At 54.4% G+C, this 57,671-nt stretch carries 52 protein-coding genes, 1 tRNA gene, 3 rRNA genes and 1 pseudogene (2 of these 57 cut by a window edge); 8 read left to right on the top strand and 49 right to left on the bottom strand.

The genetic code is table 11. From position 1 onward, the window contains the following. The 19 genes from WC891_07225 to WC891_07315 form a co-directional block, all read right to left on the bottom strand. Positions 1-943, bottom strand: the 5' portion of a protein-coding gene (locus WC891_07225; protein MFA5867734.1) for an LL-diaminopimelate aminotransferase. It extends 215 nt beyond the left edge of the window; the window shows 943 of its 1,158 coding nt (coding positions 1-943); the start codon lies at positions 941-943; its stop codon lies off the left edge, out of view. Next, positions 922-1,416 (bottom strand): HIT domain-containing protein, encoded by a 495-nt coding sequence (locus WC891_07230; protein ID MFA5867735.1) that lies wholly within the window; start codon positions 1,414-1,416, stop codon positions 922-924. Before WC891_07230 ends, WC891_07225 begins: the two co-directional genes overlap by 22 nt. A 6-nt stretch (positions 1,417-1,422) precedes the next feature. Continuing rightward, positions 1,423-2,238, bottom strand: a complete 816-nt coding sequence (gene dapF / locus WC891_07235; protein MFA5867736.1) for a diaminopimelate epimerase — start codon at positions 2,236-2,238, stop codon at positions 1,423-1,425. Then, positions 2,235-3,191 carry a tRNA (adenosine(37)-N6)-dimethylallyltransferase MiaA gene (gene miaA, locus WC891_07240; protein ID MFA5867737.1) on the bottom strand — a complete coding sequence of 319 codons (957 nt, stop codon included), beginning with the start codon at positions 3,189-3,191 and terminating at the stop codon, positions 2,235-2,237. The genes dapF and miaA overlap by 4 nt, the downstream gene beginning before the upstream one ends. 2 nt (positions 3,192-3,193) lie before the next feature. Further along, positions 3,194-3,709, bottom strand: a complete 516-nt coding sequence (gene amrA / locus WC891_07245; GenBank protein MFA5867738.1) for an AmmeMemoRadiSam system protein A — start codon at positions 3,707-3,709, stop codon at positions 3,194-3,196. Between the two features lie 6 nt (positions 3,710-3,715). Beyond that, positions 3,716-4,429 carry a MerR family transcriptional regulator gene (locus tag WC891_07250; protein ID MFA5867739.1) on the bottom strand — a complete coding sequence of 238 codons (714 nt, stop codon included), beginning with the start codon at positions 4,427-4,429 and terminating at the stop codon, positions 3,716-3,718. Between the two features lie 14 nt (positions 4,430-4,443). Then, complete coding sequence (locus WC891_07255) at positions 4,444-4,923, bottom strand: FHA domain-containing protein (GenBank protein MFA5867740.1); 480 nt, start codon at positions 4,921-4,923, stop codon at positions 4,444-4,446. A 15-nt stretch (positions 4,924-4,938) separates the two neighbouring features. After that, complete coding sequence (locus tag WC891_07260; protein MFA5867741.1) at positions 4,939-5,208, bottom strand: hypothetical protein; 270 nt, start codon at positions 5,206-5,208, stop codon at positions 4,939-4,941. Positions 5,209-5,303: 95 nt separating this feature from the next. Next, the gene (locus WC891_07265) at positions 5,304-6,035 is read right to left on the bottom strand and encodes a polysaccharide deacetylase family protein (GenBank protein MFA5867742.1); all 732 of its coding nucleotides are present in this window, start codon (positions 6,033-6,035) and stop codon (positions 5,304-5,306) included. 21 nt (positions 6,036-6,056) lie between these two features. Next, a complete protein-coding gene (locus tag WC891_07270; protein ID MFA5867743.1) occupies positions 6,057-6,356 on the bottom strand; it encodes a hypothetical protein in 300 nt (99 codons plus the stop codon). A gap of 64 nt (positions 6,357-6,420) precedes the next feature. After that, positions 6,421-6,879 carry a 6,7-dimethyl-8-ribityllumazine synthase gene (gene ribH / locus WC891_07275; GenBank protein MFA5867744.1) on the bottom strand — a complete coding sequence of 153 codons (459 nt, stop codon included), beginning with the start codon at positions 6,877-6,879 and terminating at the stop codon, positions 6,421-6,423. Between the two features lie 33 nt (positions 6,880-6,912). Then, entirely contained in the window at positions 6,913-8,130 is a 1,218-nt protein-coding gene (locus tag WC891_07280) for a bifunctional 3,4-dihydroxy-2-butanone-4-phosphate synthase/GTP cyclohydrolase II (GenBank protein ID MFA5867745.1), read from the bottom strand. Beyond that, positions 8,127-8,708: a riboflavin synthase gene (locus WC891_07285; GenBank protein MFA5867746.1), complete on the bottom strand. Its 582-nt coding sequence runs from the start codon at positions 8,706-8,708 to the stop codon at positions 8,127-8,129. The genes WC891_07280 and WC891_07285 overlap by 4 nt, the downstream gene beginning before the upstream one ends. A 26-nt stretch (positions 8,709-8,734) precedes the next feature. Then, entirely contained in the window at positions 8,735-9,832 is a 1,098-nt protein-coding gene (gene ribD / locus WC891_07290) for a bifunctional diaminohydroxyphosphoribosylaminopyrimidine deaminase/5-amino-6-(5-phosphoribosylamino)uracil reductase RibD (protein ID MFA5867747.1), read from the bottom strand. A gap of 25 nt (positions 9,833-9,857) precedes the next feature. Further along, the gene (locus WC891_07295) at positions 9,858-10,556 is read right to left on the bottom strand and encodes a zinc metallopeptidase (protein MFA5867748.1); all 699 of its coding nucleotides are present in this window, start codon (positions 10,554-10,556) and stop codon (positions 9,858-9,860) included. Positions 10,557-10,563: 7 nt separating this feature from the next. Continuing rightward, positions 10,564-11,493 carry a methionyl-tRNA formyltransferase gene (gene fmt / locus WC891_07300; protein MFA5867749.1) on the bottom strand — a complete coding sequence of 310 codons (930 nt, stop codon included), beginning with the start codon at positions 11,491-11,493 and terminating at the stop codon, positions 10,564-10,566. After that, positions 11,490-11,978 carry a peptide deformylase gene (gene def, locus WC891_07305; protein MFA5867750.1) on the bottom strand — a complete coding sequence of 163 codons (489 nt, stop codon included), beginning with the start codon at positions 11,976-11,978 and terminating at the stop codon, positions 11,490-11,492. Before def ends, fmt begins: the two co-directional genes overlap by 4 nt. A gap of 51 nt (positions 11,979-12,029) precedes the next feature. Next, positions 12,030-14,333 (bottom strand): primosomal protein N', encoded by a 2,304-nt coding sequence (gene priA / locus WC891_07310; protein ID MFA5867751.1) that lies wholly within the window; start codon positions 14,331-14,333, stop codon positions 12,030-12,032. After that, positions 14,330-15,196, bottom strand: coding sequence for a 4Fe-4S binding protein (locus tag WC891_07315; protein ID MFA5867752.1), 867 nt, complete (start codon positions 15,194-15,196; stop codon positions 14,330-14,332). Before WC891_07315 ends, priA begins: the two co-directional genes overlap by 4 nt. Positions 15,197-15,342: 146 nt before the next feature. On the opposite strand from WC891_07315, the gene WC891_07320 reads away from it, so the two are divergent. Then, entirely contained in the window at positions 15,343-15,801 is a 459-nt protein-coding gene (locus tag WC891_07320; GenBank protein MFA5867753.1) for a Trp family transcriptional regulator, read from the top strand. A gap of 261 nt (positions 15,802-16,062) precedes the next feature. Here WC891_07320 and WC891_07325 read toward each other — a convergent pair. Further along, positions 16,063-16,140, bottom strand: a tRNA-Pro gene (locus WC891_07325). Positions 16,141-16,175: 35 nt separating this feature from the next. Further along, the gene (locus WC891_07330; GenBank protein ID MFA5867754.1) at positions 16,176-17,717 is read right to left on the bottom strand and encodes an HD domain-containing phosphohydrolase; all 1,542 of its coding nucleotides are present in this window, start codon (positions 17,715-17,717) and stop codon (positions 16,176-16,178) included. A 52-nt stretch (positions 17,718-17,769) separates the two neighbouring features. Here WC891_07330 and WC891_07335 point away from each other — a divergent pair, with 52 nt between their 5' ends. The 3 genes from WC891_07335 (at position 17,770) to dinB (ending at position 20,258) form a co-directional block, all read left to right on the top strand. After that, entirely contained in the window at positions 17,770-18,669 is a 900-nt protein-coding gene (locus WC891_07335; protein MFA5867755.1) for a DUF72 domain-containing protein, read from the top strand. A gap of 79 nt (positions 18,670-18,748) precedes the next feature. Beyond that, a complete protein-coding gene (locus WC891_07340; GenBank protein ID MFA5867756.1) occupies positions 18,749-19,000 on the top strand; it encodes a hypothetical protein in 252 nt (83 codons plus the stop codon). Continuing rightward, positions 18,987-20,258, top strand: coding sequence for a DNA polymerase IV (dinB, locus tag WC891_07345; GenBank protein ID MFA5867757.1), 1,272 nt, complete (start codon positions 18,987-18,989; stop codon positions 20,256-20,258). The genes WC891_07340 and dinB overlap by 14 nt, the downstream gene beginning before the upstream one ends. 26 nt (positions 20,259-20,284) lie before the next feature. Here dinB and WC891_07350 read toward each other — a convergent pair whose 3' ends face one another. From WC891_07350 to WC891_07430, 17 genes and pseudogenes are all read right to left on the bottom strand, one after another. Beyond that, entirely contained in the window at positions 20,285-20,800 is a 516-nt protein-coding gene (locus WC891_07350; GenBank protein MFA5867758.1) for a flavodoxin domain-containing protein, read from the bottom strand. Positions 20,801-20,845: 45 nt separating this feature from the next. Beyond that, positions 20,846-21,802: a hypothetical protein gene (locus tag WC891_07355; protein MFA5867759.1), complete on the bottom strand. Its 957-nt coding sequence runs from the start codon at positions 21,800-21,802 to the stop codon at positions 20,846-20,848. A 65-nt stretch (positions 21,803-21,867) separates the two neighbouring features. Next, positions 21,868-22,413 carry a GGDEF domain-containing protein gene (locus WC891_07360; GenBank protein ID MFA5867760.1) on the bottom strand — a complete coding sequence of 182 codons (546 nt, stop codon included), beginning with the start codon at positions 22,411-22,413 and terminating at the stop codon, positions 21,868-21,870. Positions 22,414-22,429: 16 nt separating this feature from the next. Next, complete coding sequence (locus tag WC891_07365) at positions 22,430-23,329, bottom strand: DNA recombination protein RmuC (GenBank protein MFA5867761.1); 900 nt, start codon at positions 23,327-23,329, stop codon at positions 22,430-22,432. 1 nt (position 23,330) lies between these two features. After that, positions 23,331-25,574, bottom strand: coding sequence for a diguanylate cyclase (locus WC891_07370; GenBank protein MFA5867762.1), 2,244 nt, complete (start codon positions 25,572-25,574; stop codon positions 23,331-23,333). A gap of 71 nt (positions 25,575-25,645) precedes the next feature. After that, on the bottom strand, positions 25,646-26,269 hold the full coding sequence (locus WC891_07375; GenBank protein ID MFA5867763.1) for a ribonuclease HII: 624 nt from the start codon (positions 26,267-26,269) through the stop codon (positions 25,646-25,648). Next, positions 26,259-26,804, bottom strand: a complete 546-nt coding sequence (gene lepB, locus WC891_07380) for a signal peptidase I (GenBank protein ID MFA5867764.1) — start codon at positions 26,802-26,804, stop codon at positions 26,259-26,261. Before lepB ends, WC891_07375 begins: the two co-directional genes overlap by 11 nt. Before the next feature lie 371 nt (positions 26,805-27,175). Next, positions 27,176-27,508, bottom strand: a pseudogene (gene rplS, locus WC891_07385) (50S ribosomal protein L19). Continuing rightward, positions 27,505-28,266 carry a tRNA (guanosine(37)-N1)-methyltransferase TrmD gene (gene trmD, locus WC891_07390; protein ID MFA5867765.1) on the bottom strand — a complete coding sequence of 254 codons (762 nt, stop codon included), beginning with the start codon at positions 28,264-28,266 and terminating at the stop codon, positions 27,505-27,507. Before trmD ends, rplS begins: the two are co-directional and overlap by 4 nt. Beyond that, positions 28,267-28,509 (bottom strand): ribosome maturation factor RimM, encoded by a 243-nt coding sequence (gene rimM, locus WC891_07395; protein MFA5867766.1) that lies wholly within the window; start codon positions 28,507-28,509, stop codon positions 28,267-28,269. Then, positions 28,509-28,763, bottom strand: a complete 255-nt coding sequence (locus WC891_07400; protein ID MFA5867767.1) for a KH domain-containing protein — start codon at positions 28,761-28,763, stop codon at positions 28,509-28,511. Before WC891_07400 ends, rimM begins: the two co-directional genes overlap by 1 nt. Before the next feature lie 28 nt (positions 28,764-28,791). After that, positions 28,792-29,145, bottom strand: coding sequence for a 30S ribosomal protein S16 (gene rpsP, locus WC891_07405; protein ID MFA5867768.1), 354 nt, complete (start codon positions 29,143-29,145; stop codon positions 28,792-28,794). Between the two features lie 24 nt (positions 29,146-29,169). Next, positions 29,170-30,510, bottom strand: coding sequence for a signal recognition particle protein (ffh, locus tag WC891_07410; protein ID MFA5867769.1), 1,341 nt, complete (start codon positions 30,508-30,510; stop codon positions 29,170-29,172). A gap of 95 nt (positions 30,511-30,605) precedes the next feature. After that, positions 30,606-31,541, bottom strand: a complete 936-nt coding sequence (gene ftsY, locus WC891_07415; protein MFA5867770.1) for a signal recognition particle-docking protein FtsY — start codon at positions 31,539-31,541, stop codon at positions 30,606-30,608. A 7-nt stretch (positions 31,542-31,548) separates the two neighbouring features. Next, the gene (locus WC891_07420) at positions 31,549-34,440 is read right to left on the bottom strand and encodes an AAA family ATPase (GenBank protein ID MFA5867771.1); all 2,892 of its coding nucleotides are present in this window, start codon (positions 34,438-34,440) and stop codon (positions 31,549-31,551) included. 15 nt (positions 34,441-34,455) lie between these two features. Further along, on the bottom strand, positions 34,456-35,292 hold the full coding sequence (locus WC891_07425; protein MFA5867772.1) for a hypothetical protein: 837 nt from the start codon (positions 35,290-35,292) through the stop codon (positions 34,456-34,458). Further along, a complete protein-coding gene (locus WC891_07430; GenBank protein ID MFA5867773.1) occupies positions 35,237-35,719 on the bottom strand; it encodes a hydrolase in 483 nt (160 codons plus the stop codon). The genes WC891_07425 and WC891_07430 overlap by 56 nt, the downstream gene beginning before the upstream one ends. Positions 35,720-35,918: 199 nt before the next feature. Between WC891_07430 and WC891_07435 the strand changes: the two genes are divergently transcribed. The 3 genes from WC891_07435 to WC891_07445 are packed head-to-tail and all read left to right on the top strand — an operon-like array spanning position 35,919 to position 39,287. Then, positions 35,919-36,134 carry a helix-turn-helix domain-containing protein gene (locus WC891_07435; GenBank protein MFA5867774.1) on the top strand — a complete coding sequence of 72 codons (216 nt, stop codon included), beginning with the start codon at positions 35,919-35,921 and terminating at the stop codon, positions 36,132-36,134. Positions 36,135-36,136: 2 nt separating this feature from the next. Next, complete coding sequence (locus tag WC891_07440) at positions 36,137-37,000, top strand: phosphate ABC transporter substrate-binding protein (protein ID MFA5867775.1); 864 nt, start codon at positions 36,137-36,139, stop codon at positions 36,998-37,000. Next, a complete protein-coding gene (locus WC891_07445) occupies positions 36,984-39,287 on the top strand; it encodes an HD domain-containing phosphohydrolase (GenBank protein MFA5867776.1) in 2,304 nt (767 codons plus the stop codon). Before WC891_07440 ends, WC891_07445 begins: the two co-directional genes overlap by 17 nt. 326 nt (positions 39,288-39,613) lie before the next feature. On the opposite strand, the gene WC891_07450 is transcribed toward WC891_07445, so the two are convergent. The 6 genes from WC891_07450 to tyrS all read right to left on the bottom strand — a co-directional run bounded on the left by WC891_07450 (position 39,614) and on the right by tyrS (position 49,245). Then, a complete protein-coding gene (locus WC891_07450; protein MFA5867777.1) occupies positions 39,614-39,898 on the bottom strand; it encodes a DUF3303 family protein in 285 nt (94 codons plus the stop codon). A gap of 191 nt (positions 39,899-40,089) precedes the next feature. Next, complete coding sequence (locus WC891_07455; GenBank protein ID MFA5867778.1) at positions 40,090-40,347, bottom strand: DUF4491 family protein; 258 nt, start codon at positions 40,345-40,347, stop codon at positions 40,090-40,092. Between the two features lie 488 nt (positions 40,348-40,835). After that, positions 40,836-40,952 (bottom strand): 5S ribosomal RNA (gene rrf, locus WC891_07460). Between the two features lie 148 nt (positions 40,953-41,100). Next, positions 41,101-45,814, bottom strand: a 23S ribosomal RNA gene (locus WC891_07465). 288 nt (positions 45,815-46,102) lie between these two features. Beyond that, positions 46,103-47,662: ribosomal RNA gene (locus WC891_07470) — 16S ribosomal RNA — on the bottom strand. Together the 16S, 23S and 5S rRNA genes form the textbook arrangement of a ribosomal RNA operon. 347 nt (positions 47,663-48,009) lie before the next feature. Further along, entirely contained in the window at positions 48,010-49,245 is a 1,236-nt protein-coding gene (tyrS, locus tag WC891_07475; GenBank protein MFA5867779.1) for a tyrosine--tRNA ligase, read from the bottom strand. 25 nt (positions 49,246-49,270) lie between these two features. On the opposite strand from tyrS, the gene WC891_07480 reads away from it, so the two are divergent. Then, positions 49,271-51,355: a PBP1A family penicillin-binding protein gene (locus tag WC891_07480; protein MFA5867780.1), complete on the top strand. Its 2,085-nt coding sequence runs from the start codon at positions 49,271-49,273 to the stop codon at positions 51,353-51,355. An 18-nt stretch (positions 51,356-51,373) separates the two neighbouring features. Here the strand turns inward: WC891_07480 and WC891_07485 are convergent, their stop codons facing one another. From WC891_07485 to argH, 5 genes are all read right to left on the bottom strand, one after another. Next, complete coding sequence (locus WC891_07485) at positions 51,374-52,321, bottom strand: NGG1p interacting factor NIF3 (GenBank protein MFA5867781.1); 948 nt, start codon at positions 52,319-52,321, stop codon at positions 51,374-51,376. Then, entirely contained in the window at positions 52,318-53,517 is a 1,200-nt protein-coding gene (gene alr, locus WC891_07490) for an alanine racemase (GenBank protein ID MFA5867782.1), read from the bottom strand. The genes WC891_07485 and alr overlap by 4 nt, the downstream gene beginning before the upstream one ends. Before the next feature lie 14 nt (positions 53,518-53,531). After that, positions 53,532-54,590, bottom strand: coding sequence for a peptidoglycan bridge formation glycyltransferase FemA/FemB family protein (locus tag WC891_07495; protein MFA5867783.1), 1,059 nt, complete (start codon positions 54,588-54,590; stop codon positions 53,532-53,534). A gap of 105 nt (positions 54,591-54,695) precedes the next feature. Next, on the bottom strand, positions 54,696-56,417 hold the full coding sequence (gene polX, locus WC891_07500; protein ID MFA5867784.1) for a DNA polymerase/3'-5' exonuclease PolX: 1,722 nt from the start codon (positions 56,415-56,417) through the stop codon (positions 54,696-54,698). After that, positions 56,417-57,671, bottom strand: partial view of an argininosuccinate lyase gene (gene argH / locus WC891_07505; GenBank protein MFA5867785.1) — the 3' portion only. It continues 116 nt past the right edge of the window; 1,255 of the gene's 1,371 nt are visible here — the last part of the coding sequence; its start codon lies beyond the right edge, outside the window; its stop codon occupies positions 56,417-56,419. Before argH ends, polX begins: the two co-directional genes overlap by 1 nt.

A 57,671-nucleotide genomic window follows, 5' to 3' on the forward strand; every position in this document is an offset into this window, starting at 1 on the left:
CCTTAACCCCGACCGCCTGTAGTACGTCAACCGTCTTGTCCCGGCGCCGCTGGTAAATCTGCCGCATCTCTTCGACGCATTCCTGCGGTCCGTCCAGGGCGGCCACGCCGGCCAGCTGTATCGCGTTGAAAATACCCGAGTCGATGTTGGTTTTTACCCGGCCCAGCGCTTCGATGATTTCCGGACAACCGGCCAGCCAGCCTATCCGCCACCCGGTCATGTTGTAGGTCTTTGATAAGCTGTGAAATTCCGCGGCCGTTTTCATCGCGCCCGGTTCGGCCAGGATGCTGACCGGCTGGTATCCGTCAAAGGTGATCTCCGAATAAGCGAAATCGTGGCAAACGGCGATTTTGTGCTCGCTCCCGAAGGTTAGGGCGCGACGATAAAGGGCTTCTCCCGCGATCGCCGCGGTTGGATTATTTGGATAGTTCAAAAGCATGATCGTCGCCTCTTCGGCCGCCCCCTGTTCGATTAGGTCGAAGTCCGGGTTGAATCCGCTATGGGCGAGCAATGGCATATGGACAGCCTGCCCTCCGGACAACATTGAGCCGATCTCGTATACCGGATAGCCGGGGTCCGGCACCAGGGCGACGTCTCCCGGATCGACCAAAGCCGTGAATATGTGTGCCAAGCCTTCTTTGCTGCCGATGAGAGGCAAAATCTCGGTTTCCGGGTCCAACCTGACGCCGAACCTTTTGTCGTACCAGCGCGCTATCGCCTCTCGAAACGCTGGCAGGCCGAAATACGAAGGATAACCATGATTGGCCGGGTCTTTTACCGCCCGGCACATAGCCTCGACGATGTGCGGCGGCGTCGGTTCGACCGGATCGCCGATGCCTAAACTGATGACGTCGATCCCTTGCGCCTTTTTCTCGGCGATCTTCCTGTCGATTTCAGCGAACAGATAAGGTGGCAAATGTTTTATTCTGTCGGCGATTTCCACGCTTTTTCCAACCTTTCGTATGTCTCTTCCATAGATTCCGATATAACCCGGGTGTCTGTCAGGACAGGCATGAAATTGGTGTCCTGCGCCCAACGAGGAACCACGTGAACATGGATATGGTCCCCGAATCCCGCGCCGGCCGCTTCGCCGATGTTCATGCCCACATTAAAGCCGTCCGGATTAAAAACCTTCTTGAGCGTTGCCATCACCCTCCTGACGAGGGAAAACAGCTCCAGCATCTCCGCGTCCGACAAATCCTCCAGGTTGCCCGTATGCTTATATGGCGCGATCATTGTATGCCCGCCTATATACGGATAGAGGTTTAAGAGGACAAACGCGTGTTCTCCTCGATGGATGATAAAATTCGCGGCGTCGTTTTCCTCGCCCTGGCCGGGCTTTACGCAAAATATACAGCCGTCCACATTGCCTGTTTCGATGTATTTAATCCTCCACGGCGCCCAAAGCCTATCCATGTTGCGCTAAATCCCTCCCATTTTTCCGCGGTAAACAAGGTTCGCTCCGCCTTCTATATATAATTTACCGTCCTCAGCCCACTCGACCAACAAATTGCCGCCCTCCAGGGCGACCGTCGCCTGTTTTTCGGTTCTCCCCGTTTTCGCGGCGGCCGCCAGGCTGGCGGCCGCGCCGGTGCCGCAGGCCGAGGTTTCGCCCGCGCCCCGCTCCCAAACGCGCATATTGAGCGAGCCGGGGCCCGTTACCTCCACAAACTCAACGTTGGTCCGGTCGGGAAAGGCTTTGTGGCATTCAATCAGCCGGCCGATTGTAACCACCGGCGTCTCCTTAACGTCATCGACAAATACGACGGCATGCGGATTGCCTATATCCAGCGCGGTCACTATCAGCTCGTCATAACCGACAGGAAGGCTTTCCTCGATCATCTTGAATTCGGGCGACCCGAGATCGACGCGCATCAGGACGGCCTTGTCTCCGTCCGCCTCCCTTATTTCCACGGTCATCAAACCGGCTCCGGTCATGACGCGCATCTTTTGCCGGCGGGCGAAACCGGTGTCATAGACGTACTTGGCCGCGCAGCGTATCCCGTTACCGCACATTTCCGCTTCGCTGCCGTCGGCGTTTAGGACGATCATCGCGAAATCCGCCCCGTCCGCCTTCTCCAACAGCAGGACACCGTCTGCGCCTATGCCCGCCCGCCGGTCGCATAAACGGACCGCGTCGTCTCCTTTTATCTCTATCTTCCCGTATAAACCATCAATAATAACAAAATCGTTTCTCAAGGCCTCGGCCTTGACAAACTCCAACCCCGGTGAGATCAAGATACTCCTTTGCCGATTGATTTTAAGTACAATACTACCTCATCCGCGAGTTCCGCCGCGCCGTCTTTAACATCCGGCTCCAACCAGACGACTCGCGGATCCGCCTTGAACCAAGTCATCTGACGCTTGGCGTAGGCGGACGTCGTCTTAATTACTTGCTCGACGGCCTCGTCCATTGTCAGATGTCCGTCTATATACTGTTTGAGCGTCGCATAACCTATCGCCTGGGCCGCGTTACGGCTGATAAGGCGGTCTCCGGCAAACAGCTGCCTGGTTTCCTCAACCCAGCCTTTTTCTATCATCCGGTTCGTCCTAACGGCAATCCGCCGTTTCAGTTCTTCTTTTTCGTAGTCCAAGCCCATAAAAACCGTGTCGTATAACGACCGCCTTTTCTTGAAAGACCCGGCTACGTCGCTGTATTTTTTACCGGTCAATTCATAAACCTCAAGCGCCCGAATGACACGCCTGGTGTTGTTGACGTGGATGTTCGACGCCCCGACCGGATCTATTTCCCTTAGCCGGCTGTGCAGCTTGAAAGCACCCAGTTCTTCCGCTTCCTCTTGCAGCCTCATTCTTACCTCGCTTGTTTCTTGTGTTTGCGGGAAATGCAGATTGTCTACAGCGGCGCTAACATACAAGCCGGTCCCGCCCACAATTATCGGTATCTTGCCGCGCTCAATAATATCCTCGATCGCCGCCCGGGCCAAGCTTTGAAACAAGGCCGCCGTGCAGTTCTCGGATGGATCCATGATGTCGATCAGGTGATGCCGAACTCTTTCCCGGACCTCTGTCGGCGGTTTGGCCGTGCCTATATCCATGCCTCTATAGACTTGCATACTGTCGGCCGAAACAACCTCGCCGCCGAGCCGTTCGGCGAGGATCATAGCGACTGCGCTTTTGCCCGAAGCCGTCGGCCCAACGATAGCTAATACCAACGATTCAACCATAGCCATGTTTATCTATACCTTGTCACGGTAAAACGATACATCTTAACCTCTTCTCCAGGGGTCAAACCAGCTTTCCGTCGGCATATGCTTAGCTGCTCTTCAACGCTGTCAACGCCTTCGATATCGGGCAGAAGCAACCCTTTCCGGCCTCGCGCTTCCACGATAAGGCCGTATATCGCCGTATCGAGTTCCGCCGTCGACTTGATCGGCTCCGGTAGACCAAGAATATCGACCGAATACTCCAATGAGTCAAGCTCGTCTTCCGTTACGGGTATAAATCTGGGGTCGCCAACCGCGGCTGAAATAGCGTTTTGAATGATTTCGGCTGCCGCCGATTCCTGTTGGGGTTCAATCGTCCCGATGCAGCCTCGCAGACAACCTTCTTCTTTAATGGAGACAAACACGCCGCGAGGAGCAGCGGAGCTGCTTGGGATGTCAGCCGGAAGATCCATTATGCGACAATCGCGGACATACGCTTCGACCGTCTCTTTGGCCAGTCTGACCTCGAAGCTCGTCGCGCCCATCGCTTTTTAGTCGATCGCGTCGCGCAGTTTGTTGGTAAGGAGTGTTTCCCTTAGTTCTTTGGCCAAAGCCGCCAGGTCTTCCAGTGTCTCTACAGCCCGGTCCCTGGCATCCTCGCTTCTTTGCTGCAGGGTAGGCGCAATAATCTGCGTTAAGAACGACGCTTCGCGCTCGGCGAAGTTCTCGTACATCTTGAGATGTCTGGGTTCAACTCCGTGACGGCTCATACTCCTAACGAGGTGCATGACGCGAACGTTGCCGGCGTCGAAAGCCTTTCCCTTCTCACCCTCTTGGGTTTCCACCAGCCCGTACTGCATCAGTTCGTTGATCTCCCTGGCGCTCAAACCGGCCGCTTCGGAGGCCTCTTCCATCGTCATGGTCTTGCCTTTATCCGTCAGGTCGTGAGTTACCTCGGTCTTCTCGTCCTTACCCGTCAGCAAGTCAGCCGGACTTAAGCGGCCTTTGGCGAGTTCCCTGACCTTATCCCTGATCACTTTGAGTGGAAGGTACTGCTCTTTTTGCAAGCGGAGGATCAAGCCCAGCGTTTCAATGTCCGCTTCCGTGAAGCGGCGATAGCCGCCTTTGCTCCTCTTGGGATTCAGTAACCCTTCGTCTTCCAGGTATCTGACCTTGCTTATGCTTAGGTCCGGATACTCCTTTATTAGCGAATCTACAACCGCGCCGATGCTCAAGTAACCCTTCTTAAGAGTTCTGCTGCCCACTGTCTTGTCCCCTCCTATGCGCCGCTACGCGGGATTAGGTACATCATTTTGAACTTCCCCACCTGGATCTCGTCCTGGTCGTTCAGAACCGCCCTCTCGATCTCTTGTCGGTTCAGATAGGTGCCGTTCAAGCTGCCGTTGTCATAAAGAACGTAGTCGTCTTCCTCGCGCACGATCCTGGCGTGCTCACGAGACACGGTTATGTCCGATAGGAAAATGTCCGCTTCCGGATGCCGGCCGAGCAGCACGTCTGTGCCTTCCAGGCGATACGCCTCGCCTTTGTTCGGTCCGTTTAGGATCATCAAAACCGGGACGTCCGCTCTGAGCTCGTCGATGGACAGAACGACCTTGTCTTCTTTCCGTTCGATCTCAACCTCGTGGGGAGAGTAGATGATGGTCGTGTCTTCAGGCGATTCACTCATCAAGGCGGCGCCGCAATCTGCGCAAAACCTGGTGTCTGCCTCGTTGTCCTTACCGCACGCGTGACATTTCATGACTTATCCCCTCGCTTATTCGGCGAACTTAAAATCCCAATCCTTGAAAGCTTTGCTCAGTTCCTCCTCAATGGCTTTCAAGACTTCCGGATCGTCAAGTACTTTGTCTATCTGGGCCTCGTTGACCCGATTTCTGACATAGGGGTCGTTCAGTATAGCGTTAACATTTCGGCCCTGGTGAAGCTCCCTTATGATGTAGTGAAGAACCCTTTCTTCGGCTACGTTGATCGAAGCTTCGTCGAGGATCTTTTTAATGGCCGCTCGCAGCCCGTGTTCTTGCTCCATATTCGCCTCCGTTCGCTGATAAGACAAAAGATATACTATAGGTTTAGATAAGGCGCTTCCATTGTACTAAACAGACCTTGTCGGCGCAATTATATTCATTCTTCAGCGTTCAGCACTTCTGTTATTGTGACCAGCTCATATCCTTGGCTTCTGATCATATCGACAACTAACGGCAAAGCCAAAACCGTACCTTCTCGGCTGCCTCCGTCTTTCTTGACGACCCCGCCACCGTCGTGAAAAAGAAGCGCCGCGCCCGGTTTTATGGTCTTTCTTAGCCGGCGTAAGATATGTTGCGGGCCAAGGTTCATCCAATCAGCCGCGCTCGCGGTCCACATGATAATGGAATAGTCTTTTGACAAAAGTACCTTTCTGGCTTCGTTGGGCAATATGCTTCGCGGCGGACGGAATAAAACCGGCTTGCGCCCCAAAGCCGCCGTCAGCGCTTGCTCGCCCATCTCTATCTCACGGACCAAAGCATCCCCTTTCAGGAAAACCAGATTTACGTGGTGATAAGTATGGTTGCCGACATCGTGTCCTTCCGCCACGGCCCGAGCCGCGATCTCAGGGTACGCCTCGACCATCGAGCCGGTCATAAAAAAGGTTGCTTTAGCTTGTTTTTCTCTTAAAATGTCAAGAATACGCGGTGTGTATTCGGGGCTGGGCCCGTCGTCGAAGGTGAGAGCAATGATCTTTTTGTCACTGGGGCCACCTCTCCAAACACCTTCCTGCGGCCCCAGACCGTGGTATTCGTAGTAGTGGATATATGATCTGACGGTTATACCGGCGATAATGATTATAGCCGCTATGATTATAATCGCCGTTTGCATCCGTCTCTATTTCGGCGGCGTCTAAAAGAGGTCTTCGTCGGTGTCGTCAGGACTGGTGCCGGCGGCCTCACCGGCCAGAATCTCGCTCAAACGATCGATGTCAGAACGGGTGAACAGCTTCTCGCCTTTGTTCTGCTTGGTTTTCAAGCGGCGGACCAGTTCCGCCCGAAGGACGTCGATCTTGCCGTGTATCACGCGGCGACGGTAAGAGATTTTCTCCTCTTCCCGATAGAGCTTGTCCAGCATATTCTTAAGTTCCTTGTCGTCCATGCCGGACAGTTCATCAGCCAGCCTGTTTTTGTCGATGTTTTCCGGGCTCAATATGTCCTCCCTCAAGCTCTATTCTATAGCCTGGCTACGCATACTGTAAAGCGATTAAACCTGCCTAGTCCAGCGACTTTAATGTCCGGGCCATGGCAACGGCCGTATAGGCGGCGTCGGCGCCCTTGTTGCCGTGCTTTCCGCCCGCCCGGTCCTTGGCTTGCCCGACATCGTCGGTCGTCAGCACGCCGAAAGAGACGGGCACCCCCGTATCGTAAGAGGCCCTGGCCAGCCCGGCGGCCGTCTCCGCCGCAACGTAATCGAAGTGCGGAGTCTCGCCGCGAACCACCGCTCCCAACGCGACCACAGCGTCATAACGACCGGATTCCGCCAGCTTCTTAACAACCAGTGGCAACTCGTAACAGCCGGGTACGTTAAAAAGTTTGACGTTTTTGGCCTTGGCCATCTTCAGAGCGTCCAAGGCGCCGGCGGTCAAAGCCTCGGTTATCTCAGCGTTAAAACGCGCTGCGACGACCGCGATATTCATACCTGATCCGTCCGGTATGTTTTCCGACGTAAACATCTTCTCAGTTGCCATGCTTCTTTTAAGGCCTCTCTAAATCTTTAAGTCATCCTCGCTGAGATGGTGCCCCAGCTTATCTCTCTTGGTTTTTAGGTATCTGACATTGCCTTTGTGAACCTTTACTTTCAACGGCACCCGCTCGGTTACCTCTAATCCGTAACCTTCGAGACCGACGATCTTTCGCGGATTGTTCGTCATCAACCTGATGGTTGTCAGCCCGAGATCGGCCAGAATTTGCGCCCCTATTCCATAATCGCGCAGGTCGGCGGGAAAACCGAGAGACAGATTGGCTTCGACTGTGTCCTGGCCTTGGTCTTGAAGCTCGTATGCTTTTAGTTTGTTAAGAAGGCCTATGCCCCGGCCTTCCTCGGCCATATACAGAAGAACGCCTGTGCCTTCCTTCTCGATCAACTCGAGCGCGGCCTCAAGCTGGTCGCCGCAATCGCACTTTAGCGATTTGAAAACGTCGCCGGTCAAACACTCAGAGTGTACTCTGACAAGAACATCTTTCTGTCCGCTGATATCGCCTTTTATCATCGCCAGATGGGCTTTGCCGTCCAGAAGCGACCGGTAAGCTAAGGCGCGAAAGAGGCCGAACCTTGTCGGCGCCTCGACCTCGGCTTCCTTGACGATCAACCTTTCTTTGCGCCGCCTGTATTCAATCAGGTCGGCGATGGTAATCATCTTCAAATCGTGCTCCGCGGCGACCTTCTTAAGTTCCGGCACCCTGGCCATAGTGCCGTCTTCTTTCATGATTTCGCAGATTACGCCGGCCGGATACAAACCGGCTAGACGCGCCAGGTCAACAGCCGCTTCCGTGTGTCCGGCCCGTTTCAAAACGCCCCCGTCCCGGGCGCGCAACGGAAAAACATGGCCCGGCCGGCTTAAATCGTCCGGTTTTGTTTTCGGATTGACCACAGCCTTGACGGTCTCCGCCCGGTCATGGGCGGAAATACCTGTTGTAATCTTGGATTTGGCGCCTATGCTTACGTAAAACGCGGTCTCCTGGGCGGATGTATTATCCTGGACCATCACGGGTATCTTAAGCTTGTCCAGCCGCGCCCCTTCTACCGGCAGGCAAATCAATCCGCGGCCGTGCCTGGCCATAAAGTTAATGGCGGCCGCAGTAGCCTTCTCCGCGGCCATGACGAAGTCTCCTTCGTTTTCACGGCTCTCGTCGTCCGTGACTATTATTAACTTGCCCTTCTTGATGTCGGCTAAAGCCTCTTCTATTGTGGCAAATCCGCTCATGGTTGCTTCCTGATATATCTAGCCAGCATATCCACCTCTATATTCACAGTTGAACCGACTTGTTTGCTGCCCAAGGTGGTCATCTTCAAAGTGTGCGGGATAAGCGACACCGTAAACCAGTCCGGACCGATATCGATAACGGTCAAGCTGATGCCGTCGATGGCTATCGAACCTTTCGAAGCGACGAACTCCATTAACGAAGCATCCATAGTGAACTTCATGACGATGGCATTTTTCTCCTCGCGCATCTCGGCAACGCGTCCGGCCGTATCGACGTGGCCGCTGACAAAATGGCCGCCAAGTCTATCCCCGATCATGAGGGATTTCTCCAAATTAACCGGACTTCCCGTTTTGAGTTCGCCCAAGTCGGTTTTTCTCAGCGTCTCCGGCATAACGTCGGCCGCGAAGCCATCCTTGTCGTTAAGCTCGGTAACGGTTAAGCAAACACCGTTGACGGAAATGCTGTCCCCGATGCCGACGTCCTTTAAAAACCCGGGCGCGTCGACGACAAGTTTGGGAGATTCGCCCGTGTCGACCCTATTGGTTTTTCCAAGATATTCGATGATTCCGGAAAACATATTCTCTTCTTCCCCTGTTCCTTTATCTAAGCTGGATACGCCTCGACATATATGTCGTCGCCGACCTGCCTAAAGTCGAAGAAGCGCAGCTTGATGGCCTTGTTTACGTCGTCGACGCCCAGGCCGCCCAGCAGTCCGGGCGCCCCCTCGCCTCCGATCAGCTTAGGCGCGATAAATATAGCATACTTGTCGACCAGCCCTTCCTGAATAAACGCCGTCGCCAGGGCGGAACCGGCTTCCAAAAGAACCGAGCACATGTCCCGCGCCCCCAGTTCCCGAAGCAACTTGTTTAGATCGATCCGTCCGTTGATCCTGGGGATCATAACGACTTCCGCGCCCGCGTCGCTTAACCTCTGCGATTTGTCCAGCGACATCAGCTCGGTCGTCGCGACGATGGTCAGAGTTTCTTGGGCCGAGGTAACAACCAGCGCGTCTTCCGGAATCTTGCCTTGGCCGTCAATGACCACCCGGACGGGTTGCGTGCCTTTAAAATCTTCCAGCCTGACGTCGAGCCGCGGATTGTCGGCGATCACGGTTCCGATGCCTGTCACGACCGCGTCGCTCTCGCCCCTCATCCGGTGAACCATCTGTCTGGCCGGTTCCGAAGTAATCCAACGCGAGCTGCCTGTTCGCGTAGCGATCTTGCCGTCCAGGCTCATCGCCGTTTTCAAGGTCACAAACGGCAGGCCGCCGCTAATATGTTTATTATAGCCTTCATTCAAACGAGTGATTTCCTCTTTGAAGGGTCCTTCCTCGACTTCTACGTTGCCCGCCCGAAGCGCCGTGACGCCCCGTCCGCTAACCGCCGGGTTCGGATCGTATGCGCCGATGACTACCTTGTTTAGACCGGCTTCGCTGACCGCTTGGGTGCATGGCGGGGTCTTCCCGTAGGTGTTGCACGGCTCCAACGTTACGTACATCGTGCCGCCGTAAGCCGCCCGTCCGGCCGCCTTGATGGCGTTGACCTCGGCGTGAGCGCCGCCCGCGTATTCATGCCAGCCTTCCCCGACTATGCCACCGTTTTGGACGATGACGGCGCCGACAGCCGGATTCGGGCTGGTCATACCTTTGCCGCGTACGGCAAGTTCGATAGCGCGTCTCATAAACCGGTCGTGTTCGGACAATTCGTAATCTCCTTTAACCGGCCGGTTACTCACCGCGTCTGATAATCAAGTATATTAAAGTCATTATGGCCGTCGCCGCCGCCGCGATATACGTCATCGCCGCCGCGCTCAACACCTTTCTGGTCGGCCCGTATTCTTCTTGGGTTATGATACCGCCGTCGCTCAAACCCGCCATCGCCCGGCGGCTGGCGTTAAGCTCCACGGGGAGGGTCACTATTTGAAAAACAACCGCGACGGCGAACACTATGATAGCCACGTTCATAATCAAATATCCAAGGGGCGACCTAAACCAGCCGACGGTCAGTAAACCGATAAAGAAAAGCGGCAAGGCCATCTGCGAGCCGAAATTTGCCGCCGGCACCAGGCCGGCCCTTATCTTCATCGGCCAATAGCCATGCGCGTCTTGGAGAGCGTGCCCGGCCTCATGGGCCGCGACGCCCACAGCCGCCAACGATTTTCCTTCGTAGACGTCGGGCGACAACCTTAGGATTCGTGTTCTAGGGTCATAGTTATCGCTCAGGTTTCCCGGGATAGCTTCTATGGCCACGTCCTGCAAACCGTTGGTGTCTAGCAAATGGCGGCTGGCCTGCGCGCCCGTTAAACCCGAGCGAGGCGCGACCTTCGAGTATTTTTTGAATGCCGACTTCACCTTGAACTGCGCGTACAAGGAAAATATAAGCGCCGGCGCCATAAATAACAGATAAATGGGGTCAAAGAAAAACATCGTGTTTCTATTCTAACATATCGCCCGGCCGCGGCCGGTATCCGCGGACGAACTCAGCGCCCGTCATCGGGCTTTTTCCGGCCGGTTGAAGCTCTGTCAGCAACAGCGCTCCTTCCCCGCAGGCGATAGCCGGGCCGGCCGTCATTAGTTCGATTATATCCCCCGGCCTCCGTCCTGCGTTATCAGGCAGGGCTGCCGACCGCCAAAGCTTAACGCGAGCGCCCTGTTTGAAAAAATAGGCGCCGGGGTTCGGATTAAGCCCTCTCGCCAGGTTCTTAAGCGATATAGCGTCGCGCGTCCAGTCCAGGCGCGCTTCCGCCTTGTCAATTTTCGGCGCGTAGGTGGCCTCTCCGGGCTGGGTTCGCCAGTCGGCGCGTCCCGACTCGATCAGGTCGATGGCTTCGGAGATCAAGCCGGCTCCTATGGCGGATAACCTGGCGAAAAGCTCCCCGGCAGTTTCGTCGGCTTCGATATCCGTGGCCGCGCTCAGTAAAATATCGCCAGTGTCTACTTCAGGCGCGACCTTGAGTATGGTTACGCCGGTCTTGGCATCACCGTTTATGATCGACCTTTGAATGGGCGCCGCTCCCCGATAAGCCGGCAATATTGAGCCGTGTATGTTGATGGCGCCCAAAGGCGGGTCTGTCATGACCCAGTCGGGCAGGATTTTTCCGTAAGCGGCGACAACAATGATGTCGGGATTCCAGGCAAGCATCCTGTCCCTGGCGGCAGGTTCCTTAAGCGTCTCAGGTTGCCAGACCGGAATATTCGCCTGCTGAGCGTATGTCTTTACGGGTGTCGGTTCGGGATGAAGGCCTCTGCCTCGCGGCCGGTCCGGCTGCGATACGGCAGCTACAACTTCGTGGTCTCCGACTGCCAGAGCGGCCAGCGGCTGGACCGCGAAATCCCCCGTCCCTATGAAAACTAGACGGGCTATCGCCGATCCCTCCCGATTATTTTCTTCATGACCTCGCGGCGTTCCTCGTCGCTGGTGCGGTCGATGATCATTATCCCGTTCAAGTGGTCCATCTCATGCTGAAAGACTCTGGCTGTAAGCCCTTCCGCTTCTATCTCCCGTTCACGGGCCTCGAGATCGAGACCTTTTATCCTTATCTTAGCCGCGCGAGTTACCTTCATCTCGCTGTCCGGAATGCTCAGGCAGCCTTCAGTGTCTTCCACGGTCTCATCGCTTTGCCAGACGATTTCCGGGTTAATCAGGACTTCCCTGCCTTCGCCCAGGTCATAGACGAAAATCCTTTTCAAGATGCCTATCTGGGGGCCGGCCAATCCTAATCCCCGGACATCTTCCAGCGTCTCCCACATCTTACTAACGATTTCCTGGAGCTCGTCCGATTGGAAATCCGCGGTTTTCGACGGGCAACGTAGCACCGGGTCGCCAAGCTTGTTAATAGATAAGGACATATCCGGCTCACCTTCCTTGCTTTCTAGAATAACAAACAGCAGCGCCCAGTATCAAAGCAGTGAAACCGGGTCGACGTCGAAGATCACCGTAACGGCGTCCTTTTTGTTCTTTGTCGAGGGTAATCGCAAATGTTCTCGCAGATAGTCGCGCGGGCCCGAGGTGCCGTCCGTTTTTAAGACGATGTGCCAGCGCCACCGATTCTTTAGCCTGGATATCGGCGCCGGCGCCGGGCCCAGAATCTCCCTGATCCCCGTGACCGCGTTCGCTTCGGCGGCCTCGCGAAGATCCGCCGCTATTCTCTCCGCCGTCTCCTCCACCGCGGTCTCCGCCGCGCCCGATAAGCCGATGTTGATCAACTCGCTGAAAGGCGGATAGTCCAGCGCGTCCCGCAGCGTGACTTCGGTTTCGTAGAAAGCGTCGTAGTCGCCGGCCACCAGCGCCTTGACAGCGTAGTTTTCGGGATTATATGTTTGCACGAGAACCCGACCCGGACGGCTGCCCCTGCCCGCCCGGCCGCCTACCTGCATCATAAGTTGGAATGTCCGTTCTCCCGCCCGGAAATCGGGCAGGTTCAGGGCCGTGTCCGCGTTAACGACACCCACCAGCGTAACATCCGGAAAATCAAGACCTTTGGCGATCATCTGTGTACCGAGCAGAATTCCTCCGGCTCCTTCCTTAAAGGCGAGCAGCCGGCGGCGATGTGAATCCTTGCCGACGGTCGTATCCGAGTCCATTCTGGTCACTGGGGTCTCCGGGAAAAGTTCTTTGAGCTCGTCATCAATCCGCTCGGTGCCCGCGCCGAAGAATCCGACTCCCCGGCTGCCGCAATCCGGACAGACCGACGGCGCCGGTTCTTCGTGCCCGCAGTGGTGGCAGACCAATGTCTTCGTCGCCCGATGATAGGTCAGGGAGACGTTGCAGCGGGTACAGTATATTACGTGGCCGCAGTCGCGGCAGATAACAAAATTCGCGAACCCGCGCCTATTAAGGAAAAGGATTGCTTTCTCCTTGCGCTCTATGGTCTTGGTGAGCTCGCTCAGCAGCGTCTCGCTCAGATACCCCGATTGGCCGGCTCGCTGAGCGGTCTTCATGTCGATAATTTCAACTTCGGGCATCGGACGTTCGGCGATCCGCTTCGGCAGGATTAATAGACTGTAATCTTTTTTATCGGCCCTATACCGGCTTTCAATCGACGGCGTAGCGCTGCCCAGAACAACGGCCGCGCCTTCCAGCCGGGCCCGTTCAATGGCCACGTCTCTGGCGTGATATCGCGGCGTCCGGTCTTGCTTGTAGCTGTTCTCCTGTTCCTCGTCGACAACAACAAGGCCCAGGTTCTTCACCGGCGCCCAAACGGCGGATCGCGCGCCGACGACGATCATGTATTCGCCGGTTTTTATCCGGCGCCACTGATCATACCTTTCTCCAAGGCCGAGGCCGCTGTGCAAAACCGCTACATGATCCCCGAACCTAGTCCGCCAGCGCCCGACGGTTTGCGGCGTTAGAGCGATTTCAGGCACCAAGGTAATCGAACCCCTTCCCGCCTTCAGCATTTTTTCAATAGCTCTAAGATAAACCTCTGTTTTTCCGCTGCCCGTCACGCCTTGCAATAGGAAGACTCCTTGGCCCTGACGCGCGCCCTCGTTTATTGCCTCCAGCGCCAGGCTCTGATCCTTTGTCAATTTAAGATCAAGCGGTAGTTCCTCTGGGTAGGTAAAATCCGGCTCCCGGTAAGTCGATGACCTGAAAAACTCGACTAATCCTTTTGCCTCTAAAGACTTCAAAGATGGCCGTGATATGCCCAGATAAGAATAAATCCGGTGCGCCGGCATCTCTCCGTCCTTTAAGGCCGTCAAAGCGCGCCTCTGCTTCGGGGCGCCGGACAATCCGGCCGCCGCTTCGCCAGCTTCTTCTTTTGTGACTATCAGCCGGACGTGCTCCTCAGTCTTTACGTTGACTTGAGGTTGAGAAATGGTGTAGGTCCACTTTCCTTCAACCTGCTGCCGGCTCAAGCGGCGCCCCCGTCCCGGCGGCAGCATCAGTCTGATGACGTCCGAGATGGAACAGATATATTTGTCCGCCGCCCATATAGCAAGTTTTCCCATCGCTTCACTGAACACCGGAAGCTCTTCGACAAGCCCTTCAATCTCCAGGTGCCTTTCCATAACCGGCCTGTCCGTCAGGCCGACGACATATCCCAGCCTCGTCGTCCTGGCGAAAGGAACGACCGCGACCGAACCGACGGCAATCGTGTCGGCCATATCCGACGGGACCGAATACTCAAACGGCCGGTCGATCTCTTTGGCCGGGACGTCAACGATGACAGAAGCGTAAAGCCGCTTGATGTTGTTTTTCATGTCAGAAGCCTTACGTCCAGAGGAGCGGGCTTGCTTTCGTCTCTTGCCAACTCGATCGCGCCGTTCGGGCACCCGCCCTGACAAACGGCGCAACCCATGCAAACGTCGGCATTTACTGTGTAGCCGCCGCTCACGTCCGTCATAACCGCGTCAAAAGGGCAAATCTCGGCGCACGTGCCGCAACGGGCACAGCTCGCTTCGTCGATTCCAGCCACGTATCCGGAGGAGATCATCATCGGCGCGTCGTGGACGACCATCGCCTCGATGCCGCCGCAGCAGCACTTGCAGCAATTGCAGATAGCGTAGAAGCGGTCTCCCATCGCGTCTTTGAACCAAGCCGAGTGAAGATGGCCGCGCTCGTGCTCCGCTTTAAGCAGCGCCAACGCCTCGTCGCGGCTTAAACGCCGCGACTTCCCGGGATGATGTTTAAGGGTGGCGTCGGCGTACGGTTGGCCGACTACCATGCAGACTTGTGTCGGCCGGCAGGGATCCAGCCGGGAGGCCCGGCAGGCGCATTCATAGGCCGCGATATCCGGCGGCCCGTTAAGAACGATTTTCCTGGCGTGTTTATACGGAATAACCTGCTCGATCTCTTGTTCGCCGATGTCGTGATCAAGGGTGACGATCGCCTCGGCTTGCTCCGGCGTCAGCACCTTGCCGTGATATCGCTCCGCCAGCCAGTGCTTCCCCCGGCTGCCGAACCGCGGCACCCAAAAGTTCCTTAAAAATGACACATAACGATCGGTCCACCGGCCATATACAAAAGCATGCAGCCCGTTTCTTATTGGCCTAACCAACAATACCAGCACAACAACTATTATTGGTCCGAATAGCCCAAAAGCGACAATCCTTAAAATAGCCATAAACCGATTATAGACACCGCCTCATCAACAACCAACCTCTTCGCTAAACTCACTATCTGATTCTCCGATTAATCGGAGAATCAGAATCTTAATATTTGGCAATTATCGATTGTTAATAAGATTATAATGTGCAATATTGTTAAATAATGGCGAATACAAACAACCACGCTTTACTTTCAGACGATAGAATCCTTGAACTCTATATTCTTCTATGCGAAGAAATCTGTCTTGCTGACACTCCTGGCCAAGTCGCCGAACTGCTATGCAGGCTTCTAACTCCACAGGAGCTTCGTATGGTCGCCATAAGACTTGAGGTACGCAGAATGCTTTGTGGGGGAGCCACTTATGCAGAAATATCAAACAGTCTAGCGGTTTCGAATGATACTATCTCGCGCATAAGGCTTTCTTTAGAACATACCGGCTTAAGGCCCAGACAAACGCACTCGCTTGCTGAGAATAATCCAATCGGCGAGTCTTTGATTTTCAATCCAAAAGCAATCAATGAATCACATACAAGTCTACTCAATAAATATCCCCAATACTTCTGGCCAGCTCAAATCCTGGCTAATATTGTGCGTGCATCCTCTAAAAAGTCTTCGACTTAGAAATCTGTTTCCAGAGCGCTTTGCTCTTTAGCAAGGGCCATTCGGCTTACACCGATTCTCCGGTTAATCGGAGAATCGGTGTAAGCAATTGATTTCGGATTTTGACTGGACCGGCTTTGGCATGAAGGTCAATTGATGGAAGAACTCTAGTTCTGAGTGGTACAAAAACGGGGTACGGTCACTTTGCCATTCTAGCCCCTAATTTTTGCGGGAAGATTCGCTTATTTCGCGCTTCCCTTTTCATTCTTATACCCTCTGAACTGGTCGGGCGGGCGGGATTCGAACCCGCGGCCTCCGGACCCCCAGTCCGGTGCGCTAACCAAGCTGCGCTACCGCCCGACGTTTGCATTCGAGATTGAAAGGATTTCTATAGTTTAATCTAAAACGAAGGTTTTTGACTTAAGAAGTTTTATGCAGGCCGCCGCGACATCCTCGTCATAAAGAACACCCCTGCCCTTCTCGAGCTCTTCCAGCACATCTTTCCGCTCGAGACGCGCCCGGTATGGACGGTGGCTCAACATCGCCTCGACGACATCGGCGACAGCCAGTATCCTTGCCTCCTGGCATATCTCGTCGCCTTTCAGTCCCAACGGGTAGCCGCTGCCATCGAGCCTCTCGTGATGTTGAATGACGATTTTGGCGATCGGCCAGGGGAAATCTACGGTCTTGAGGATGTCGAAGCCGAATTGAGAGTGTGTCTGGACCATGCCGAACTCCAGGTCGTTGAGGGTTCCCGGTTTACTTAAGATTTCCACAGGAATGTAAATCTTGCCAATGTCGTGGACGGTGCCGGCTATCCTGACGCCTTCCGTCTTCTCCTTGCTCAGATTCAATTCCTTTGCTATCGCCAGCGCCAGTTTTACTACACGCTGCTGATGGCCGGCCGTTGTCGGATCCTTCTTCTCCGCTGTCGCCGCCAGGGCTTCAATGGTTTCTTCCAGCGTTTTCTCAAGTCTCTTTAAACTTGACCGTACCTCTTCATCGGCCGCTTTTTTCTCCTTGGTGAGCTCGATTTTTTGCAGCGCCGCGGTCAGTTGTCTGGTAATGGTCGCGGCCATTTTGATCTCGTCGTCCGACCAATCACATCGGCTTCTAGCACAATATAGCGTCAGAGCATATAAGCCGTGTTTCTGAAAATTGAACGGATAGCAGAGTAGGCTCTTTATGCCGATCTGACCGTGCAAAACCTCAGATGACCCGTCCTTGACCAAAGCTGGATTGACCCTGTCAAAATGGCTTATAAATGGCTCCTTGGTCCGCCAGGGTTCAAGCGCGCCGCCGAGAAACTCGTCCACCGCGTACTGCCCTTTGGCCGTGCCTATCTTGGGCGCCTCGCTGTTAATCCATTCCGCGAGTCCGTTAATCGTTTCTTTCTTAAAATCAATGTGATAGATTAAAGCCCTGTCGACGTCCAAGGCCCGCCCGATCCCTTCGGTCATCTTTCCAAGCAGATCGTCCAGGTTTTCGGGGCCTATCAAAAGGCCGCCAAGTTCATTTAGCGCGGCCGCATACTTTAAACGCTGCTGAAGTTTCCGTTCGTTTTCTTTTAAGTCCTTTTCAGCCGCTTTGGTCCCCGTAATATCCCGAGAGAAACCCATGACCGCTTCGACGGTGCCCTTTTTACTTCTAATGGGTATCAGCCGCGTGCCAAGCCAGATTTCCCGGTCGCCAAACGTATACTGGTTCTCGGCATATGAAGGCTTGCCTGTTTCGAATACCCTTTCTATGTGAGGCGCTTGTTTCTTGATCGAAGCCGGCGGGAATAGGTCTTTGAGGTTCTGGCCGACCACCATCTCCGGACTGCCGCCCAGCATCCCGGCTCCGTGCGCGTTTACGTAGGTTACGATGAGGTCGCGGTTAACGGTGAATATGCTATCTTCCGCTGATTCGGCTATTAACCGGTAGTCGGTATCCACTGTTCCTCCTCTCGCGCTGTATCGCATGTTAATTATAGTTTACTATTCAGATATGAAGCGAATATCTACGGGGACTTGTTCCTGGACCGAACCGACCTTGATCAAGGAATCCTCGTTCTACCCGTCAAGAAACATGACGGCCGAGGAGCGCCTGAGGTATTACGCCGGCGTTTTTTCGACCGTTGAAGTAGATTCCTCTTATTATGCCCTTCCCTCGGAAGCGGTTGTCGGTCTGCAGACAGCTCGTGTGCCTGACGACTTTGTTCTCCATTACAAGGCCTACGGACTGTTAACCGGCCACTCCGTAGAGACGCGGGCTTTGCCCAAAGCCATGCGCGAGCTTTTGCCTTCGGGACTTACCGGACAACCCAGGCTCTTCTGGCGCGACACGCCGGACGACGCTTTGAGGCTTGCTTTTCGGATGTTCGGCGGCGCGATGCGGCCCGCTCAAGCCGCGGGGAAACTAGGGGTTCTTTTATTCCAGTTTCCGCCGTGGTTCTCTTTTTGCAGCGACAACCTGGCCTATATCAACCGCTGCCGCCAGGAGTTGCCGGATTACCGGCTGGCTGTTGAATTCCGCCATCCTAGCTGGCTGGACGACGCCAACGCCGCCAAAACATTCGAGTTTCTGGAACGTGAAGGCCTTGCCTACGTCTCGGTCGACGAGCCGCAGTTCGACCGGCCGGTCACTGTGCCCCCGGTTTTCCGGGCGACGACGGATCTTGCCTATGTCAGACTGCACGGCCGGAACAAGGACGCCTGGTTCAAGAAAGGCGTCTCCGCCGCCGAACGGTTCGCCTATAAATACACGCAAGACGAACTCTTCGACATAGCCAAGCTCATCCGCCCGCTCGCTAAGAAAACCAGCCAGACCTTTGTTATGTTCAACAATTGCTTTCGCGACTACGCCGTCACCAACGCCATGATCATGAGCGAGATTTTGAGGGGTTAGGTTTACTTCTTGCGCCCTCTCCCCTTCCGTGCTACACTAATCTTCCAATACGAACGCTTGTTCGCCTTATAGGTGCGTCATGATTGAAAACATTAAAGAAACAATAAAGGTCAAAGCCATCTTTTCAGCCGGCCGGCTGAAGCCGGAAGCGTTCGTGTGGCGCCGGAGGGTCTATGCCGTCAAGGACATTTTCGGCGCCTACGACAGCCGCCTCGGCCGCTCCCGCCAGCTTCACTACGCAGTCGGCTGCGGCAATGACGACGTGTTTGAGATTCGCCTGGATATAGAGAGCATGGAGTGGCGTCTTGACCGGGTTCATGCCCCGGGCTAGCGCGGACACCGACCGTCCGCCGGTTCGGGAAAATGCCGACATAATCCATCTGGACATGGACGCTTTCTTCGCCTCCGTGGAGCAGCGCGACGTGCCCTTTTACCGTGGAAAACCCCTTATCGTCTGCCACACGGACGACCCCGGCTCACTGAAAGGCGTCGTCTCGGCCGCCTCATACGAGGCCCGGGTCTTCGGCGTCAGGGCCGGTTTATCCGTCCTGGAGGCTAAAAAGCTCGTTAAAAACGGAATCTACATCCCCGGCAACTACGATAAGTATCTCCACACCACCAGGCAGATAAAGGACATCTGCCGCCGTTATTCCGACGTCGTCGAGGTTTATTCGGTCGACGAACTTTTTATCGACGCGGCCGAAACTAAACGCCGCTTCGGCGGGGCGGCCGGTATCGCCTTGGAGATAAAGCGGTCCATCAAGGACGAGCTAAACCTCACCGCTTCCGTCGGCGTGGGACCGAACAAGCTGGTGGCCAAGATGGCCTCGGAGTTTAACAAGCCCGACGGCTTCACCATTATCTCCCCCGCCGATCTGCCTGACGTGCTGGCCCCCCTGCCCGTCGGCGATATAGTCGGCGTCGGGCGCCGGATGCAGCGCCATTTCGACGCAATAGGCGTCAAAACCATCGGCGACCTGGCCCAGATTCCCGTGGAATACCTAACGGCCAAATTCGGCGTTGTCGGAGCAGCACTGCACAACGCGGCGCTCGGCCTTGACGGTTCCCCTGTCGCGCAACGCCAAACGGAAACCCTGGTCAAATCGTTCGGGCACAGCCACGCGCTGGGGAACGGATTGTCCGACCGGCGCGAACTAAAGAGACTTCTGCTGGGGCTGACCGAGGGCGTAGCCCGGCGGATGCGCAAAGAAGGCTACTACGGCCGTGCCGTGCACTTGAGGCTATCGCTGGCCAGGATGTTCTCCCTCTCCCGCTCCAAAACAACCGCCTACTACACCCAGGAAGCCAAAGACATCTTTCCCGTCGCGGCGGCGCTGCTCGCCCGCGAAAGTGAGATTATCGACCGCTATCCCCCGACCATGATCGGAGTCGCGGTAACCAGACTGATCAACGTGAAGGATGGCGTCCAGTTGTCCATTTTTGACCTTATCGACCACAAAAACCGCGACCTGACGCTGGCCGTCGACGCGGTCAGGGAGAAATTCGGGGAGCGGGCGGTCTTCCGGGCTTCGCTTAATTCCTGGAAACGGACGCACCATACCGTACCAAGGTTGGAAATCGCCAAATAGCTCAAATGGTTTATGTCAGTGCTGGATTAATACCGGCGGTTTTCCTTAATGAGCACCGCCATCTGTTCGGCCCACTCTTTCATTGCCTCCCAGTCGCGGAAATCCCCCATCGGTATCTTAGACCTCTTGGCAGTCCATTTCAGAACGAAAGGCAAGTTCTTTACTTCGCGGACGCCGCCGAAAGCGCCCATGCCGATCGGCCTCATCTCATACCGAAGCTGATTCAATATCGAGATAACGCTTTTTTTGTTTTCTTCGGTCGGTTCGGTCAGCATCATGCTCAAACCGAATATCGCTGTCGGCAAAGTGTCCAGTTCGGTCCGGAAGCGTTGCGCGAACGCGACCGCGTCCGGCATCGGCTTGTCCCCTTTAACGGGTGTACCCAGGATGACAGCTTTATAACCTTCCAGGCTGTCAACCGCAGCGGCAGGTTTAACCTCGACTTCCAGCCCTTTGCCCCGGACAAACTCTGCGATGTGTTCGGCGGCCTCGGCAGTATTTCCATGCCGAGTCGCGTAAGCGACAAGTACCTTATCGTCCATCTTCTTTTGCTCCTTGTCTTAAGTGCTTGATGTCCGCCGAGGTCTTTAGGCCGCGTTCTTTTTATACATATTCGCGGCTTGGCTGTCCAAGCTTGTCGCTTCTTTCATCTTAGCCTCGGCCGTGTCGAGGTATTTCGTAGCGACCGATTCTATCCAGGCGGCAAAGTCGCTGTCCGCTCCCACCGTGCTAGACTGAGCTTCCAGTTCGGCATACTTAGCTTCCAATTCCGTTATAAGTTTCGTGGCTGTTCCGATATCTCCGGCCTGTATGGCCGTTATTAATTTACTCAGAATCACCAGCAGTTCCCGGTAATCTTGATTGAGGCTTATAAGATCGTCGATGTCTTGCGACTTAAGGTCCTCGTTAGCCTTTTTCAGAGCCGCTTCGGCGGCAATCAGCGAGCCGTCGGCTGCCGCCAATTGGGCTTGAGCGCCCGCGTAATCCCCGGCGATGCCAGCGGTGACAGCCGCGTCGGCAGCCCCTATGGCGGCTGCCTGTCTATTGACCGCGTCAATTACAAGAGTTGTCGAGCCGATCAGCTTTCTTGTTTCTGTCAGGCCGTTAATTAAGGCGTCCAATGCCGCCGCCGCCGCCGCGTCTCTTTTAATAAGAAGCTCAAGATAGTCCTGATACCACGCGGGGAGGTTCAACTTCTTGGCGTCAGCCAACTTTTTGTCGGCTTCAGCCAGTTCGTCGATCATCTCCTGGGCTTTGCTTTCCGACTTCACGATTTGATCTTGCATGGCGGCTACAGCGGAAGGATCTGAAAAATCTTCCTTGTTCGCTCCCAGTTTCTCAAGTTCCGTCTCTATTTCCGCTGACGAGGCTTCGACATTCTTGAAATTCTTGTTAGCCGTGTCGACAAGTGTGTTAGCCTGGGCCGTTTGCCAGGCTCCCGGTCCCAGGATAAAGAACCATCCGCCGGCGCTACCGGCGCAGCAACATAATAAAAGAACGAGGATAACCGCGATCGCTATTCCTACTTTAGCCCCTGTCTTCATGAAAAGCCTCCTTTTCCTGCTGGCCATGGCCTCATTTTATCATAATAGGCGCTTATGTACGGTATCTAAACCGTCGGCGGTTTGTGCCTTACTACCCGATCTCCTCCGGACTGTTTCGCCTCGTACATGGCTGTATCGCCCCATCGAAGGACAGTTTCCGCGTCGGCCGAACCTGCCACCGCGACAACGCCAATGCTCAAGCTTAGGCTGAAGTTCCAGTCTGTCTCTTGATAACCGTTAACCGCCGCTCTCATGCGTTCCGCCGCGACCTCCGCGCCGTCGGGTCCTTCGCCCTCCAGCAGCGCCGCGAATTCATCGCTGCCTAAGCGGGCCAACATGTCCTCATCCCTCAACCAAGTCTTAAGCACTCCTGTAATGTCCTTTAAAACGCGATCCCCGGTTTCCTCACCGAAAGTGTCGTTCACCAGTTTGAAGTTATCTATGTCGATTACCATCAACGCCGTACGTTTGCCGCGCCTGGCTCGGCTGATAGCTCTGGTAAGCGCGTCCATTAATACTTGCCGGTTTACATAGCTGGTTAAAGGGTCCCTCGTCGCTTCGTAATATTCCTGCTCGATACCGCTTTTCGGTTCGCTGTGTTGATCCGGCATTGCTCCTCCTTAACTCTTAGTCCTTCTTTAACGTCTCGACGACATCGAGCTTGCCGCTCAATTTGGACAGTCTCTTGGCCGCTTCATCGTATTTGTTATGAGCGTTGGTAAGATGGGTTCCGACTGTTTCAAAATCTCCCGTAAAGCGGTCCATGTCTCCCCTGAGCCGGCTGATAAGCTCTATTATCTCAGCCGCCTTTTCCTCGACGCTCATCCCCCGTAAACCTAGCATAATCGTCTGCAGATATGCGAACATTGTTCGAGGCGAAACCGGGATTACCTTCCTGGCGACTGCATAATCGGCCGGATTAACACCTTCGTAGTCGGTTGCGATAACCTCATAGTAGATTCTCTCCGATGGCAGATACATAAGCGCAAAGTCGTAGGTGGCTTCGTCGGGCAGAATATATTTCGTCGCTATGTCGTCCGCGTGGCGCGAGAGATCCCTGGCGAATTGCTTCTTATGCTTCGCGCGCTCGTCATCGTTCCCGGCGTCGATCATTCTTTGAAAACTGTCCAAGGGGAACTTCGCGTCGACCGGTACCAGGCGGTCACCCAGCTTAATCACAGCGTCAACCCGCTCACCGGACGAGAATGTGTGCTGGACCGCGAAATTCGACGGCAGCATCTGCTGCAAAAGCTCCCTCAGCATTACCTCGCCCATAACGCCCCGGGCTTTCGGCGGTTTAAGAATATCCTGCAGGCTGGCGATGTTTTCGCCTATCTCCCGCATCCGCCGGCCGGATTCCGAAAGCTCGCCCAGCCTCTCCTGAACATTCATGATTGTTGAATTGGCCGAATCCAAACGCGAGTCTATGTCCGATCTCAGCCTGGCGTTCTGCCGCTGCGTCTCCACGACAACGAGCCCGACGACCAGTATTAGAATTACCAAAAGCACGGCAATCAGATATTCCATGCTAGTAATTATAGTCTAAGAAGCCCGGTTCGAATACGAGAACCCGGTCGCCGCCGCGCCTTTTTGCCTCGTACATGGCCGCGTCCGCTTCTGCCATCGCTTTGCCGGCCGCGGTTTTCTGATGTATGTCTGTTAAACCTATGCTTACAGTAAGGGGGCCGCCATCGCTGACTTTGACTTTCTTTTTTACATTGGCCACTAAACGCGTCGCTGTGATCATAGCAGCCTCAAGGTTTTGCCCTTCCAGGATAACGGCAAACTCGTCTCCCCCCAGCCTGGCCAGCAGATCTTCTTTCCGCAACATTCGGCGCGCGGTTGCGGCCACGGCCGCCAGGGCTTTATCGCCCTCGTGGTGTCCGAATCTATCGTTTATGCTTTTAAAATCGTCTAAGTCGATAAACAACAGAGCGCTCGGTTCCCCGCGTTTTGCTTTAGCCACCGCGTTCTCGATCTCTTCATCGAAGCGCCGGCGGTTGACTGTATCTGTCAGCACGTCGTGCGTCGCCATATAGGCAAGTTCTTCAGCCTTAAGGCGCCGCTCAGTCACGTCAACGATTGCTCCGTAGAATCCGGCGAATCTATTGCGGAGGTTATAAATCGACTGAACGTAATCGATCACCCAGCGATAGGTCCCGTCATATCTGCGCATCCGGTATTCGATTTCGGTATGAGCTCTGGTTTTTGCCGCCTGGTCAAGAAGTCTAGCCCGTCCTTTCACATCCTCTTGGTGAATCGATTTCTCCCATCCGCCGTTCATTAATTGCTCTTCTTCCTTTCCCGAAAAGGCTATCGCGGCCTTGTTTACGTAGTTGCAGCGTCCCGCCGCGTCCGCCCGCCAAACGGGATTGGGAAAATGGTCGAAAAGGTATATATAGAAGTCGCGGGCTCGAGCGGTTTTTTCTTCCGCGATTTTTCTTTCCGCGATGTTCTGCGAACTAACCAAGACTTTTACGACTTTTTCCGATTCGTCCTTAATGGGTACCAGCCACGTGTCTACCCAGCGCTTATCCCCGCTAAACTCCCTTTGCTCCTCAGCGTGTTCGCCGACGCCCGTCTCCATGACTCTCCTTATCCTCTGTCGATCCCTCAACTGTTGCTCCGGCGACAGCGGACTAACCCAGTCCGTTCCGAAAACGTCTTCGGGGTTGTCCCCGAACTCCGCCGTCGCCTCACTGTTGATAAAGTCGAGTTTCATATCCGGGCCGAAAACGATGACCCTGTTATGCGTCGCCTCCGCGAGCTTCGTATACAATTGCTGGCTTAAGAATTCCTGGCTGGAAGCGTGTTCAAGTCGCGCCAGCATTTCATTTACATTCTCGTTTAAGTCCGACATTTCGTCACGGCCGGTTACATTTATTCGTTTGCTTAGATCCGAGCTGTCTTTAATGTTCTCAATAACGCCTTTGGCTTGTTTTATTCGCTGCGTAATCCCAAGGTTAATCCCGCCAAGGTTGGCGATCATCACAGCCAGCCCGACCGCCATCATGAGGCTGATTGAGCCGAATATTATCCAAACGGCGTACGGCAGCATCGTCGTGTTGTTGACCGCTCTGATTAGGGCGACGGGGCGACCTTCCTGGCCGCGCAGCAGGCCGTACACAACCGTCCATTCTCCACCATCAGGAACCACATATATCGCTTTACCCTTAACCAGTTCGCTTTTAGCGGTTTTAGCCACCGTTCCTTCGGCAAAATCGTAAGGAGACACGGTCACCGCGAATTCGTTCATCCTCGTGAGCTTTCGCGCGTACTCCGCGTCGATGATTTTACCGACAATCAGGAACGTATCATGCTGGGCCGGCGCGACGCCGAAAACGATTAATCGGTCCTTAACCGCGAGCACGCCACAGTTCCCGTCCGCCCCTGTTCCAGCCTGTCCTTCCTCAGTCGAGGCAAGGTACGCGTCCAAAATAATTTGGGGTTTCAGCGACGCGTAATAGGGGTCGATATATTCTTCAATGATGGTGCCATCCGCTCGGCCGTAGATAAAAACATTGCAGTAAGTGATACCCGGAAAATAAACGGCCGGATCGGCGGTTAGGCCGGCTTTGACGGCCCGGTCTTTCATCTCTAAAGAGTCCTCACGAATCACGGCCCTGATGAATTCCATGCTTTTTTCGGCTTCGTTAAGCCTAAGGTTATTAAAAAGAAACGTTACGGAGAAATATGATATCAATCCTCCGATAAGGACCAGGGCGGAAAGCGCTGCGAACGAGGTGAAAGTGGCCTTGGCGATGATCTTCACGCAGCCTCCTTAATGCTAGGAAGCTGTCATTAAGATTATTGTGCGCCTTTATTGGCCATTTGTAAAATGTTTCACAACAGTTTGAGGGCCGAGCATGGCCGGTAACTAAGGCGATGTGCCGGCGAGGGGCCCAGCGACACTATGGCCGCCAGGTGCTCGGCGGAGCCGTAACCCTTGTGGCGCTCAAAACCGTAACCGGGGTACTTTTCAGCTAATTGAACCATTAACTTGTCCCTTGTCACTTTGGCAATTATCGAAGCGGCCGCGATGGAGGCGACCGTAGAATCCCCGTCGCGGACTCCTTCCCACGGCAGCTGGAAAGCGTCGTTCTTATACCAGTCGGCGGCTACGTAATCAGGTTTACTGCTTAGGGATAAGACGGCCGATTCCAAAGCGAGCATGTTGGCGGCTTGGATTCCCAGCCGGTCAATGTCGGCCGGTTCGACGACGCCAACGCTCCAGGCAAGGCAACCGGCCGTTATGCTTTCATAAAGGCCAGAGCGCTTTTTTTCAGTTAGTTTTTTGGAGTCACGCAAACCGTCCGGCTTGCTTTTCAGGTGGAGAATAACGGCCGCGGCGACCAGGGGTCCGGCCAGGGATCCTCGCCCCGCTTCGTCGGCTCCCGCAATTATACGAAAGCCGCGAGCCCGCAGTTCAGTTTCATAATCGGCAGATATCGAGTCACTACAACACACGAGAGTGGGCCAGCGGCCACCAAACGACAAAAACCTTTCCCAGTATATTTTCCTTAGGTATCGGCCCGAACCGCCGGCTGTCCGAGCTAACCGGCCTATTGTCGCCCATAACAAAAAACTTCCCTGGCGGCACCCTTAGCGGACCCATATTGTCGACGCTGTGATCGCTTGATATGTAAGGTTCGTCGACCTTTTTCTCATTGACGTACGTCTCGCCGTTCCTTATTGAGATGACTTCCCCCGGCAGAGCGATTACGCGTTTGACGAAATCGTCCTCGCTGCCCATCGGATCCAACAAAATGACGATATCTCCCCGTTTAGGATCGGACACCCTATAGGTCAACCGGTTGATAAAAACGCGATCAAATTCGTAGAGTGTCGGCTCCATAGAATGTTGTTTTATTTCGAAGTTGCCGAAGAGGAAATTCTGCAGGGCGTAGGCTAATAGGTACGCCACCGCGAAAATAACTACAAACTCGACAAAAACCGATAAGCCGCTGCGCTCTTTATGACCAGCCGGCGTTGATTCGGGCATTATTCCGCGGGTTTATCTTCAGGATTTTCTACTGGAACATCTTCAGCGGCGGGCGCTTCTTCAGCCGCGGGTTCCGCTTTTTCTTTCGCGGGGGCTTCTTCAACCGCCGGTTCCGCTTTTACTTCAGCGAGTGCTTCTTCAGCCGCGTGTTCCGGCGCCGCTTCAGGCTTGTCCTCCGTAGCCTCGGGGGAGGAGGGTTCTTCCACCGCTGGCGCCTCAGCAACCTCGGTGGCGATCTCGGCGGCCCCTACGGCTTCTTCTTCACCCTCGGCAACTTCAACGGCGGCTGTTTCATCAAGACCAAGCCGTTTGCGTTCCGCGTCCGAATGTTCTATGTCGGCGCTGGCCGGAATACCGCCCTCCACAAATGTCTCTTTGATGCGGGCTTTCTTGCCGACACGGTCGCGAAGGTAGTATAACTTGGCCCGCCTGACGGACCCGCGTGATTTAATCTCGATCTTGGCCACCATCGGACTGTGGACAGGGAAGGTCCGCTCCGTCCCGACGCCGAAGCTGATTTTCCTGACCGTAAACGTCTCCCTTAAGCCCTTGCCTTGGCGTTTAATAACGGTTCCCTGAAACACCTGGATCCGCTCGCGGTCGCCTTCAACTACCCGGACATGGACTCGTACCGTATCGCCGGACTTAAAGTCCGGAATCTTTTTTCTCAGATAGTCATTCTCAAATGCCTGGATCTTGTTCATTTCTCGGTTCTCCCCTTCTTCGTGTCGCGCATTAGCCCTGCGGCCTCCGCCTGTTCTTCTTCAGTCAAGTCCGCCACGGTCAAAAGATCCGGCCGGCGGCGAGCCGTCACAGCTATCGCCTGCTCGCGACGCCATCTGGATATTTTAGCATGATTTCCCGATAAAAGAACATCCGGAACGGCGATATCCATAAATTCCCGAGGCCTCGTATATTGCGGATATTCCAGCAAACCGCCGGCAAATGATTCCTCGTCCAGCGACAGGTCGCTGCCCAACACCCCTGGTAACAACCTGACAATACTGTCGACAAAAGCCAGCACGGCCGGTTCCCCGCCGCTTAAGACATAATCACCGGCTGACAGCTCGTCAGAGGCTAAAGCGTGGATCCTTTCGTCGACGCCTTCGTAATGGCCGCAAATAAAAACAATCCTTTCCTCTTTGGCTAACTCATCGGCAATGGCCTGGTCAAAACGTCGTCCCCGCGGCGTCGTAAGGACTATTCGCGCTCCGGTCGCTTTTTCGGGCGCCGCCCCCAAGACGTTTGCCAGCGCCCGGTAAATCGGCTCCGGCGTCATCACCATGCCCGCGCCACCGCCGTAAGGACAATCGTCAACGGAACGATGGACGTCGTCGGTGAAATCCCGTATATCGGTAACCCGGATATTAACCAGGCCTTTTTCCGCGGCGATTCGTAATATTCCTTCCCTTGCCGGGGACTCGAAATAGCCTGGAAATATCGTTAGGACATCGATAATCATCTAAATCAATCCGGGCATCGGGTCAATGGTGATAACGCCCGCTTCCAAATCGATGTCCTTGACGACTTGCTTGATTGCCGGAATCAAAATCTCGTCATCGCTAGCGTCAGGTTTTACGTAGTAGACGTCGTTCGCGCCCGTCTTCATAATCGCCGAAACACGGCCGATCTCGCGGCCGTCGCTCGTAATTACTTTAAGCCCGATTATTTCCTCATAGAGATATGTCTTGTCAGTCGGTTCCACTAGCTTTCGGGCGCCTCGGAAATCTCAATATTTACGCTGGTATCGCCCGCGGCCGCTCTGATGACGGTACGCAAAGCGGATATGATCCGGCCTTTCTTTCCGATAACCCGTCCCATATCATCGGGGGCGACGCTTACAATGAAAACAAGTCCGTCCCCGTCTGTTGTTTCCTCGATTGCCACAGCGTCCATGTCGTCGACTATTGCCGACACAAGGACGCTGACCAGTTCCTTAAGTCTTGCTTCCGTTTCTATTTAAACCGCCTCCGTCGCTTCGGTTTCTTTATTGAGCTTCCGTTGACGCGGGCTCCTCGGCCGCGACGGCCTCAGGTTTCGCCGCCTTGGCGGGTTTGGCCGCTGCCTTACCGGCGCGCGCTTTCTTCGCCGGGGGCGCATCAATAACGCCTGTTATGGCCAGCAACTTGCTGACCGTGTTTGAGGGTTGAGCCCCTTTAGCCAGCCACGATTTGGCCTTGTCCGCGTCTATGTCGATAGTCGACGGGTCCGTCTTCGGATCATAAAACCCTATCGCCTCGATAAAACGTCCGTCGCGCGGCATGCGCGAATCGGCGACGACGACTCGGTAACTGGGTAATTTCTTACGGCCTGTCCTGGTCAATCTTATTCTTACCGCCAAACTCTTCCACCTCCTTTAAAATCTTTAAACTAAGGGGAAACCGGGTTTGCCACGCCGTCCCGCTTTTCCGCCTTTCATGGATTTCATCAACTTCTTCATCATATCAAACTGCTTTAAAAGTGCGTTTATATCCGATACACGCGCACCACTGCCGCCCGCGATCCTGGACCGGCGGCTCCCATTGATGATTTTCGGATTAGCTCGCTCCTCCGCTGTCATGGACTGGATAACGGCTTTGGTCCTTTTGAGGCCGTTTTCGTCAACGGACAAACCTCGCATATCCTTGGGCAAAAGGTTCTTGGGCAGCATTTCCATCATATCATTGAGCCCGCCCATCGCGCTGATCCGGTCGAGTTCCTCAAGAAAGTCGTCCAAGGTGAATTGCTCGTTTAAAAGCTTCTGCGCCGTCTTGGCCGCGTCTTCCCTGTTGACCGCTTCTTCAGCTTTCTCAACCAGGGACATGACATCACCCATGCCGAGAATTCTCGACGCCATCCGGTCCGGATAAAATACGTCGAAATCCTTCGATTTCTCCCCGGTCGACACGAACATGACCGGCTTACCGGTAACCTGCCTAATTGACAGAGCGGCGCCGCCTCTCGCGTCCCCGTCCAGCTTGGTCAGTATAACGCCTTCGAAATCGACCGCCTCGTTGAACGCTAAAGCCTGGTTAACCGCGTCCTGTCCGATCATGGAATCGGCGACGAACAGAATATGCCGAGGTTCGACCTTCTTATTAATGTCTTTCAGCTCAGCCATCAGGATCTCATCGATATGCAAACGCCCGGCCGTATCAAGTATTAGCAGATCGTAACGCGATCCGGCCGCGTGCTTGTCGGCGCCGGCCGCGATCTCCAGCGGTGTCTGCCCTTTCTCACCGACATAAACCTCTATGTCAAGTTCCGAGCCCAACGCCTTTAGCTGATCCTGGGCCGCCGGCCGGTAAGTATCGGCCGCGACCAACAACGGCGTCAGTCCTTTTTGCTTATAACGCAGCGCCAGCTTGGCCGCCGCCGTGGTTTTTCCGGAACCCTGCAAGCCGGCCAGCATGATTTTGTCCGGTTTCGGCCCGCCTATCTTTAGCTCCGCGGCCGCCCCGCCCATAATCGAAGCCAACTCGTCGTGTACAATCTTCACGACCTGCTGCCCTGGCGTCAGGCTTTTCATAACCGCCTCGCCGAGCGCTTTGTCTTTGATGCCGGCGATAAAATCCTTGACAACCTTGTAATTTACGTCGGCTTCCAGGAGCGCCAATCGTATTTCCCGGCCGGTCTCGTCTATCGCTTTCTCATCGATTCGTCCGCGGCCTGAGATTTTTCTGACGATGTCTCCGAACCGCCCTGACAATGTCTCAAACACTTTTATGCTCCCGTTTTACGGCAAAATAATAAGACCCGCGCTGAATTCCTGTTCCCGTGGGCCTTCAACTGCTTAATTGTAGAGAAATAAGAGGTCGGGTGTCAAGTAACTAGACCGTCGGCGAATGCTTGAGCGTCAAAATCAGCCAGATCTTCGCTCCCCTCCCCGGTCCCCGCTAAGACTACCGGGACACCCAACTGGCCGGTTATCGCCAAGACTATGCCGCCCTTGGCCGTTCCGTCTAATTTTGTGAGGATGACGCCGTCGACGCCGATGTCCCGCTGGAAGGCTTTGGCCTGGCTAAGTCCGTTCTGGCCGGTGGTGGCGTCGATTACCAGGAGCGTTATGATATCGGCAGCCGGCGCTTCCTTCAGAATCGCGTTCTTCACCTTTTTCAACTCGTCCATCAGGGGCGCCTTGGTGTGCAAACGGCCGGCCGTATCCACTATCAGAAAATCCGCGCCTCTGGATACGGCCGCTTTAGCCGCGTCGAAAGCAACCGCGGCGCTGTCACCGCCGCGCTTATGTTTGACGACATCGGCCCCGCTTTTCTCCGCCCATTCGGTTATCTGTTCTATAGCCGCGGCACGAAAGGTGTCGGAGGCGGCGATGACGGCTTTGCCTCCCGATCGTCCGACGCGAGCGGCAATTTTTCCGGCCGTTGTTGTTTTACCCGTCCCGTTCACTCCGATAAGAAGTAAAACTTTAAGGGTTCCGGCCGACTCCAAGACAGGGGCAGCCGACTCTGAGCCTCCCGCCATCGAGGCGATCTTGGTCCTGATTATTTCCTTTACCTCTTCGGCCGAGGATACGCCGCGGCGGCGTGACTCCTTTTTCGCCGCGTCGACTATGTCGGTCGCCGCTTCTATGCCCATGTCGGCCGCGATAAGGATTTCTTCCAGCTCGTCCCAGGCGTCATCGTCCAGAGAGCCGCGTCCGGTAAGTCTGTTGAGGGGCGCAGCAACGGTTTCCCGGCTGGCAGTCAAGGCTTTTCTAATTTTTTCGTACCAGGGTCCCCGAGGGGTTTGGTTATTCAATCGTTCCTCAAGCCTCCACGAGCTTCTGCGACAGAACGCGGGACACCCCGTCTTTCTGCATGGTCACACCATATAGGATATCGGCCACATCCATTGCGCGCCGCTGGTGGGTGACAACCAGAAACTGGGCTTTTTCTTTATAACGTCTGATAAGGGCGACAAAACGTTGCAGGTTGACGTCGTCCAGCGCGACGTCGGCTTCGTCTAAAATATAGAAAGGGGCCGGATTAATCTGGAAAAGCGCGAACAAAAGGGCTAACGCGGTCATCGCGCTCTCGCCTCCCGATAGAAGCGAGACCTTCTTTAGCCTCCGGCCGCTCGGCTGAGCCTCTATCTCTACACCCGTGGCCAGAGGATCGTCGGGCTCCGTTAGGAGAAGCTGGGCTTTGCCGTCGGGGAACATGTACAGGAAAACGTCCTGGAACGATTCGTTTACCTGTTCGAAAATCTCCATGAACTTCGCTCCCATTTGTTTGTCTAAAAGGCCGATGACTTTATGGAGCGACCGCTCGCTTCGCCGCAAGTCTTTTGTTTGGGCTTCAAGGTGTTCTTGCCGTTTCTGAGTCTCTTCAAACTCCTCGGCGGCAATCGGATTTACTGGTCCCATATACTCGATCATGACTCTGATTTCTCGCATTCTCCCGGCTAGTTCGTCGCGCGGCCGGGGGGTGGGATAAGCCTTGACCGCTTCCCCTTCTCCCAAGCCGAATTCCTGTTCCAGTTGGTCCTTCAGAGCAGATAGCTTTGGCTCAAGTTGAGCTTCAGATATTTCTTCCCGGTGCGCGTCGCGCTCAACCAAAGCTTTCTTCTTCTCCAGTTCGGCCAGGCTGATTTGGGCGGCTCTTATTCCCTCGCGCTTCGCCCCTTCCTTCTCTCTCTTTGAGTCCAGTTTGGCCGCGGTCGCGCTCTCATATTTGTCTATCAGTGATTGCAGGCGTTCCGCCAACTCTCTGGCTTCTCTCAGCCGAACCGCTTCTTTTTTTAAGTCCCCGGCATCAAATTTAGCCGATCCCGCGGGTTTGTCACCTTTGGCTCCTGCCGCTGCCAGACGGTCCTTGAGCAGCCTCTCCCTCTCGAACAACACCTGTAATCGCGCCCGTTTGCCAACCAGTTCGTCTTGCATCGGCTTCAGCCTTGACGCGAATTCAGCGGTCTCCGTCTCGGCTTGTGTCAGCGCTTTCAGGATCTTGGCCTTCTCCGCTTCCAGCATGTCCGCCTGTTTCTTTAGATCGGCCAAGCGCCGCTGTCTGGCCAGCGCGTCGGTTCCCGCCGGTTTCTGCGAGGCCGTACCCCTCGCCAGCGTCTCCCCAGTGTTCGTCGCGAAACTTGCCCCGGCAAACGCCTTGTCCTCCGAGTGCTTAAGAGCCGTCGCCAGCGAATCGACTAAATAGGAGGCGGCAAAAAGCGATTGGTAGACATTATCTTCCAGTCCTATGTTCTCCACAATGTCAGTCAGTCTCGTTACGCCGGAGGGCGGCTTCCCGGCCGCGGCCGGCGGAGGCGAGAGAAGCGTCCCGATAATAACAGCCGGCCACTCGGCGCCCGAGCCGATTAGCTTGGTCGCGGCGCCGGCGTCTTTCCCGACAACCGCCGAGATCCTGGCGCCCAACAAAGCTTCGACCGCCGTCTCATAGCCTGGCTTCACAGCCACCTGGTCACTCAGAAAGCCCTTTATTCCGGCCGGCCAGACTGCTTTCTTCACGCCTTGGCGCTTGGCCGGCAGGAACGATTCCTCAGTTTCGATACGAGCCGCGATGACGTCCAGACGCGCGCCGATGCCGTCCGCTTTGGCTTTTAAGTCGGCTGGATCGAGCGCTTTATTGGACGTTCCCGCGTCGGCTATCGCTTTCTCCAGGCGCCCGATAGCAACCATAAGATTCTTGGTTTCTTCGTTTACCGCCGAGAGTTCGTCGGTTAAGCCGGACAGTTCGTCGACGAACGCCTCGCCGACCAATTTGGCGTTGGCCTCTTTCTCCCTCAGCAGGTTTATCCTACCGGTCAGCCTTTCCCTGTCGGCGGTCAGCTTATAGCGTCGTTCTTTTAATGACTCTGTCGCTTCGCTCAGACCCGCAAGGTCTTTTTCCAGCAACGCGAGCGCCTTCGAGCCTGCCGCGGCTTGTTCAATGATTGTGGATAATTCCTTGCCGACTCTGGCCGTTTCCTTCTTGAGCGCCGTCTTTTGTTCGTTCAGACCCCTTAGCTCGGCGACAATATACTCGACCTCCGCCGCCCGCAGCTCGTCGACCAGCTTCTTGTGATCCTTGGCCATCTTGGCCTGAGTCTCCAGCGGTTTTAGCTGCCGCCGGATCTCCGCCAGAATATCGTTAACGCGGACCAGATTACGTTCGGTGGCGACCAACTTCCGCAGCGCTTTCTCTTTACGCCGTTTGTATTTGGCCAGCCCGGCAGCTTCTTCGATGAGGACGCGCCGCTCGTCAGGACGGCTGTTTAAGATCGTGTCTAAACGGCCTTGCCCGACAATGCTGTACATCTCCCGCCCCATATTCGTTTGAGTCAGAAGTTCGGTCAAATCCGCGAGCCGGCATTGACTGCCATTCAGGTTATACTCGCTCTCTCCCGACCGGTACAACCTTCTGGTAAAGGAGACCTCGTTATAGTCGATCGGAAACACCCTGGTGGAATTGTCAAAATTCAAGGTCACTTCCGCCATGCCCATCGGGGATTTTCCGGCCGATCCGGCAAAGATAACGTCTTGCATTTTCGAACTCCGAAGCGATCGGGCGCTCTGCTCGCCGGTTACCCAGAGAAAAGCGTCGACGATATTGCTCTTACCGCTGCCGTTCGGCCCGACTATGACGGTGGTTCCCGGTTCAAAGGTCAAGTCTGTCTTGCCCGCGAACGACTTGAATCCTTTCATCATGAGTGATTTTAAATACACTCTTCCCTTCTTCCCTCATTCCCCGATTTTGTAGCTCTTCAGCCTGATAATATAATCCGCTTGTCGGAAGAACATCTCCGTTTCATCCGGTTGGCTGCCGACCGCGGCCACTAAGCCAACATCAGGCGCCCACCAGAAATACATTATGGTCCGCGTAGGTTGCGTTTCGTCAGTCGTCTTAGCTGTTCTTATCAACCTGACCATGAAACAATTGAAAAAGGATCCCGCCGGCACCTTTACCTGTCCGCGCGCGACAACCTTTCGGTTTAGCTCGAAAACCACCGGCGGCTGCTCGGTAGTGGTTATCGTATCAGTCCACTCGTCGCCGACATTTACGGGAAACTTAAGCAGTCTCTCGGGCTTGTCGTAGGTCTTTACCATAGGTCCGTCGGGACCAGGTGTGACGCTTTGTCCGTATGAGTTTAATGAAGACTGGGTTATCGCGGCAAAATTATATGTAGTGAAGTCGTTGGTAAACGCCGACGGCAGTACCTTTTCCGCGTATTTCGCCTCGACGAACTTTTTATACGCGGCCGCGGCCGTCTTCTTTACCAGCCTGCTCTTTACATTTATTCCAGTAGGCCCTTCCGTAAAATCCCACGGACCGTCTTTCGTAAAGGAGACGCTGACCGATTCGTCAACCGGGTTCTGATAGACTGTGTACTCTGTGCCCGCAACAGCGGGAATGTCTAAATCGGTCAAGCTTGTTGACGGGAAAAGCGCGCAACCGGCCGCCGCGGCGCCGACGACCGAAAGGGCTAAGGAAATAACGACAAATCGTGTAGGCGGCATTGTCCTATATTTCTGCCAGGACGACAACGTGGTCAATCCCAGGCTCTCGGCAACGGTCACAATCCACCTGCCAGAAGTAAACGGCGCTCGGGTGAGCGCCAAGTTTCGATCGAGTATAGCTAAGCAATCCTGAGACGGCCGCCTTCAAATCTTTCTTGCTTCCCCTGGAGACCTTGGTGACAACCTTAGACGGACCGATCGTCTTTATACCCGGGCCGGACACGTCTTCGCCGGTAACCGCGACCAGCACGGCGCCAACGAACAAGCCGTCCTTGACGAGAACCTGCGACGGATCGGCTTCCGCCAACCCCTTGTCGTCCAGTTCGCGGCGGACCTTAGCTATCTTATTCGATTGCCCGATAGGAATATGGAAAAACATCCACAGTCTTTTGCTGTAATACGCGGTGGAGGGCCACTCGCGCTCGGCTAAATCCCATTCCTCATCGCGGATTTCCGGACAACCGCAGCCGGCTGTCTTCTCAACCATGCTTCTTCCCCCCGTGCTAAAGGAACCCTTTCTCGCCATAAGCCAGGTTATCATACCGCATCACCCGCCGGCACTCAAATCACCGCTATCTGTAAATTATTGACTTTTCACTGTTGAAAAGATAGAATTCGTATATGTGCTTAAATGAATTGAATTAAACGTAAACGCCCTTAAGTCCGGATAAAGGCGAGGTGGTCATATGCGCGAAGAACGCCCAACAATCATGACCGTGAACGAGCTGGCAAAATACCTGCGGCTTCATGAACAAACCGTTTACAAAATGGCCAAGGACGGCCGGTTGCCTGCGTATAAGGTCGGCAACCGCTGGCGCTTCAAGAAAGACATGATCGATTCCTGGCTACGCGACCAGCGCGGCGCTGATCTCTTAGAACCTGTCGGTTTACCAAGGAGTTGACAATGCACAAAAATCGTTCCCCGGTATTATGGCTCGTTCTTCCTACCGTTTTGTTAGCCGTTTTCTTTGCCTCCGCGCTAACAGGATGCAGTCAGAACGGGACCAAGCAGACTCAAGTCAGCACGCCGCAGACAATTCGCATCACCGGCTCTTCCACCTGCCTGCCGATGCTAAAAATCCTGACGACCCAATACGCCAAGAAACATCCCGAAATCAGATTCCTGTATTTACCAAGCGCTCACTCCGGCGCAGGCATCCAGGGCGCCGCTAACGGAACACTCGACATCGGCGCCGTTTCCCGCGACCTTACGCCGGAGGAAATCGCGCTCGGCCTGGAGTATATCGTTCTCTCCAACGACGGACTGGCCATCGCCACGCACAAGGACATGAAAATCAAGACCATAACGACGGAACAGCTGAGACAAATCTATAGCGGAGAGGTCGTCAACTGGAAGGACCTTGGCGGACCCGATGCCAGTATAGTCGTGCTGGACCGTGCCGAGGATGAATCAGCTAAGGTGATCCTGCGAAAATACTTGCTTGGCGACACAGTCGTTTTACCATCGGCGAGCGTTATGTTTCTTGAAACCGACCTTATCAAAGCGCTGACAACAACCCCCGACAGCATAGGCTATTTGTCTCTGGGGGCTATTGTTTCGGACAACCTGGATGTAAACGTTTTAAGTCTCGATGACGTGCAACCTTCCGTTCTGAACATTCACAGCGGGCTGTATAAAATCGTCAGGCCGTTGGGCATAGTATTAAAGAAGAATCCAACCTCCGCCACTAGGTCTTTCGTCGAGTGGGTCCACAGTGCAGAGGGTACTAAGGCCATGGATGCGAAGGGATATGCCTCTGTCAAATAGTCTCTGGGCCAGGATCAAGCAGGCCTCATACAACGTTAATATCTCCAGCAAGATTATCGTCCCGTATATCGGGATGGCCGTCCTGATATCGATTCTTGGCGGTTACAGCATCGCGGTGTGGGCGACGAACCTTATGGATAACGCGGCCCGGGATCAGATTATCGCGGCCACGTCGGCTACCAGTAAAACATTTAACCTATACGAACAACAGATAAAAACCTACGCCCGCGCCCTGGCCAATTCCACTGGGCTCGCGCTGAGTCTCCGTAAAAACGACATCCAAGAAATACGACAGCTTGCTTTGCCGCATACCGTCACCTTCGACACGGATTTCTACGAGATTCTAAACGCCGACGGTATAGTGGTTCTTAACAGCAGCGGTCCGTACGGCGAAGGAACGAATCTTAACAGCCTTCAACTCATAAAGAACGCCGCGGTCGACGTGAACATGGCCCAACTTATCGATACGCCGACCGGGCGCACCCTGACGGCCGTCGCGCCTATTAAAGACGCTAACGGCCGCGCCGGTTACGTTCTCATAGGTTACGACGCCACCCCGGCGTTTCTTGACCGCATCAAGCAAATCGCCGGCCAGGATATTTCCTTGTTCAGAGACGAAGCCTTGATAGCCACCACGCGGCGCGACAACTGGCAAGCCGGTTGTTCTACCGGCGGTTGCCATAAGCAAGGCTTCGCCGGCGCGATCAGCAGCGACGTTCAAATCGGCGGAAAAGCGCCAGAGGTCACCGACATGCTCGGTCATTTCTACATGATCGACCACGGGACTCTTATTCTAAGCGGCGAGCCGGCCGCCTTCTTTACCATATTGATGCCGATGGACGAAACGATACGCATGCAGAACATTATTAAAGGCACGGTTTTCCTCATGTCGGCGCTGATGCTGATCCTTATAACCACGCTCGGTTTCTTTATCAGCCGGGGAATAGCCAATCCGCTGCGCGACCTGTCCAACATCGCGAAAAAGGTGTCGCGAGGCGACCTCACCCCGAGAGCGGTATATCCTGGCGTAACGGACGAGGTCGGTGAGCTTGCCCAGAGCTTCAATAAAATGACCGAGAGTTTGCAGCGATATACCGCAAACTTGCGCAAACGACTTCTTGAGCTGTCCGTTCTATACGAAACGAGCGTTAGCACGCGTAATATCTACTCGCTTGACAACCTCTACGAATTGATCATCCAAAATGCCAGCAAAGCCGTCAACGCCGACTGCGGCAACCTGCTCATGCTGGACGAATCCGGAACCGCTATGACGCTGGCGGCCGGCTACAACATCCCGGCCAGCCTGTTAAACAAATTCAGCCTCGACATCGCGACCGGCTCTTACACCTGGCACAACAAGAAGACTAAGCGGATAGACCATGACACCAAGATCGCCTTGCAGAAAATCTGCGTCGCGGCGGGAACGGTCGCCGAGGACAAATCGCGTCTGCTCACCATGCAGGATCCCGATAAGAAGATTCGCGACCTCCTGACCGCGACCAAATCATCGTCGCTGTTGAGCGTCCCCTTAAAAACTCACGATTCTATGCTGGGCGTTATCAACCTGGGCCGCAGCGACACCAAGCCGCCGTTTGCCGACGAGGACAGGAACTTCACGATGACCATGGCGTCTCAGGCGGCCGCCTACATCGAAAACCGACTCTTGATTGACAACCTCAGGGAATCATACATCGCTACCGTTCGGGCGCTGGCCGAGGCCGTTGACGCTAAAGACCATTACACCCGGGGCCATTCGACGCGCGTCGCCAAGTACGCCGTCGCCATCGCCCGTGAGTTGAAACTTCCGGAAAGCGACATCGAAGGCGTGGAAACCGCGGCTTATCTGCACGACGTCGGAAAGATAGGCATCTCCGACCAAATCCTCATGAAGCCCGGCAAGCTCACATTGGATGAAATGGAGACGGTCCGCGGGCATCCCAAGATCGGCGCCAAGATTCTCGCCCCGATAAACTTCCCGTGGGAGATCGTTCCCATCGTCTTCCAGCACCACGAGCGCTATAGCGGTGGCGGATATCCGAACAAACTTTCTTACGACGATATTCATATCGGCGCGCGCATCCTGATCGTAGCCGACTCCTATGAAGCGATGACGAGCGAACGGCCATACCGCGCCGCTTTGTCCGCGCAGACCGCCCTCGAGGAGCTCAAGAAAGGCAGCGGCACCCAGTTCGACCCGCTGGTCGTCGACGCGTTCATCCGCCTGCTCGACCGCGGCCTCAACCTGGAAGCCGAACCCGAAGAATCACAGCTACTGTCGTCCGAATAAAAAAGAGCCGCGCCCTTATCGGACACAGCCCTTTATTAAAGCCTTCATGAATTACTACTGTCTATCCAGTCGCACTCTTCTCTTTCTTTCTATCTGACCATAGAATTAGTAGTCTTACCGTCATCGCTGCTATAAAGGCAATCGTGAAGACGACTCGCGCAGTGTTAACCCAGGAAGGCGGTCCTCCATACCAAAGATAGCCTATTGAAACATTGTCAAAAAAGATCAACCCGGCCAACATGTACATCCATAAGTTGCGTATGTTCAACATATCCCCTCCTTCTCATTTTGTCGTTACCGGCTCTCTGCCCATTTATCTAAAAGGATTACGCCTGCCTCTTCAGCATGTCGTTTACCTCTCTTAAGTCCGCTACCGGGTGAATCCTGTGGGTGCCGATCTTTGCCATAGGATGCAGGAACATGATGATCTTCTCGTATTCATCCGCTTCCAGGACGAAGAAAAGTCTATGTTCCGGCGGCGCGACATACCTGCCAAGCACCTTTACTCCGCATGCCGCGGCATGCTCGTCGGACGCTATCTTCTCAACGGGAGACGGGTCATCAATCGGACACTCCGCTCCCCTATGCTTATGAATCACCATATACAACATTGCATATACTCCTTTCTATTCCTTGAAAACATATCCATTATCGCACTCTCAAACCCACGAGTACTCAGTAGAGATTTCCCTCTCCCTCGAGTACCAATCCAATGCTCTTCGAGCGAGCGGAGCGAGTCGAGAAGAAACATAGGTGCCGCTCGCGAAAACAGAAACCTAGCCCAGAGGCAACCAGGAGAGCGTCATCCTCGCCTTTTCTTCTTGTCCATTTCGAAAAGCTCTTTAATGCCCCAAAGGAAACTTGCCGCAAATACCGCTAATGTAGATGAAATAAAGACGTTTGAGAATAAGAGCGACGCGCCGGCGAGCGCCAATCCCGCGATTAGGGCAAGAATCCAGCTCCTAAGACCAAGAGATTTATAGACCGCCGGCACCCAAACATGCCCGAGCCCGATTGCGACAAGAGCAAAAATAGCTATAACAATACCGATGAAATTCATTCCCATATTTTAGCCCTATCGCGCACCGCACGCCCAAAATCCAAAACCTTTGCGTTTCATCAGCCCATATTCGGTAGTCCATTTAATTGGACTACCGAAAAACTTTTTAATGGTCAACTGATTGTTCCATTGTCCAATTAATTGGACAATTCCTGGTCAGAGCGACGTATTCGTCGAGTAAATAAATGGGTGGGATACTTCGAACGGGGTGGATTATTCTTTTAGCTGACCCCGACAAAGGTTTGGCCCCCTCACCTTTCATCCTCTCCCCGACGGGGAGAGGAATAATAAGATCGAGCAGGTAGGCAGGTCGCACCGGCCGAGCGGAGAGCAATGTTCGCTCGCCGAATGCGAACCGGGGTCAGGACTTTTTTCTTATGCGAGAGTCCTGACCCCAAAGCACTAACGATGGTGGGCCGCGAGCGGCCTGCGAGTCGCTTTAATAGAAAAAGGCCCCGACCTTGATAGTCGAAGCCTTTTCAAATTAGCCCCCGCAACTTACTACTCTCCCATGCAGTCGCCCACATAGTACCATCGTCCCTAGAGGGCTTAACTTCTCTGTTCGGAATGGGAAGAGGTGTGGCCCCTCCGGCATGGTCACGGGGAAAAACAAGTATTTAGTTGTTAGTAATTAGTCGTTGGTTGTTAGTTAAGACTTCTTTAACTACTAAATACCAACCACTAACTACTGTTACGCCTGCAGGCGTAACACCTTCAAAGCTGCATAGTGGCCGTCCAAAAACCGAAAGACTCAAAATCAAGTCCTCGACCGATTAGTACCGGTCGGCTCAATCCATTACTGGACTTACACCTCCGGCCTATCAACCTTGTGTTCTACAAGGGGTCTTACTCCATTTCTGGATGGGAGATCTCATCTTGGAGTTGGCTTCGCACTTAGATGCTTTCAGCGCTTATCCAATCCCGACGTAGCTAACCAGCAGTGCCCCTGGCGGGACAACTGGCACACCAGCGGTCAGTCCATTCCGGTCCTCTCGTACTAGGAACAGCTCTCCTCAAATCTCCTACGCCCGCAACGGATAGGGACCGACAATTTTGTTACCTTCTGCGTTTCTAGAAGGGCTTGGTCATTTCTGCCAAGCTCTGCATGTCGCCATGCAGTTCGGACTATATCTTGTCCGGATTTTCCGGACTCTGGCGTATAGTCTCTGAGGATTCTAGATCCCTTTCTATCTCGCTTATGTCGAACCTGCGATATTTGCCTTCTCCATTCATTGAGAAGGCGATTTTCGTCAGATCGAGAAATCCCTTCTTTCTTAAGTGCAATCCTTTATCCATCGCGGCGACGATAATCGAAAACTTCTTGAAATCATCGCGCTTCGAAGAAATAATCTGATTGCTTTCGAAGAAAGGAATCACTCTTCTAAGAAGGTCTTCCCGGTTCCTAACCACAAACACGTCCGTCTTGTCATAACGACTGGATCTGTGATTGGGTTTGATATATCCGCAACCCAGAGTATCCTTTAAAATCTTCAGAACTTGCGTTCTGTCGGAGTTCTGACTTACGTGAAACTCAGGAACCAGCTGATATCCGAGGCTGACATTTCTGCTTCTCTGGATACCAACGTGAAAACTACCTTCTCCGTCAACATAACCCGCGAGATACGGACCTAGCCTTTCCTGCTGATTGTCTGCACTTGAAGCATTTTCACTACCAAACATGTGTTCGTATTATACCATTGCTTGGTGAGTAGCTCAAGATTCTCAGATTTTCCAGCATTTAGCCAGATTTATAGACAGCAACGGTCACTTACTGTCTCACGACGTTCTAAACCCAGCTCGCGTACCGCTTTAATGGGCGAACAGCCCAACCCTTGGGACCTACTCCAGCCCCAGGATGCGATGAGCCGACATCGAGGTGCCAAACCTCCCCGTCGATATGAACTCTTAGGGGAGATAAGCCTGTTATCCCCGGAGTACCTTTTATCCGTTGAGCGACGGCACTTCCACATGTAGCCGCCGGATCACTATGGCCTACTTTCGTACCTGCTCGACTTGTAAGTCTTACAGTCAGGCTCCCTTATGCCATTACACTCTTCGTACGGTTTCCAATCGTACTGAGGGAACCTTTGCGCGCCTCCGTTACTTTTTAGGAGGCGACCGCCCCAGTCAAACTGCCCACCTGACACTGTCTCCCGGCCGGATCACGGCTCGGAGTTAGGGTTTCAAAACGTCCAGGGTGGTATTTCAAGGTTGACTCCACCCGAACTAGCGTCCGGGCTTCAAAGTCTCCCACCTATCCTACACAAAACGCATCAAAATCCAATATCAAGCTGCAGTAAAGGTTCACGGGGTCTTTCCGTCCTGTTGCGGGTAACCGGCATCTTTACCGGTAATACAATTTCGCCGAGTCCCTCGTTGAGACAGTGCCCAAATCGTTACGCCATTCGTGCAGGTCGGAACTTCACTTTATTCCTCTGTTACCAGAGGCGCAGACTATATCTTCATCTCTTGCGAGATGCCAGCGTATTATAGCAGCTATAGATTTGGCATTGCGCCACTAACTGCTATCTCTCCTTAAAGGATCAGTCGTTACAGGCGGTATTTAAACCTTCCCTCGGTATTGCCCTCTCTGACTGCACATCAGAGTAGGGTTTCACCGATATAAGCTGGTACGGGCAATTGCTCACCCGACAAGGAATTTCGCTTGAAATCTTACTTAACATAGACGCATTGTCTGTTAAGCGGATAGCCTTTCCTCAGGGGCTATCCCTGCATGTCGCCATGCAGACGGGACCATATCATTATCCTTTACTTATTAAAGGATATCCGGCGTATGGTCTCTGAGGATTCTTATAAGGTCTTGTCTGGATTTTTGACGATTCATTGTCTCGGTTATCAGTGCTATATCGATTAGCCCTGCCTTTGTCAGATGGTGTCCTTGTTCAACCAGTTCTACGCAATCAGCAAACTTCTCAAAATCCTGTTGTTTAGCTGTCAGCATCCGGTTTTCTCTGAAGAACGGAATAATAACGTTCAACAGATCCTTTCTGCTGCGCACAACGTATCTGTAGAGATGTTCTTTGTGATTGTCGTATCGACGGTTCACAACGACCTGACCGACTTCGAAGAACCTTTGCAGCTCATGCAGAACACACGCGCTCCTTGCGCCTTGTGTTACCGCGAATTCATGACCTACTTGAAATCCGGTTCTATAACCTTTTCTTCTGAATCGATCGTCTTGTTTTGTAAAGCCGATGGAGAAACATCCTTCTCCATCCACAAAACCAACAACCCAGCCGACCCTCATAAGCCTTTCCTGCTGATTGTCCGCACTTGAAGCATTGTCACTACCAAACATGTGTTCGTATAATACCACTGTTTGATTAGTAGCTCAAGATTCTCGGATTTTCCAGCATATGGCCGGATGCTCACCATATTGTTACCAATATGGGGGGCAGCAAAATCTACCTTAGGACCGTTATAGTTACGGCCGCCGTTTACTGGGGCTTAGATTCAAAGCTTCGCCGACACGAAGTCAGCTAACCTCTCCTCGTAACCTTCCAGCACCGGGCAGGCGTCAGCCCCTATACATCGTCTTACGACTTAGCAGAGACCTGTGTTTTTAGTAAACAGTCGCTTGGGCCTGATCACTGCGACCCCTTCGCGCTCCACCCGCAGGGATATCACGCTACTGGGGCCCCCCTTCTCCCGAAGTTACGGGGGTAATGTGCCGAGTTCCTTAACGAGGGTTCTCTCGTCCACCTTGGTATTCTCTACCTGTCTACCTGTGTCGGTTTTAGTACGGGCGTTACGCTACTCCCTAGAGGTTTTTCTTGGCAGCGTGGGATCAATCACTTCGCCTAAAACGGCTCCACATAACGTCTCGGGGTTGAATGAGGAAACGGATTTACCTATCTCCTCCCCCTACGCGCTTGTACGCGGACAACCAACGCCGCGCTTGACCTACCCTCCTGCGTCACCCCATCGGTGCGTTCCCGAAGGAACATGCATCGCAACGGTACAGGAATATCAACCTGTCGTCCATCGCCTACGCCTGTCGGCCTCGGCTTAGGTCCCGACTAACCCTGGGCGGATCAGCCTTCCCCAGGAAACCTTAGACATTCGGTGGATGGGATTCTCACCCATCACGCGCTACTCATGCCGGCATTCTCTCTTCCCGGCGGTCCACCGTCCCTTACAGGACGACTTCGCTCCGCCGGGAATGCTCCCCTACCACGCCCATAAATGGACATCCGCAGCTTCGGTAATATGCTTGAGCCCCGTTAATTTTCGGCGCGGAAGCGCTCGACCAGTGAGCTATTACGCTTTCTTTAAAGGGTGGCTGCTTCTAAGCCAACCTCCTGGCTGTTTGAGTACTTCCACATCCTTTACCACTTAGCATATATTTAGGGACCTTAGCTGGCGGTCTGGGCTGTTTCCCTCTTGACAATGGAGCTTATCCCCCACTGTCTGACTCCCGGGCTGTGATGTCATGGTATTCGGAGTTTGACTGAGTTTGGTAACCGGTGAAGGCCCCTAGCTCAATCAGTGCTCTACCCCCATGACAGAACACCCGAGGCTAGCCCTAAAGCTATTTCGGGGAGAACCAGCTATCTCCGAGTTTGATTAGCCTTTCACTCCGATCCACAGCTCATCCCCTAGGTTTTCAACCCTAGTGGGTTCGGCCCTCCATTCCGTATTACCGGAACTTCAGCCTGGCCATGGATAGATCACTCGGTTTCGGGTTTACATCACGCAACTAATTCGCTCTATTCAAACTCGCTTTCGCTACGGCTCCGCCAAACGGCTTAACCTCGCTACGCAACGTAACTCGCCGGCTCATTCTACAAAAGGCACGCCATCACCCTGTCCTAACGGACAAGGCTCTGACTGTTTGTAAGCACACGGTTTCAGGTACTATTTCACTCCCCTCCCGGGGGACTTTTCACCTTTCCCTCACGGTACTGTTTCACTATCGGTCATCAGAGAGTATTTAGCCTTACGGAGTGGTCTCCGTGGATTCCGGCAGGGTTTCACGTGTCCCGCCGTACTCAGGTGGCCGTCAAGAGAGATCCAAGCATTTCGTCTACAGGGCTATTACCTTCTGCGGCGCGAGTTTCCACCCGCTTCGACTATACTTGAATTTTGTAACTCCCCGCCCCGCCCGCAGGCGGAACAAGACGGCTCCTACAACCCTCACCGGACAACGACTGCGGTCTTGACATCCGGTAAGTTTGGGCTCTTTCCCTTTCGCTCGCCACTACTCAGGAAATCGAGGTTTCTTTCTCTTCCTCAGGCTAGTGAGATGTTTCAGTTCACCTGGTTGTCCCCCCGGTCTTATGTATTGGGACCGGGGTAACCCGACATGACTCGGGCTGGGTTTCCCCATTCGGAAATCTCCGGATCAAAGGTTGTTTGCGCCTCCCCGGAGCTTATCGCAGCTTACCACGTCCTTCATCGGCTTCTGATGCCAAGGCATCCACCGTGTGCTCTTAGTAACTTGAACGAGAGTCTTAATTTCGGCTTTCTTATTGCCACTATGCAGTTTTCAAGGTGCCAGCGCCGCAAATCAGCGCAGTTGTTAGTAATTAGTGGTTAGTAATTAGCAAGTACTTGAGCGACTAACAACTAACTTCCAACTGCTAACTACCACAGCTGCGTATATATCGCAGCTGTGAGGGATGCTCCCTCAAAACTAAATAGCGCGCTGAAGACAAGGATGGTTTGTGTTTCTTAGTGACACCCGCCGGACTAGCCTGGCGGGTGGTTGACTAGGAGTTCAAGTACTCCCTAGAAAGGAGGTGATCCAGCCGCAGGTTCTCCTACGGCTACCTTGTTACGACTTCACCCCAATCACCGATCCCACCTTCGACGACTGCCTCCCAAAAGGGTTAGCTCACCGGCTTCGGGTGTTACCGACTTTCGTGGTGTGACGGGCGGTGTGTACAAGGCCCGGGAACGTATTCACCGCAGCGTGCTGATCTGCGATTACTAGCGATTCCGACTTCATGAAGGCGAGTTGCAGCCTTCAATCCGAACTTGGGCCGGCTTTTAGGGATTCGCTTACCCTCGCGGGTTCGCAACCCATTGTACCGGCCATTGTAGCACGTGTGCAGCCCAGGGCATAAAGGGCATGATGATTTGACGTCATCCCCACCTTCCTCCGGTTTGACACCGGCAGTCTCCTGTGAGTTCCCAACTAAATGGTGGCAACACAGGACAGGGGTTGCGCTCGTTGCGGGACTTAACCCAACACCTCACGGCACGAGCTGACGACAACCATGCACCACCTGTGATAGCGCTCCGAAGAGAAGCCTACGTTTCTGTAAGCTGTCGCTAACATGTCAAGCCCTGGTAAGGTTTTTCGCGTTGCGTCGAATTAAGCCACATGCTCCACCGCTTGTGCGGGCCCCCGTCAATTCCTTTGAGTTTTAGCCTTGCGGCCGTACTCCCCAGGCGGGACACTTAATGCGTTAGCTGCGGCACGGGAGGCGTCAACGGCCCCCCACACCTAGTGTCCATCGTTTACGGCTAGGACTACCAGGGTATCTAATCCTGTTTGCTCCCCTAGCTTTCGCTCCTCAGCGTCAGTCACATCCCAGCAAGCCGCCTTCGCCACTGGTGTTCTTCCCGATATCTGCGCATTTCACCGCTACACCGGGAATTCCACTTGCCTCTTCTGGACTCAAGTCGATCAGTTTCGAATGCAGGTCCAGGGTTGAGCCCTGGATTTTCACATCCGACTTAATCGACCGCCTACGAGCGCTTTACGCCCAATGATTCCGAACAACGCTTGCCCCCTACGTCTTACCGCGGCTGCTGGCACGTAGTTGGCCGGGGCTTCTTCTGCGGGTACCGTCACCTTGCGGCTTCGTCCCCGCTGAAAGGAGTTTACAACCCGAAAGCCGTCATCCTCCACGCGGCGTTGCTCCGTCAGGCTTTCGCCCATTGCGGAAAATTCCTCACTGCTGCCTCCCGTAGGAGTCTGGGCCGTGTCTCAGTCCCAGTGTGGCCGTTCATCCTCTCAGACCGGCTATCCATCATTGCCTTGGTGAGCCGTTACCTCACCAACAAGCTAATAGAATGTGGGCCCATCCAAAAGCGACCGAAGCCTTTGCTCTCACCGAGATGCCCCGGTGAGACATTATCCGGTATTAGCCCATGTTTCCACAGGTTATCCCAGACTTTAGGGTAGGTTGCCCACACATTACTCACCCGTTCGCCGCTATCCCAAAGAGTCCTCGTCGTCTAAAGAGCAAGCTCTTCTTCAGATTTGGACAAAGGATCGCTCGACTTGCATGTGTTAGGCACGCCGCCAGCGTTTGTTCTGAGCCAGGATCAAACTCTCCGAAGAATTGTTAGAGTCTTCGTTAATTTAAAAACCTTATCCTTGACTTCCGTCTCGATGCGTTACATTCGAGACTCTGGCGCGCTATTTAGTTTTCAAGGAACAATCCCGGTTAAAAAGGGACAAAAGAATACCGCCCCTAATCGAGAGAGGCGGTAACCTCCGTTTCCCCTGTTCACGTGGTTATGTCAACAGAAGCAACGCAGACTACATCGCCTCCAATTTTCCGTTATCAACATACGAAACACGGTAACAAGCTAATCTGTTTGACAAGCCTGTAACTCCTTCATCTGCCTTTTTTTCGAACTCCTCATCTTATAATAGTCTTGGTTGGACGGCCTGTCAACAAATATTTACTCTAAAGATAACAGGGCGACCTTGCGTTTTCCGGCTTGGAGCAGTGTTCCGTCTTTGATGACTATCTCGGCGTCCTCCGCGGTGACGCGGTTACCGTTTTCTTTAACCGCGCCTTGGCGGACAAGCCGTCTGGCCTCTGCATTGGTGGAGGCGAATCCAGTCAGGCGGATTAGGTCGATAATTCTGATCTTGCCGTCGGTCAGCGCGTCGGGCGGGATCGATACCGGGACGGCTATCTCCGCCAACTGCTCCGCTCCGCCGTGGCCGACTTTGTGTTTTACATTAAAAGCCTCTTCAGCCGCCTCGGCCGCCTTGTCTCCATGATACATAGCGGCGATCGTCCCGGCCAGGCGGCGTTTAGTTTCGTTCGGGTGCAGCGTTCCGTCGCTCAACCCCTTCTCGATCTTGTCGACCTCTGGCGGCGGCGTGTCTGTGACCAAGCGGAAGTATCGGCCGATCAGTTCGTCCGGTATGGACATCGTCTTCCCGAACATGTCTTCCGCGGAATCCGTAACCCCGATATAGTTGCCAAGACTCTTGCTCATCTTGTTGATGCCGTCGGTGCCTTCCAGGAGGGGCATCATCAAAACTATTTGGGGCTCCTGGCCGTAATCGCGCTGTAGTTCCCGGCCGACCAGCAAATTAAACTTCTGATCGGTCCCGCCCAGTTCAACGTCCGCCTTAACCGCGACGGAGTCGTATCCCTGGAGCAGCGGGTACATGAGTTCTCGTATGCTGATGGGCTGGTTGTCGGCGTAGCGACGGGCGAAGTCGTCCCGCTCCAGCATCCTGGCGACCGTATAGGCGCCGGCCAGCCGGACCGCGTCGGCCATGCCCATCTTCTTAAGCCAGGAACTGTTGAAGACGACTTCCGTTTTCTTCCGGTCCAAGGTCTTCATCAGCTGGGTAACATAAGTGGCCGCATTGGCCTTGACTTCTGCCTCCGTCAGCTGCTGCCGCGCGGAGGAGCGGCCGCTCGGGTCGCCGATCATCCCGGTGAAATCGCCTATTATCAGAACCGCGACATGGCCAAGATCCTGAAACTGCCTTAGTTTTCTTAAGACGACCGTATGGCCGAGGTGGATGTCAGGAGCGCTTGGATCCAAACCCAGTTTAACCCGGAGAGGTCTACTTTCCTTCCCGGCGGCTTTGAGTTTCTTGTTCAGCTCATCCGCCGGGATGATTTCTTCCGCCCCCGATGCGATCAGTTTTAGCTGCTGTTCTGTGTCCATATCAAGATGATATACTATAACTAATATGGCCGCACGCAAGAAACCGCAGAAAAACTCTAAAGCCCGCCGCATTCTTAAACGAGTCGGAATCGGTTTCCTTTTGTTTTCCGTTATCCTGGCCGGCAGTGTCGCCGGCGTAGCGACGGGGTACATGGGCGGATTACCGAAGCTATCCGCGTATAAGGATCTCGGCCGCGATCAGACGTCAAAGATATTCGCTGCCGACGGCACGCTCCTGGCAACGCTGCACGCAGAACAGGATCGCGAGATCATCAACTCCGCGGATATCCCGAAAGACATGCAGCGCGCGACGGTCGCTATTGAAGACGAGCGTTTTTATAATCACCACGGTGTCGATCTCAGGGCGATCATCAGAGCCCTGTATGTAAATTATCAGACCGGCGGCGTTTCCGAAGGCGGTTCGACGCTAACCCAGCAATACGTGCGTAACAGCTTTATCACTCCTGAGCAGTCGTATTCCCGGAAGATAAAGGAAGCCGCACTGGCGTACCAGCTGGAACAGAAATACTCCAAAGACAAGATTCTGGAGATGTACCTGAACACGGTTTATTTCGGGGAAGGTTGTTACGGCATTGAAGCGGCGGCGATGACGTACTTCGGCAAACACGCCAAGGATGTAACGCTGGTCGAAGCGGCCATGCTGGCCGGGCTGCCCGGAGCGCCGAACCTCTTCGACCCCTATGTTAACATTAAACTCTGCACGACGCGCCGCAACCGGGTGTTAGACAAGATGGCCTCGCAGAAATTCATCACCAAAAAGGAAGCAACCGAAGCGAAGAAGCTGCCGATCGTCCTGCAACCGCCTAAAACGTCAACTCAAGAATCTCCTAACGCCGCGCCCTATTTTGTCGAACACGTCAAACTTGGTTTAATCGATAAATACGGCGCCAATATGGTTTATCGCGGCGGCATGAGGGTCTATACGACTCTTGACATGCGGATGCAAGGCCTGGCCGAGAGCGCTGTTTTCGGGACGCTTACGGATCCGGAAGATCCCGAAGCCGCCTTGGTCGCAATCGATCCCAAGACCGGCTACGTCAAAGCTTTGGTCGGCGGACGCGATTTTACCAAGAACAAGTTCAATCTGGCGACCCAGGCTTTGAGAAGCCCGGGGTCGGCCTTCAAGGTCATGGGTCTGGCCGCCGCCCTGGAGGCTAAGATCTCGCCCAACCGAACCTACGACGCGTCGGCGCCAAGGACGCTTAAATACGGCGGAGAGACCTGGAGAGTCGAAAACTACGAAGGCGGACAGTTCTCCGGCCAAATGAGCGTGGCCGAGGCGACCGTATGGTCCGTTAACGCCGTTTATGCTCAACTGGCGATTGACGTAAAACCCGAGAAGGTTGCGGAGACCGCGCAGAAACTGGGCATCGTCAACCCGGTTCCCCCTTATCCTTCGGTCATACTTGGGGCTTTGCCTGACGGAGCAACCGTTCTGGAAATGGCGAGCGCCTACGCGACGCTTGCCAATGACGGCGTTTATAACCTGCCTACCAGCGTGATGAAAATCACCGACACCGAAGGAAACATGGTCGAGGAGGACAAACCTGTCGGGAAACAGGCCGTTTCGTCCGATACCGCCCGCACGGTCAGCAAAATCTTGAAACAGGTTATTTCCCGGGGAACAGGCTACAGGGCTAATATAGGCCGGCCGGCCTGCGGAAAAACCGGCACCGCCGAGTATAAGCAGGACGCCTGGTTCGTCGGCTACACGCCTGACTTGTCAACCGCCGTCTGGATGGGTTACCCGGAGGGTTCGGTGACGATGGGTTCGATTCACGGTTACCCGCCATACGGCGGCAGTATCCCCGCTATCATCTGGCGCACTTTCATGGAGGCGGCTTTGGCCGGGGTACCGCCTTCCGACTTTCCCGAAGGCGGTAACGTGCAGTATATCAATGAGACAAAGAAGCTTCGGATCTGTGCCATTAGCGGATTGCTAGCTACCGAATGGTGCCCTCAGGTCGTTGAGAAGGTTTTCGACGATCCATCCCAAGAGCCGAAAGTCACTTGCAACATCCACACCGGTCCGACGAGCCCGTCCCCGGCACCGCCGCCTGCTTCAGGAACCTCTCAGAAACAACCCTAGAAAGGCTTTAATATCTTCTTAGCGCAGACGAATCAATCCGCTGAACGAAGTAACCTTAACGCCTTTTTTCTCCAGTTCGTCAAGGAACATGTTCAAGCCTATTGAATCGCTTGAGATATGGCCGGCGATAACTACGTTCAAATGATGTTTAGACGCTTCTTTGCGGCTTTTCTCGCTCATGTGCATTCCGACGACGGTGCCCACGCCGGCCGCAACCAGCTTCTCGATCGCCTTCTGCGGTCCGCCGGTGCCGCCCGTCATATCGACAAATATCTTGCCGGCCCGGTTGGCCGAACACCCGACGATGACCGTCGGACCAGCCCCCTCCTTGGCCGCTTCCTTATACTCGGGAAATGTCTTCAGAATCTTCACAACATCGCCGACGGTTTCAGGCCCTTCCTTATCGAACCTGGCTGTAAGCTTCGACGTTACCATGTTGTCGGCCGGCGTATGGCAGCACATAAAGGGGACGTCCAGCATCTTGGCCGCGTCCAGCGGCCGGTTCTTATTGACCGGCAGAATACCGCGCATAACCTCTTTCATCCGCTCGTCCATCAAAGCGTCGCCAACATTAACGGGAACGCCGAACATGTGCCAGATATCCGGCTGCATCGGCATGACGTCGGGCAGCCCGGCCAACGCGGAAGCTTCTGGGTGGTGGCCTATGACCAGGTCTATCGCTTGACCTTTACCGCGTAGACTGTCCACCAGCACAATCTCCGGCGTTTCTACGTCGATGCCCGCTAAGACATTCTTAACTTCCAGGTTGGAGTCGCCGTAAAGGATTCTCGTATCCGCGTAGGGATTGGTCAGTCTCTCCGCGTCGAATTCGTCGCGTTCGTCTTCTGGCGCGTCATCAAAGGCCTTCTTGGCTTTGGCCAGTTGCTTCTTAACGGCCATCTCGCCCCGGGGATCGTTCTTCCGGCCGAGTCTAACGGCAAGATCGTAAATCTCTTTCAGCTTCATTCGGCGCCGCCTCCCTTTTCTCCCCTATAGAGCTTGATTCCGTTGTAAGTGACCGCCTTATACGGGTGGCCGCCCTTTATATAAACCTTCGGCACGCGCGAGTTTATGGAAGTGCGCCGGGCCGCGATGGTCGCAATGTCGCCGGGCGTAATATTGAACAGTTGCGTTACGTCGACCGTCGTATGCTGCATCGCCACGCGGCCGACGATCGGAGTCGTCTGGTCTTTTATCTCAATCGGTCCTACTTGTCTTTTCGCTTTCATGCCGAACCGTGTCACCAATCTTTTTAAGAAGAATCCGGGTTTTATGGCGATGCTCTCCGGTAGAAGCGTAAAGCCGTCGGAGAAGCCGATCGGTAAGGTTGCCAGGACCATTCCCTTTTTCGTCCTGGCCTCCGCGCCGTAGCCGACGACTTGAGATTTCTGGTACTCCCGAACAAACATGACCGTCGATTTTAACTCCCAGGTGTTCATTAAGTCCAGTTTCTGGTCAACGTCGGCCGACGGATACTGCCCGTAAATCAGGTTGCCGACCCGCACCATATCAAGATGCGCTTCGGGGATGTCCAGAACCGCGGCACTGTTGCAAATATGCTTCAGTTCAAGCTTATACCCGGCCGCGCCCAGGACCTCGGTGGCGCGCTGAAAGTTACCGAGTTGCTCATAGGCATATGTCTTGTCTTTCTCGTCAGCCGTAGCGAACTGGGAATAGACACCCTCCACATCGAAGTTGCCCATCTCGTCGATCTTCTTCATAAACGCCACGGCTTCTTCGGGGAAAATGCCGCCCCGACCGAAACCTGTCTCAATCTTTAGATGAGCTTTAATATCTTCGCCTAGCTTGTAGGCGCGGTGTGACAGAAGTTCGGCGGTCTTCATGGCCGCCAAGGTAACCGTCAAATCGTATTTGATCAGTAGGTCCGCTTCCTCTCCGATGCCGGGATTGAAAATTAGGATCGGAGCGTCAATGCCGCTGCGCCTTAACTCAACACCCTCTTCAAGAGTGCTAACGCCGATATAGGAGGCGCCGGCGGCCAGGCAGGCCTCGGCTATCTCCAACGCGCCGTGACCGTAACCGTCCGCTTTGACGACGCCCATCAGTTTAGTCTCCTCTTTCAAGAGGCTGAAGACCTGTTCCGTATTATGCCGGATCGCGTCGATGTCGACTTCAACCCAGGTAAGGCCGATGTTTCTCAAGCCCGCTCTCCTCCTTATTTGCGCAGAAGTTTGCGTAGTTTGGTATACGCCGGCATACCGTGTTTGTGGACCAGCGCAATGAAAGGCGCGAACGTCATCTCGTACTCGCCTACATATTTTACCGGATAAGCTCCGAAGCCTTTCTTAAAACGCACCAGTCCGTGCAGCGGATGCTCCGGAGACAAATCACAGGGAACGCCCCGGAAGTCATAAACAGGGCAGTCGCGCTCCTTGGCCCATTTTATCATAGCCCATTGTAGGGCGTGGTTTGGCATTACGTTGCGATATTCATTGCCCGACGCCCCGTATACATACCAGCACTTGTCGGAAAACGCGATGGCGATGGTCGCCGCCACGACCTTGCCGTCGTAGTCCGCCAGGAACAAACGGATCATGTCCCGCGGAGCCATTACCTCATACATTGTCTTGAAATATGCCTGGGATCTAATCAGAAAGCCGTCCCGTTTGCCCGTTACCTCAAGGATCTTGTAGAACTCGTTTATGTCTTTATCGGTCGACCCCTGTCTAACCGAAACTCCTTTCCTGGCGGCCAGCCGGATGTTGTAACGCCATTTCTCCGTCATGTTGGCCAGGATCTCATCTTCAGTTCCGCTGATGTCCAAATGCATGACACATCGGGGCTGGATGCCCTCGAAGCCGCCCTTTTCCTCGACGGCAAGCTTGAAGCCGGCGGCTTTGAACGCGGTTTTCACGTCGCTTCGCTCGTTTGGCACGGGCGGATCAAGTTTTACGAAAACGGCCTTCTTCTCCTTGGCGAGCTCCCTGATTTTGCCGGCGAACGCTTTGACAAGCGCCGCGTCTGATAGATCCGCGGCCGGTCCGCAGGGTACGTAGAAGATCGACCTCTTTATCTGTTTGATGTATCGTTCCAGGAGCTGAAACCCGCCGGCGTCCTTACCCTCTTGCCGGATGATAAACCTTCGCGGACGCCAGGACGACGCTTTAACCTCGCCCCATTCGTACGATTGAAACACGTGGGCGTCGGGTTGGGCGGCGACGATCCGGTCGTACTCTTTGCGTCGATCGTCGGTTATTTCTATGAACTCAAACATTGGATCCTTTCTCGGCTATTGATCTACCACGCACGATTTTACCTGGATAGCAAGTTGCGTGTCAGTTCCTGCGACCGCAAAATACACGGCCCCAGGATGACGCTTTCACGGCTTGTTTTTCAGAGCCGCCAACATCTTATCTAACGGCAGTGTATTCACAACGTCTGGCGGCTCTAGCCAGCCGCGGCGGGCCTGAGCCACACCGTACATCATATAACGAAGATGCGCGGCCATGTGCGAATCGGTATTGATGACGAGCTTCAACCCGCGTCTCTTCGCTTCCCTGATATAATCGTCCCGCAAATCCAGACGGTCGGGAAAGGCATTAATCTCCATTATGGTCCCCGTATCTGCAGCCAGATCGAAGGCCGCCTCGATATCTATGGCGTAGGGCTCGCGCCGCCCGATCACCCGGCCTGTCGGGTGGGCGAATATCTGTATATATGGATTAGCCAGAGCCCGTTCAACGCGTTTCATAATCTTCTCGCGCGGTTGCGAAAATCCCGAATGGATAGACGCTAGCACGATGTCGAACTCTTTGAGAATCTCATCAGGATAATCGACGCCGCCGTCTCCGGCAATGTTGAGTTCGATGCCGCTTAAAATCACGATTCCTTCAAGTCCGCTGTTCAGCCTTTCTATTTCCGCCCGCCGCTTTTTTATGTCTTCCCGCGTCATTCCCCCGGCGATCTTCAACTTCTCGGCGTGATCGGTAATCGCGATGTATTCATAACCTAACGCTTTGGCCTCCCCGGCCAAGTCCGCGATATGATTCAAGCCGTCGCTGTAAGTGGAGTGAACCTGCAAATCCCCTCGAATGTCAGACTGGGCGACCAGTTTTGGCAAAGCGTGGGCTTCCGCCGCCTTTATCTCCCCGAGGTCCTCGCGAATCTCTGGATCGATATAGTCCAGGCCCATCGCCCCGTAGACGTCAGCCTCGCTCCGGCTGCCAAGATTTCGCCCGGTCTTAAGGTCGAATATCCCGTATTCGCTGATCTTCAGGCCGCGCTTTTTAGCCATGTCTCTCAGCCGTACGTTGTGCTCCTTCGAGCCGGTAAAATACTGGAGGGCGCTGCCGTACTCGGCCGGTTTGACGACGCGTAAATCTACTTGTAAGCCATTGCCCGTGAGTACGCTGGCTTTGGTGTCTCCCCTGGCCAACACGCGCTCGACATCAGGCAGGCCGGTAAAATATCCGGTTATCGCGGCCGTATCATCGCCTGCGGCCAGAATGTCGATATCGCCGATCGTCTCCTTCATACGGCGCAGCGACCCCGCATAGTCCGCATCCGCCACGCCCGGCTGCGTTCTTATGGCGTCGACGAATTTCTTGGCGGCGGGATAAGCCTCGCTCAAGAGCATTCTTTTTCGTCCGACGCGGAGGAGTTCGATACCCTTGATAATGTTCTCTTCAGTCTTCGCGTTCATCCCTTTGAGCGCGGAGACGCGCCCTTCCCTGGCCGCCTCCATCAACTCGTCGACGTCGGTAATTCTAAGCTCTTCGTAGAAGAGTTTAGCTTTCTTGGGGCCGACGCCGGGGACGCTCATAAGCTCAAGTAAACGAGGCGGGACCTGCGTTTTGAGGTCCTCGTAATAGGCCATCTTACCAGTCGTGAGTAACTCGGCGATCCGTTCGGCCAGACGCTCTCCGACAGCCGGCAGCTCGGTTAAACGGCCATCTTTTACCAGCACCCCGACGTCTTCTATCGAGCTTCTGATACTGTTGGCGGCCCGGTGATGGGCCCGCACCCGGAAGGGATTATCGCCCAGGATTTCCAGCATGTCGCCGATATCGTCTAATCGGGAGGCGACTTCCTGGTTGGTCATCAGCCGATTAGCTCCCGCGCGGCGTCTATCTGGCCGGCCAATTGTTTAGGCGAGGTGCCGCCGGCGCTATCGCGGCGCTCGACGCTGCGTTTGACGCGAATGACGTCCAGGACGTCGCGGTCGAATTTGGTCGAGAAATCCTTAAACTCATCCAGCGATAGGTCGATCAACTGCTTATGTTTGCGGATGCACTGTTTTACGATGCTCCCGACAATCGTATGGGCTTCCTTGAAAGGAACTCCCTTGGCGGCCAGATAATCAGCCAGGTCGGTCGCGGTAATGAAACCATCGTCTGCGGCCTTGGCCATGCGGGACGGATTGAACTTGACCGTTGCCAGCACGCCCGCCATTACCTTAAGGCTCATTTTGACCGTGTCAGCCGTATCAAACAGACCTTCCTTGTCTTCCTGCAAATCTTTGTTGTAGGCCAGCGGTAAACCTTTCATCACGGTCAGTAAGCCCATCAGGTGTCCGAAAACGCGGCCGCTTTTGCCGCGTACGAGTTCCGCCGCGTCGGGGTTCTTTTTCTGCGGCATTATGCTCGATCCCGTGGAATAGGATTCGTCAAGCTCGGCGAAACCGAATTCTCGCGTCGACCAGAGGATCATCTCCTCGGCCAAACGGCTTAGGTGCGTCATCGTAACCGCTCCGGCCGCGATAAACTCCAGGGCGAAATCCCGGTCGGACACGCCGTCCAAACTGTTCTGCAAGACTCGAGAAAACCCGAGTTCCTTGGCGACAAAGTCCCGGTCTATCGGGAATACGGTGCCCGCCAGGGCGCCTGAGCCTAAAGCCAGGGCATCGGCGCGGCCGCGGCAATCAACGTAACGCGCCGCGTCCCGCTCCAGCATAAAAAAGTACGCCATTAAATGGTGGCCAAGCAAAATCGGTTGCGCCTTCTGCAGATGGGTGTAGCCGGGCATCAGCGCGTTCCCGTCGGCTTCCGCGCGATCGGTCAGCGTCTTCTGAAGGCCTTTGATAAGCGCGACGATGTCGTCTGCTTCTCGTTTAACGTACAGGCGCAAGTCCGTGACCGCGACGTCGTTGCGGCTGCGGCCGGTGCGCAGCTTGCCTCCGACGGGTCCGATCTTCTCGATCAGCGCGCGCTCTATCGCCGTATGGATATCCTCGTCGCTGGCGACATAAGCAAACCCGCCCTTGTCCATCTCTTTCTTAATCTCTTTTAAACCGACGACAATCGAGCCGGCCTCATCTTCCGTGATAATCCCGGTGTGCCCCAGCATTTTGGCATGC

The sequence above is a fragment of the Actinomycetota bacterium genome (assembly GCA_041658625.1).
In the GTDB taxonomy this organism is placed as follows: domain Bacteria; phylum Actinomycetota; class JAHEXW01; order JAHEXW01; family JAHEXW01; genus JBAZZW01.

What these genes read in the sequence shown, in the direction of transcription:
- WC891_07230 (MFA5867735.1), bottom strand. Translation starts at nt 1,416, where the DNA reads ATGGATAGGCTTTGGGCGCCGTGGAGGATTAAATACATCGAAACAGGC.
- WC891_07485 (MFA5867781.1), bottom strand. Translation starts at nt 52,321, where the DNA reads ATGAAGCTGAAAGAGATTTACGATCTTGCCGTTAGACTCGGCCGGAAG.
- WC891_07480 (MFA5867780.1), top strand. Translation starts at nt 49,271, where the DNA reads ATGGCCGCACGCAAGAAACCGCAGAAAAACTCTAAAGCCCGCCGCATT.
- tyrS (MFA5867779.1), bottom strand. Translation starts at nt 49,245, where the DNA reads ATGGACACAGAACAGCAGCTAAAACTGATCGCATCGGGGGCGGAAGAA.
- WC891_07440 (MFA5867775.1), top strand. Translation starts at nt 36,137, where the DNA reads ATGCACAAAAATCGTTCCCCGGTATTATGGCTCGTTCTTCCTACCGTT.
- WC891_07315 (MFA5867752.1), bottom strand. Translation starts at nt 15,196, where the DNA reads ATGGCTATTTTAAGGATTGTCGCTTTTGGGCTATTCGGACCAATAATA.
- miaA (MFA5867737.1), bottom strand. Translation starts at nt 3,191, where the DNA reads ATGGCTATGGTTGAATCGTTGGTATTAGCTATCGTTGGGCCGACGGCT.
- def (MFA5867750.1), bottom strand. Translation starts at nt 11,978, where the DNA reads ATGTCCTTATCTATTAACAAGCTTGGCGACCCGGTGCTACGTTGCCCG.
- WC891_07355 (MFA5867759.1), bottom strand. Translation starts at nt 21,802, where the DNA reads ATGAAGACAGGGGCTAAAGTAGGAATAGCGATCGCGGTTATCCTCGTT.
- WC891_07360 (MFA5867760.1), bottom strand. Translation starts at nt 22,413, where the DNA reads ATGCCGGATCAACACAGCGAACCGAAAAGCGGTATCGAGCAGGAATAT.
- WC891_07435 (MFA5867774.1), top strand. Translation starts at nt 35,919, where the DNA reads ATGCGCGAAGAACGCCCAACAATCATGACCGTGAACGAGCTGGCAAAA.
- WC891_07280 (MFA5867745.1), bottom strand. Translation starts at nt 8,130, where the DNA reads ATGAGCGGATTTGCCACAATAGAAGAGGCTTTAGCCGACATCAAGAAG.
- ribH (MFA5867744.1), bottom strand. Translation starts at nt 6,879, where the DNA reads ATGTTTACGTCGGAAAACATACCGGACGGATCAGGTATGAATATCGCG.
- WC891_07350 (MFA5867758.1), bottom strand. Translation starts at nt 20,800, where the DNA reads ATGGACGATAAGGTACTTGTCGCTTACGCGACTCGGCATGGAAATACT.
- polX (MFA5867784.1), bottom strand. Translation starts at nt 56,417, where the DNA reads ATGACCAACCAGGAAGTCGCCTCCCGATTAGACGATATCGGCGACATG.
- amrA (MFA5867738.1), bottom strand. Translation starts at nt 3,709, where the DNA reads ATGGGCGCGACGAGCTTCGAGGTCAGACTGGCCAAAGAGACGGTCGAA.
- dinB (MFA5867757.1), top strand. Translation starts at nt 18,987, where the DNA reads ATGCCCCGGGCTAGCGCGGACACCGACCGTCCGCCGGTTCGGGAAAAT.
- WC891_07430 (MFA5867773.1), bottom strand. Translation starts at nt 35,719, where the DNA reads ATGGTTGAGAAGACAGCCGGCTGCGGTTGTCCGGAAATCCGCGATGAG.
- lepB (MFA5867764.1), bottom strand. Translation starts at nt 26,804, where the DNA reads ATGCCCGAATCAACGCCGGCTGGTCATAAAGAGCGCAGCGGCTTATCG.
- WC891_07260 (MFA5867741.1), bottom strand. Translation starts at nt 5,208, where the DNA reads ATGGAGCAAGAACACGGGCTGCGAGCGGCCATTAAAAAGATCCTCGAC.
- WC891_07285 (MFA5867746.1), bottom strand. Translation starts at nt 8,708, where the DNA reads ATGTTTTCCGGAATCATCGAATATCTTGGAAAAACCAATAGGGTCGAC.
- WC891_07340 (MFA5867756.1), top strand. Translation starts at nt 18,749, where the DNA reads ATGATTGAAAACATTAAAGAAACAATAAAGGTCAAAGCCATCTTTTCA.
- WC891_07455 (MFA5867778.1), bottom strand. Translation starts at nt 40,347, where the DNA reads ATGAATTTCATCGGTATTGTTATAGCTATTTTTGCTCTTGTCGCAATC.
- WC891_07265 (MFA5867742.1), bottom strand. Translation starts at nt 6,035, where the DNA reads ATGCAAACGGCGATTATAATCATAGCGGCTATAATCATTATCGCCGGT.
- WC891_07495 (MFA5867783.1), bottom strand. Translation starts at nt 54,590, where the DNA reads ATGTTTGAGTTCATAGAAATAACCGACGATCGACGCAAAGAGTACGAC.
- WC891_07445 (MFA5867776.1), top strand. Translation starts at nt 36,984, where the DNA reads ATGCCTCTGTCAAATAGTCTCTGGGCCAGGATCAAGCAGGCCTCATAC.
- trmD (MFA5867765.1), bottom strand. Translation starts at nt 28,266, where the DNA reads ATGATTATCGATGTCCTAACGATATTTCCAGGCTATTTCGAGTCCCCG.
- WC891_07295 (MFA5867748.1), bottom strand. Translation starts at nt 10,556, where the DNA reads ATGTTTTTCTTTGACCCCATTTATCTGTTATTTATGGCGCCGGCGCTT.
- WC891_07450 (MFA5867777.1), bottom strand. Translation starts at nt 39,898, where the DNA reads ATGTTGTATATGGTGATTCATAAGCATAGGGGAGCGGAGTGTCCGATT.
- WC891_07320 (MFA5867753.1), top strand. Translation starts at nt 15,343, where the DNA reads ATGGCGAATACAAACAACCACGCTTTACTTTCAGACGATAGAATCCTT.
- WC891_07365 (MFA5867761.1), bottom strand. Translation starts at nt 23,329, where the DNA reads ATGGAATATCTGATTGCCGTGCTTTTGGTAATTCTAATACTGGTCGTC.
- priA (MFA5867751.1), bottom strand. Translation starts at nt 14,333, where the DNA reads ATGAAAAACAACATCAAGCGGCTTTACGCTTCTGTCATCGTTGACGTC.
- WC891_07255 (MFA5867740.1), bottom strand. Translation starts at nt 4,923, where the DNA reads ATGAAATGTCACGCGTGCGGTAAGGACAACGAGGCAGACACCAGGTTT.
- WC891_07335 (MFA5867755.1), top strand. Translation starts at nt 17,770, where the DNA reads ATGAAGCGAATATCTACGGGGACTTGTTCCTGGACCGAACCGACCTTG.